This is a genomic window from Frankia sp. Hr75.2 (assembly GCF_949319125.1).
Taxonomy (GTDB): domain Bacteria; phylum Actinomycetota; class Actinomycetes; order Frankiales; family Frankiaceae; genus Parafrankia; species Parafrankia soli.
Genome location: NZ_CASGGV010000314.1, coordinates 1 through 41,919 on the forward strand (window position 1 = coordinate 1; position 41,919 = coordinate 41,919).

26 protein-coding genes and 4 pseudogenes are annotated in these 41,919 nt (G+C 70.8%); 15 read left to right on the plus strand and 15 right to left on the minus strand.

Annotated features, from left to right (window positions below; genetic code table 11):
* Together AC559T_RS27735 and AC559T_RS27740 are read left to right on the plus strand one after the other, a co-directional pair.
* Positions 1-223: pseudogene (locus AC559T_RS27735) on the plus strand (group II intron reverse transcriptase/maturase); the annotation flags it as partial.
* 20 nt (positions 224-243) lie between these two features.
* On the plus strand, positions 244-417 hold the full coding sequence (locus AC559T_RS27740; protein WP_498870577.1) for a hypothetical protein: 174 nt from the start codon (positions 244-246) through the stop codon (positions 415-417).
* Between the two features lie 221 nt (positions 418-638).
* On the opposite strand, the gene AC559T_RS27745 is transcribed toward AC559T_RS27740, so the two are convergent.
* Genes AC559T_RS27745 through AC559T_RS27755 form a run of 3 tightly spaced genes read right to left on the minus strand, consistent with a single transcriptional unit; the run spans position 639 to position 4,218 of the window.
* Positions 639-2,975: an ABC transporter permease gene (locus tag AC559T_RS27745; protein WP_498870578.1), complete on the minus strand. Its 2,337-nt coding sequence runs from the start codon at positions 2,973-2,975 to the stop codon at positions 639-641.
* Positions 2,972-3,697: an ABC transporter ATP-binding protein gene (locus tag AC559T_RS27750; RefSeq protein WP_498870579.1), complete on the minus strand. Its 726-nt coding sequence runs from the start codon at positions 3,695-3,697 to the stop codon at positions 2,972-2,974. The genes AC559T_RS27745 and AC559T_RS27750 overlap by 4 nt, the downstream gene beginning before the upstream one ends.
* Entirely contained in the window at positions 3,694-4,218 is a 525-nt protein-coding gene (locus tag AC559T_RS27755) for a PadR family transcriptional regulator (protein WP_498870580.1), read from the minus strand. The genes AC559T_RS27750 and AC559T_RS27755 overlap by 4 nt, the downstream gene beginning before the upstream one ends.
* Positions 4,219-4,605: 387 nt before the next feature.
* Between AC559T_RS27755 and AC559T_RS27760 the strand changes: the two genes are divergently transcribed.
* Both AC559T_RS27760 and AC559T_RS27765 read left to right on the plus strand, forming a co-directional pair.
* Positions 4,606-4,848: a helix-turn-helix transcriptional regulator gene (locus tag AC559T_RS27760; protein ID WP_498870581.1), complete on the plus strand. Its 243-nt coding sequence runs from the start codon at positions 4,606-4,608 to the stop codon at positions 4,846-4,848.
* Positions 4,841-6,112, plus strand: a complete 1,272-nt coding sequence (locus tag AC559T_RS27765) for a HipA domain-containing protein (RefSeq protein ID WP_498870582.1) — start codon at positions 4,841-4,843, stop codon at positions 6,110-6,112. Before AC559T_RS27760 ends, AC559T_RS27765 begins: the two co-directional genes overlap by 8 nt.
* 215 nt (positions 6,113-6,327) lie before the next feature.
* On the opposite strand, the pseudogene AC559T_RS27770 reads toward AC559T_RS27765, so the two are convergent.
* The 3 genes and pseudogenes from AC559T_RS27770 to AC559T_RS27780 form a co-directional block, all read right to left on the minus strand.
* Positions 6,328-6,525 (minus strand): annotated as a pseudogene (locus tag AC559T_RS27770) (IS66-like element ISFsp11 family transposase); the annotation flags it as partial.
* Positions 6,511-7,071: pseudogene (locus tag AC559T_RS27775) on the minus strand (IS701 family transposase); the annotation flags it as partial. The pseudogenes AC559T_RS27770 and AC559T_RS27775, both read right to left, overlap by 15 nt.
* Positions 7,072-7,272: 201 nt before the next feature.
* Positions 7,273-8,076, minus strand: a complete 804-nt coding sequence (locus tag AC559T_RS27780; protein WP_498870583.1) for a GntR family transcriptional regulator — start codon at positions 8,074-8,076, stop codon at positions 7,273-7,275.
* Between the two features lie 123 nt (positions 8,077-8,199).
* Here AC559T_RS27780 and AC559T_RS27785 point away from each other — a divergent pair, with 123 nt between their 5' ends.
* A complete protein-coding gene (locus AC559T_RS27785) occupies positions 8,200-8,976 on the plus strand; it encodes a class I SAM-dependent methyltransferase (RefSeq protein WP_498870584.1) in 777 nt (258 codons plus the stop codon).
* Between the two features lie 13 nt (positions 8,977-8,989).
* Here AC559T_RS27785 and AC559T_RS27790 read toward each other — a convergent pair whose 3' ends face one another.
* From AC559T_RS27790 to AC559T_RS27800, 3 genes are all read right to left on the minus strand, one after another.
* Complete coding sequence (locus tag AC559T_RS27790) at positions 8,990-9,955, minus strand: D-alanine--D-alanine ligase family protein (RefSeq protein ID WP_498870585.1); 966 nt, start codon at positions 9,953-9,955, stop codon at positions 8,990-8,992.
* 28 nt (positions 9,956-9,983) lie between these two features.
* Positions 9,984-11,174 carry an aminotransferase-like domain-containing protein gene (locus AC559T_RS27795; protein ID WP_498870599.1) on the minus strand — a complete coding sequence of 397 codons (1,191 nt, stop codon included), beginning with the start codon at positions 11,172-11,174 and terminating at the stop codon, positions 9,984-9,986.
* Positions 11,175-11,361: 187 nt separating this feature from the next.
* The gene (locus AC559T_RS27800) at positions 11,362-11,976 is read right to left on the minus strand and encodes a hypothetical protein (RefSeq protein ID WP_498870600.1); all 615 of its coding nucleotides are present in this window, start codon (positions 11,974-11,976) and stop codon (positions 11,362-11,364) included.
* Positions 11,977-11,983: 7 nt separating this feature from the next.
* Between AC559T_RS27800 and AC559T_RS27805 the strand changes: the two genes are divergently transcribed.
* Positions 11,984-12,229, plus strand: coding sequence for a hypothetical protein (locus tag AC559T_RS27805; protein WP_498870601.1), 246 nt, complete (start codon positions 11,984-11,986; stop codon positions 12,227-12,229).
* Here the strand turns inward: AC559T_RS27805 and AC559T_RS27810 are convergent.
* From AC559T_RS27810 to AC559T_RS27830, 5 genes and pseudogenes are all read right to left on the minus strand, one after another.
* A pseudogene (locus AC559T_RS27810) lies at positions 12,173-12,931 on the minus strand (serine/threonine-protein kinase); the annotation flags it as partial. The gene AC559T_RS27805 and the pseudogene AC559T_RS27810 overlap by 57 nt on opposite strands.
* 174 nt (positions 12,932-13,105) lie before the next feature.
* Positions 13,106-16,261 (minus strand): type I restriction endonuclease subunit R, encoded by a 3,156-nt coding sequence (locus AC559T_RS27815; RefSeq protein ID WP_498870586.1) that lies wholly within the window; start codon positions 16,259-16,261, stop codon positions 13,106-13,108.
* Entirely contained in the window at positions 16,258-17,511 is a 1,254-nt protein-coding gene (locus tag AC559T_RS27820; RefSeq protein WP_498870587.1) for a restriction endonuclease subunit S, read from the minus strand. The genes AC559T_RS27815 and AC559T_RS27820 overlap by 4 nt, the downstream gene beginning before the upstream one ends.
* The gene (locus tag AC559T_RS27825; protein WP_498870588.1) at positions 17,508-19,475 is read right to left on the minus strand and encodes a type I restriction-modification system subunit M; all 1,968 of its coding nucleotides are present in this window, start codon (positions 19,473-19,475) and stop codon (positions 17,508-17,510) included. The genes AC559T_RS27820 and AC559T_RS27825 overlap by 4 nt, the downstream gene beginning before the upstream one ends.
* A gap of 75 nt (positions 19,476-19,550) precedes the next feature.
* Positions 19,551-21,365, minus strand: a complete 1,815-nt coding sequence (locus AC559T_RS27830; RefSeq protein ID WP_498870589.1) for an N-6 DNA methylase — start codon at positions 21,363-21,365, stop codon at positions 19,551-19,553.
* A 272-nt stretch (positions 21,366-21,637) separates the two neighbouring features.
* On the opposite strand from AC559T_RS27830, the gene AC559T_RS27835 reads away from it, so the two are divergent.
* The 8 genes from AC559T_RS27835 to AC559T_RS27870 all read left to right on the plus strand — a co-directional run bounded on the left by AC559T_RS27835 (position 21,638) and on the right by AC559T_RS27870 (position 39,839).
* On the plus strand, positions 21,638-24,175 hold the full coding sequence (locus AC559T_RS27835; protein WP_498870590.1) for an AAA family ATPase: 2,538 nt from the start codon (positions 21,638-21,640) through the stop codon (positions 24,173-24,175).
* On the plus strand, positions 24,172-24,549 hold the full coding sequence (locus AC559T_RS27840) for a hypothetical protein (protein WP_498870591.1): 378 nt from the start codon (positions 24,172-24,174) through the stop codon (positions 24,547-24,549). Before AC559T_RS27835 ends, AC559T_RS27840 begins: the two co-directional genes overlap by 4 nt.
* Positions 24,550-24,715: 166 nt before the next feature.
* Positions 24,716-28,486 (plus strand): hypothetical protein, encoded by a 3,771-nt coding sequence (locus AC559T_RS27845; RefSeq protein ID WP_498870592.1) that lies wholly within the window; start codon positions 24,716-24,718, stop codon positions 28,484-28,486.
* Complete coding sequence (locus tag AC559T_RS27850; RefSeq protein ID WP_498870593.1) at positions 28,483-33,552, plus strand: DEAD/DEAH box helicase; 5,070 nt, start codon at positions 28,483-28,485, stop codon at positions 33,550-33,552. The genes AC559T_RS27845 and AC559T_RS27850 overlap by 4 nt, the downstream gene beginning before the upstream one ends.
* Positions 33,553-33,690: 138 nt before the next feature.
* The gene (locus AC559T_RS27855; RefSeq protein ID WP_498870594.1) at positions 33,691-34,632 is read left to right on the plus strand and encodes an SDR family NAD(P)-dependent oxidoreductase; all 942 of its coding nucleotides are present in this window, start codon (positions 33,691-33,693) and stop codon (positions 34,630-34,632) included.
* Positions 34,633-34,759: 127 nt separating this feature from the next.
* Positions 34,760-37,270, plus strand: coding sequence for a diguanylate cyclase domain-containing protein (locus tag AC559T_RS27860; RefSeq protein ID WP_112107740.1), 2,511 nt, complete (start codon positions 34,760-34,762; stop codon positions 37,268-37,270).
* Between the two features lie 80 nt (positions 37,271-37,350).
* Positions 37,351-38,469: an AMP-binding protein gene (locus AC559T_RS27865; RefSeq protein WP_498870595.1), complete on the plus strand. Its 1,119-nt coding sequence runs from the start codon at positions 37,351-37,353 to the stop codon at positions 38,467-38,469.
* On the plus strand, positions 38,469-39,839 hold the full coding sequence (locus AC559T_RS27870; protein WP_498870596.1) for an aldehyde dehydrogenase family protein: 1,371 nt from the start codon (positions 38,469-38,471) through the stop codon (positions 39,837-39,839). The genes AC559T_RS27865 and AC559T_RS27870 overlap by 1 nt, the downstream gene beginning before the upstream one ends.
* Before the next feature lie 64 nt (positions 39,840-39,903).
* On the opposite strand, the gene AC559T_RS27875 is transcribed toward AC559T_RS27870, so the two are convergent.
* Positions 39,904-40,458: a hypothetical protein gene (locus AC559T_RS27875; RefSeq protein ID WP_498870597.1), complete on the minus strand. Its 555-nt coding sequence runs from the start codon at positions 40,456-40,458 to the stop codon at positions 39,904-39,906.
* Positions 40,459-40,846: 388 nt separating this feature from the next.
* Between AC559T_RS27875 and AC559T_RS27880 the strand changes: the two genes are divergently transcribed.
* Positions 40,847-41,884, plus strand: coding sequence for a zinc-binding dehydrogenase (locus tag AC559T_RS27880; RefSeq protein ID WP_498870598.1), 1,038 nt, complete (start codon positions 40,847-40,849; stop codon positions 41,882-41,884).
* The last annotated feature ends 35 nt before the right edge of the window (positions 41,885-41,919 follow it).

Here is a 41,919-nt window from a genome sequence, read left to right on the forward strand (position 1 = left end):
AAACTCCGCCCGGATGTTCGACAAGATGCAGACCTACGCCCTACACCGGGTTGCGATCTTCGTGGCAAATCGTCACAAACGTAGCCGGGCATGGGGCTGGCGGGTCGTGGCCTACGCCTCACCCGACCACTTCGGGCTGCTCAACCTTGGCGGGGCCGTGCTCGCTCCCAGACCAAACCGCCCCTGGAGATCACCGAATGCCAGCGGTGAAAGACGTCGGTGAGCCGTGTGCGGGAGAACCGCATGCACGGAATCGACGGGAGGGAGCTGGAAACGGAACGGTCATCCGTCACCGCGCCAGCTCCCTACCTGCGCAGCGACACCCAGGGCGCGGTCGACGGCGATCGGACGGCAAGCACGAGCTACTGCCGGCCGGTGCCGCGTCGGCAACTCGCGCACGCGGTCGCCACGTCTTGAAGCACAACAAGACGAGGAGGGTGGACGGGCACCGCTACGCATGCGGCTGACACCACTCAACCCCCTCTGCCCCGCGATCGACCTGCTCGAGGATCTCCTGTATGACATAAGGGGCTGCGGATCGAACCTGACTATGCCCACGCGCTTGCGCCCGGCTGGACGATCCTCGCGATCGGCTGAGCGATCCCGCACCGGCAGGCCGCGTCGGCACGCTCACGGGCTCACCACTGTTCGTTGCGAGCGGCTTCGGGTCCGGTGATCCGGCTGAGCAGCGGCAGGGTCGAGGCGATGACCGCGAGCGAGGCGACCGTGCCGGCGAGGACGACAAGGTAGTACTCCGCCTGCGGCGGCTGGATCGTCGCGTCGAGTTGCGCCCGCAGGAAAAGGTGAGCGGCGAGCAGTCCAGCGCCGGCCGAGACGACGGCGCTGACCAGCAGCGGGAGCGCGCTCTCCAGCAGCACGACACGGCGCAGCACGGCCAGTGGCGTGCCGGTCAGGCGTAGCAGGCTGAACGGGCGTCTGCGTTCGGCCAGTCCGCCGACGACGCTGACAGCGAGGCTACAGCCGGCAATCGGCAGCGTCGTGATGATCACTACGTCGGCCAGTCGTCGGTAGTTGTCGAGCTGGCGCGATCCATCTGTGCGCCATTCACTGAGAGTCAACGACGGATACGTCGTGGGGATGGCCAGCGCCAGTACGGTACGAGCTCGCTCCACCGCCTCGGTCGTCGCGTCGGTGCCGACAACGATGGCATTGAGCGGGACCTGTGACAGCCCTGCGGTCGACACACCGACTACCGGCCAGGTGGCATTGGACATCGGTGTCGAGGTCGCGACGACCCCGCCACCGAAGTCGGGGTTGACAGCCGCGACAGCCGAGCCGGCCGCGGCTTCGGGACAGCTACCCAGCGCCGGCACCGCGGCGAGCTCGGCGCACGACACGACCGGGCCCTGGACGGAGCTGGCGTGGATCAGTGCCACTCCGGAGACGCCAGGTATGACCGAGAGCGCTGCCATCGCCTCGTCGGGCAGGTCGGTGGCCGGGTCGGCGGCGAACTCCTGATCGAACAGCCGCTGGACGACCGTTCCGGCGGCGATGGCCGAGTCCGGCGCCGATCCGGTGTTGTGGGCGAGGATCCCGCTGGTCACGCCAAGGGCGCAGGTGCCCACGAACAGGGCGAGTACCAAACCGCCAATCGCGCGGAAGCCGGCCTGGGGATCGTCGGCGAGCCGGCGCCCGGCCACGAGGGCGGCCGGGCGTCTGGCCCGCCGAACCGCCAACCGGGAGCCGAGCATCGTCAGCCAGGGCCCGGCCACCACCAGACCGATCATGATCGACAATATGCCGGTCAGGTACGCCAATGCCTGGAGGCCGGTGTCGCTGCTGTCGCCGATGTCGCTGGCGTAGGCGAGAAAGCCGAGTTCGCCGACGCCGGCCAGCAGCGGGGCGGTACGCCAGGCGCTGGGCGGGCGCGGGGTGGCTCGGCGCGTGACGCCCAACGGGGAGATGGTGACGCGCCGCAAGGCGATCCGGGCCGCCACCGCCGCCGCGACCGGAATACCGAAGGCGACGAGTAGCGCGTCGGCTACGCCGACCGATAGATCCTCGGTGAAGAAAGGGGTGCCGGTGAAGGGAATCCCCGCCAGCGCCGGACGCAACGCGAAGAACAGGCCGAATCCCAACCCCACTCCGGCACTGGCGGCGACGGTCGACTCGACGGTGGACAGCACCGAGATCTGTCTCGGTGTGGCACCGACCAGGCGCATCGCGGCGAAGCGCTGCTCCCGGCGGGCCGCGGCGAGCCGGGTCGCACTGCCGATGAAGACCATGACCGGGAACAGCAGCGCGGCGACCACGACCGACAAGATCAGAGTCATGCCGTCAGGGTCGATGCCCACCCCGAACGCGCAACCGTCGATGCAGGCGCCGGGCGAGGTGGTGCTGATGCCGGTGACCTGGACCGCTCCCGCCTGCCGTGCCAGGTCGGCGACGCTCCGGCCGACAACGACCAGCAACGAGGTGGGCGACGGCAGCGCCGCGTCCCCGATCGTGCCCACCAGAGTCGCGCCGAAGCGGTCGCCGAGCTGGGTGTCGGGCGTGTCCCGCAGCAGTCTTGCCAGCTCCGGCGAGGCGTAGAACTCCCCTGGCCCGGGCAGCCCGGTGATGCCGGGCGGAACCGGCGAGTCAGGGCCGGTGGCAGCGACATCGACCCGCCCGATCCGCTCGCCTCGGAAGTAGTCGGCCCGCACGTGCCACCACAGCGGATCGCCTGCTGTGGGCCCCACCGCCGGCCCGATCCCGGTCGCCGACTCGGCGTCCGCTGGTCCAGCGCCCACCCGTGCGGCGCCCGCTGGTTCAGCACCCGCGGGCGCGTCCGATCCCGCGAAGCCGGTCTCCAGCCAGGCGTACCGAGCGTTCTGGTTGTCGAGGGCGTTGATGCCGGCCGACGTCGTCAGGAGCAGACCGACGCCGATCCCCACCGCGACGGCGATGAGTGCCAGCCGGGCGACCGCCTCCCGGCCCCCAGCGACAGCGAGTCGAAGTCCGAGGCGGATCACGAGGCGACCAACCCCACGGAGGTCACTTTGCCGTCCCTGACGATGATCTCGCGGTCGGCATAGGCGGCGACCCGTGGTTCGTGGGTGACCAGGACGACGGTCGTCCCCTGTTGCCGCGCCGATGTGGTCAGCAGCTCCATGACCTGTTCGCCGGTCAGCGAGTCCAACGCTCCGGTCGGCTCGTCGGCGAACAGCACGTCGGGCCTCGCGACCAGTCCCCGGGCCAGGGCGACCCGCTGGGCCTGCCCACCCGACAGCTCCCCGGACCGCCGGCGCCGCAGTCCCTCCAGGCCGAGCCGGTCGAACCACGGGTGGGCCTGGTTCAGCGCGTCCCGGCGCCGGGCACCGTTCAGCAGCAATGGCAGTGCGACGTTCTCCTCGGCCGTCAGCTCGGGGACGAGCTGGCCGAACTGGAACACGAATCCGAAGGACTCGCGGCGAAGGACGCTGCGGTCCCGCTCGTTCATCGTGTCGATGCGCCGGCCGGCGAACCGGATCTCCCCGGCGTCCGGGGTGAGGATGCCGGCCAGACAATGCAGCAGCGTCGACTTGCCAGACCCGCTCGGGCCCGTCACCGCCAGGATCTCGCCGGCCGCGACCGTCAGGTCCACGCCACGCAGAGCCGGTGTCTGACCGAAGGACAGCGCGACTCCGCTGGCCTCGATGTCGGGGCCGGTCGGTTCGGCATCGGTGCCACCGCCGGTGACTCTCGTCGGCGTCATCCGCACACCACTTTCGCGAGGGCGTCGAGCCGGGCCGTGGTGACGTCGATCCAGCGGAGGTCCGCCTCGAGGTGGAACAGTCCGTAGTCGGCGAGCAGCGAGTCGACCACCTCGCCGGACCGGCGCAGCTCGGTCAGCTCCCGCATCCGCCGCATGTGGGCGGCCCGCTGCACATCGAGGTAGGACTCGGCCGACCGTCCGGACATGATCGCCAGGACCACCTTGACGAACAGCACGGTCTGTAGGTGCGGCTCGGGCTCTACTGGTTCGGCCAGCCACACGTCGATCTCGCTCACACCGCGCTCGGTGATGACATACCGCTTACGGTCCGGGCCAGCCCCTGGCTCGGCGTCGCCGCCTTCCACCTTGCCATCCCGAACCAGCCTGCCGAGGGTCGCGTACACCTGCCCGAACGGCAGCGGCTTGCTCCTGCCGAAGAACAGGTCGTACTCCCGCTTGAGGTCGTAGCCGTGGCTTGGCTCGCGCTCGAGCAGGCCGAGCAGCGCCATAGGAACGCTCATACTTCGGATGTCTACACTCGATGTATACCCGTGGTCAATACTGACGAGACGTGGCCGCCGGCGCTGCGCTGGCCACAGATCCAAACTCCCGCTCGGTGCGGGCGTCGAGCCCTGAACGGTGACGGAGGTCCTCGGTCACCACCGTTCGGGTGACGATGGAACGCAACGGCGCCGTCCCACCGGAGCGGTTGAAGCGGTCGCTACCGCGAAGGCCGGCATGATCGACTATCGGCCATCCCGCGTTCCGTCTCTGGGTAGGTGGCCTGTCATGTCCGCCTCTCCCTGGCGCCCGCGATGCGCTTCTGGTCTGGGTGTCGGACCTGCGGCTGCTCGGTTATCTGTCTCCGGTGATATCGCTGCTTACGGATAGCGGCGTAGTATTGGTCAATGGTGATACCGGCAGGCGAGTACCAGGTGATCGCGGCACGGGACCTCGGCGCGGCGATCAAGTACTTCCGAACCTCCGCCGGGGTGACGCAGGTGGCCGCGGCCGAGGCGATGGGGGTCGGGCAGCCCTACATCTCGTCACTGGAGGCGGGCAGGTTCGGCAGTTCGCTGACACACGCGTTGCGGCTGTTGCGGTTCGTCGGGTGCGAGGTCGTCGTCCGGCCGAGGCGGGCCCGTGGCTGACCATCTGGTGGCCTGGCTCCACGAGACTCCTACGGCGGTCCTGACGCCTGGGCCGGAGTTCCGGATCACGCTGGAGTGGCGGGCCGAGGCGGTGGAGCGGTGGGGAGCGGGTAGCCCGGCGCTGTCGGTCGGGCTACCCGTCGGGGCGGTGATCGGCCCCCGGGACATGCGGGGTCTGGACTTCTTCGAGAACGTTCTGCCTGAGGGGCCGACGCTGCAACGGATGGCGGCTATGGCCGGGGTACGCCCAGCCGACACCTACGGGATCCTGAAAGCGTTCGGTCGCGACTGCGCTGGCGCGATCCAGGTGCTACCTGAGGGTGAGGAGCCAGGCGCCGGTGGCGAAGGCGGCTACAGCGTGATAACGTCCAATGACCTGCGCCGCGTCATCGGCGCGTTGGACGTCGCCCCGCTGGGGGTCGCGCCCGAGCGCGGGTTTCGTCCGTCCCTGGCCGGTTTCCAGCGCAAGGCGCTCTTGGGCCGCGCTGCCGACGGCGCCTGGCAGCTTCCGACGGGGGATGCCCCGTCAACGTGGATCCTCAAGCCTGACGGCCCGCACGCGATGGCCGCCAACGAGGCCACCTGTCTGGCGCTCGCCGCGGCCTGCGGACTGGAGGCGGCGGAAGGGGAACTGCTCGACGTCGCGGGTCTCCCGGTGCTGGCGGTCCGGCGGTTCGACCGGCGGGCGCGCGCCAGCGCGCGGCTCCCGGCCAGGGTGCACCAGGAAGACGGCTGCCAGGCGACCGCGACGCCACCAGGTATGAAGTATGAGGAACAGGGCGGTCCGTCGCTGCGCGACTTCGCCGATGTGCTGCGGACCTTCGGCGACCCCCGGGATGTCACCGCCCTGCTGCGCCGGGCGACGTTCAATATGGCCGTGGGCAACGCCGACGCGCACGCCAAGAACTTCTCGATCCTGCACGAGGCCGACGAACCGGCCGTCCGCCTCGCCCCGTTGTATGACGTGCTGTCGACGATCGCCCTTGAACTCCGCGACCATCTCGGACAGCCATTGCGAGCCGAGACCCACCTCGGCCAGCGCATCGGCGGGGAGGCCGACATACAGGCGGTGACCGCAACCAACCTCGTGGACGAGGCGACCGCATGGGGCCTGCGCCGACGGACCGCCACGGCCGTCGTGACCGACACGCTGGACCAGATTCTCGCGTCCATTCCGGACACTCCCGGAGACGACAGAGTCCTCGCCATCATCAAGCAGCAGACCGAGCGTGTCCGTCTCGGGAGGCCTTCCCCGTCGGCATGAAGGCGACGATCCGCTCCAGCTTTCGCCGCCTCCTGATCGTCAGTTCCACATGCACCGGCCCTCGGCGGCTGGGTTGGTTACGGCGGGCCGGAGAAGTTCCATTTCTGCGTGTCAGCCACCACCCGATCCGCTGGGCGAACTCCCGGTGACGGCCTGCACCTCCCGCTGTGTCCATTCACGGGTGGCGGCTCCGGTAGCCCCGTGCTGATGTTGGTTTAGGCGGTGAGAGCCGGCGTGGGGCTGGCTGCGCGCAGGACCGGCAGCCAGGGCCGGCCGGCCAGGGCGAGGCGGATGGCGTCGATGGCGCGGAGGCCGTGGTCGCGGGCGGAGACGAGGTAGGAACGCACGCGTAGGTAGGCGGCGAGGGTCGTGGGGGTGTGCCAGTAACCCGAGACGGCCTGGTGGCGTTTCGGGAAGCCTTGACACTTGTCCAGGGCCAGCAGCGGCTTGGTCGCGAACCCCACCCTGGCCGGCACACCCGCGGCCTTGCACCGTGCCCGGTCGTCGGTCCAGCTCGTGGGAAGGTACAGCTCCCGGTCGACGAAAGCCCGTCCCTTCCCGGAGACATAGGCGGCGAACACCCCGATCTGACAGTTCTCAATCCGGCCTGCGGTGCCGCTGTACTGCCGCTGCACCCCGGCCGAGGAGGTGCCTTTCTTGACGAAGCCGGTCTCGTCGACGACCAGGACGCCATCCGGCTCGGTCAGGTTCTCCACCACATACGACTGGACGACGTCACGCATCGCGTGGGCGTCCCAGGCGTACTCGTTCAACAACCGCTGCATCTTCTGCGGCCCGGCCTCACGGGTGAACTCCGCAAGCGTCCACCCGTTCTTCCGTTCCGTCCGAGACAACAACCCTGCCACATAGGCCCGCGCCTGCGCACGCGGCTGATCGGACCGGAAACAGTCCGCCACCCGGCCGAACAGCTCCTCCAGCCCCGCCTCCCACACCGCCACGTCCGTCCCGGATACGCTACGTGCCGCGGCCACCGCGGCTTCTTCTTTTATTTTCACAGACTACGGAGAATCACGCGGTGGCCGCCCCACGCCACACGCCACGCCGTATCCGCGACGAGAGACCACACAGCGATCACTGGGGCTGTAGTACTACCCAACCATCCCCTCCCCCCCGCCAGTGAAAGCCCGGGGATGAACAGGTCAGTGAGCGGCTGGTCGGTTTTCGGCGGTGGCGGGTGTGGTGGGCCATTGGGCGGTGTGGTCGCGGGTGATCGGCTGTCCGGTGACCTCGAAGCGGTGTCCATCGAGGTGGGTGATCGTGACTTCGACGGGGCGTCGGGTGGTACCGCTGATCGAGATGCGGGTGAGGACGAGGAGGGGGGTGCCGCGGGAGACGCCGAGGTCGCGGGCCTGCTCGGGGGTGGCCGCTGCGGCGCCGACGCGGGGGTGCCAGGTGAGGGGGCCGTGGCCGAGGTCGTGTTCGAGGCGGTCGTAGATGCCTCCCGGCCCGGTGGAGGCGGCTTCGAGGATGGTGCCGCGGGCCAGGTGGGCGGGTAGGTAGGAGTCGGCGATCTGGATCGGGTGGCCGTCGGGACCGACGACCCGGTGGCGTTCCAGCACGTCGCTGCCGACGGGGACGTCGAGGAGGCGGGCGATGTGCGGGGGCGCGGGCAGCCAGCGGCGCGTGGGCGGCGCGGTCAGGCGCCAGTGCCCGGCGGCGGCGTTGAAGATGTAGCCGAACTCGTTGCGCCGGACGTGGCCGCCGACATCGACGGGCTGCGGTGGCTCGGTGGGGTCGAGGACGAGTGCGCCGGAGCGGTCGACGATCCGGATGCGGCCTTCGAGCGCCAGCAGGCCGAGCGCTTCGGTCACGACGCCCCGGCCCACGGAGAACTCCGCGGTCAGCTGACTGTGACCGGGCAGACGGCTACCCATCGGATAGGGGGTGGGGTCGGCGTTGAGGCGCCGGCGCAGTTCGGCGGCGATCTCCTCATATCTGGCCATACCGGCACTCCTCGTCACTGAAACTGTACCGGTACTGTTCTCGATCGCCAGATCGGATCACCTTAGCTGTACCGGTACAGGCGACGTTACCAGTGTGTAACGCCACGGCGGGTGAGGTGCTCGATGGCAGCTGATCAATACCAGGAGTCGACGTACGGCGATGCGATCGCCGACACCTACGACGATCTTTATGGCGCGTTCGTCGCCGACCCCGTGCAGATCAAGGTGCTCGCCGAACTCGCCGGCGACGGCCCGGCGGTCGAGATCGGCTCGGGCACCGGCCGGGTCGCTCTCCCCTTGGCCCGCATGGGAGTTCCGGTCGTGGGGATCGACGCATCCAGCGAGATGACCCGCCAACTTCACCGTTCCGCCCTGGTGGAACATCTTCCGGTCACCGCGGTCGAAGCCGATGCCGCGACCTTCACCGTCGCTGACCCGGTTCGGCTGGTCTACGCCGTGTTCAACACGTTCTTTCTCCTCGCCGACCGCGACGTCCAGTCCCGGTTCCTGCTTCAGGCCGCGAAGGCCCTCCGCGACGGCGGGGCGCTGATCGTGGAGACGTTCGTGCCCAGGCCCGGACGGCTGCCCGACGGGCCGCATCCCGGCGTGTTCCCCGCCGACTCCGCGGTGGTGGTCAAGCAGCGCAGCACCGAGCGCGTGGTGCTGTTCGCCGCCACGAACATCCCCTCCGAACGCACTTTCGAGTACCACGAGATCGTGTTGGCCGACGGTGCACCGGTCCGGATGTACCCGGGCCGCATGCGCTACCTGTGGCCCGAGGAGATCGACGCCATGGCGGCATCCACGGGCCTCACCCTCGCGCACCGGTGGGGCGACTGGGACGCCACCGCCTACGACCCCATGACCGCCCGCAAGCACATCTCGGTGTACCGCCGCTGAGCGGTCGCCACGATCAACCGCGAGGGGTTCCGTGGCGGTCGCGCGCTCCGGCCGCCAGCTCGCGGCAGACCACGGCGAAATCGAGACCGGCGGCGTGCAGCCCCATCGGCCAGGTACTCGTGTCGGTCATGCCCGGGGCCACATTCACCTCCAGGAACTGCGCCACACCGTCCCCGTCGACGATCAGGTCGGTGCGGGACAGGTCCCGCAGCCCCAACACCCGGTGCGCCGTGACCGCGGTCTCGGCGGCGGCGCGCAGCACCTCCGTGTCGAGGCGGGCCGGGGTGAAGAAGGAGGTGGCGCCCGCGGTGTAGCGGGCCGCGTAGTCGTACACCCCCGTCGCCGGCTCGATCTCGACGGCCGGCAACGCGACCGGCCCCTCACCGGTATCGATCACACCGACGGCGATCTCAACACCGGCGACGGCCCGTTCGATCAACGCCGAGTCGTGATAGCCGAAACAGCTCATCAGCGCCTCCGCGAGCCCACCCGCGTCGTCGACCCGGCTGACCCCGAACGCCGATCCACCCGCGCGCGGCTTCACCACGACCGGCAGTCCCAGCCGGCTGACGATCCGCTCGATCAGCGCGGCGGCTCCCAGGTCATGGAACGCCTCGCGGGGCAGCGTCACCGCCGCCGGTGTCGCCACCCCCGCGGCACCGACAGCCGCCTTCGCCGTCGCCTTGTCGAACGCCACCCGACAGGCCGGTGGCCCGGCGCCCACGTAGGGCAGGTCGTACAGATCCAGCACTTCGCGGATCGTGCCGTCCTCACCCGAGGTCCCATGCAGCACCGGGAACACCACCTCGGGCGGATCGGCCGCCAGCGCGGGCAGCGTCGCGGCATCGACGTCAGCCAGATCGGCCTCAACCCCGATGCGGGCCAGCGCGTCACGCAGCCGTCCCCCCGAATGCAGAGACACCTCCCGTTCGGGCGACAACCCGCCGGCGAGGATCAGCACACGGCCCAGATCAGTCATCGTCGCGTCCTTCACGGTGTCGGGCACATCAGGGACGGGAAGCGAAGGTGTCACGAAGGTCCAGCTCATCCCGCACAACCCGGCCCAGCCGGCCGACCCCCTCGCGGATGCGCTCCGGCGACGGGTAGCAGTACGACAACCGCATGCTGCCACCACCCGACCCGTCGGCGTAGAAACCGACCCCGGGAACGTAGGCCACCCGGGCGGCGATCGCCCGCGGCAACATTGCCTTGGTGTCCACCCCGCCCGGCAGCGTCAACCAGACAAAGAACCCGCCGTCCGGCCGAGTCCAGGTCGCCCCGGAAGGCATCACCTCGGCCAGAGCGTCGAGCATGGCGTCGCGGCGCTCCCGGTACATCTCCCGGAACGCCTTCACCTGCTCCGCCCACGGCTGGGTCGCCAGATACCGCTCAACCGCCAGCTGCGTGAACATCGACTGCGACAAGATCGCCGACTCCGCCGCCAATACCAGCCGGGCCGTCACCGCCGCAGGAGCCAGCGCCCACCCGACCCGCAGCCCCGGAGCCAACGTCTTCGAGAACGACCCCAGATACACCACATCGTCCGAGGCGTCCGCGCGCATCGCCCGCACCGGCTCCCCCGTGAACGACAGCAGCCCGTACGGGTTGTCCTCGACCACCAGCACCCCCGCGCGCCGGCACACTTCGATCACCTCGGCCCGCCGCGGCGGCGTCAGCGTGATCCCCCCGGGATTCTGGAACGTCGGCACCGTGTAGAGCAGCTTCACCCGGGCGCCTTCGGCGGCCAGCCGCTCCAACGTCTCCGCGAGAGCGGCCGGCGACAGGCCGTCGCCGTCCATCGGCACGTGCACGATCCGCGCCTGGTACGCCGCGAACGTGTTGATCGCCGTGACGTAGGTCGGCCCCTCGGTGACGACGACGTCGCCCGGGTCGATGAACACGCGGGTGAGCAGGTCCAGCGCCTGCTGCGACCCGGCGGTCACCACCACGTTGTCGGGATGGGCGTCGGTGATGCCCTCCATCGCCATCACGTCACAGATCCGCGCCCGCAGCCCCGGATCGCCCTGCGCCGAGCCGTACTGAAGCGCCACCGCACCCCGGCTCAGCACCAGCTCCGACACCGTCGCCGCGACCGCGTCCAACGGAAGTACGTCGACCGGAGGCATGCCCCCCGCGAGCGACACGATCTCGGGACGGGATGCCACCGCGAACAACGCCCGAACCTCGCTCGCGATCATCCCCTGGGCACGCTGCGCGTACCGATCCCGCCACCGATCCAGAGTCACGCTCCGCAACGCTACCTGTCGTACCCACCCCACCGCACACCGGGCCGCCACCCGCCTGGTGGTCCTGCGAGCGGTCCTGTGAGCGGGGCGGCGAGTGCGCAGGATCTTGTGCTATATCAACGCCTGGCGGCGGCCCGATCTACTCGCGTAGCCGGTCGATGAGCTTGGTGAGATTGCGGACCTGGGTCGAGTCGCCGCCGAACGTGGCCAGCAGCATTCGGCGGACGCCTTCGAGCTCGGCGAGGGCTTCGTCGCGGTGGCCGGTGCCGGCGAGCAGCTGGGCGATCGTGACGCGGGCGTCGCGGATTCTGTCCGGCTCATCGTCGCTCGCCGCCGGGTCGGCGTGCTGGACGTAGAACCGCAGCTGAGGGAGGGCCTCGTCGGGTTTCCCGACCTGCGCATAGCCGATACCGGCGTGGTAGGCGCAGTTGAGGACCCAGGGGTGGCTCGGCTCCAGGCCCCACCGGCGGTACTCGTGCCCGACCGCGGCGAAGAGCGGGGCCGCGCGGCTGTACTCGTCGGCGAAGAACAGCGTGGCGGCGAGGATCTCCCGGAGCTCCAGAGCGCGGGCAGGGTCCTCGGCTCCCCGTTCGACGCCATCCTCGACGAGGCTGATGGCCTCGGCGGGACGGTCGCTGTCGAGGAGCGCGTGGACGTTGGCGCGAAGCTGGTCGACGGCCGCGTTGGAGAGCCGGGTCCGGGGCCGGGGCCGACGGGCGGCGGGCGGCGGGGATGCGGCGCCGGGGTGGGGCAAGGAGCGGGTGTCGGAAGGGGCGCGTCGGGTCGCGGCCGTCGCCGGTCGGCTCGTCAGCTGGGTGTGCTCGGCCGTCTCGCCCGCCGGGGCCGCCAGGCGCGCCCGCGGAGGATGGCCCGGATACCAGCGGGACGAGGACGTTGTAGACAGCCTCGGCGGTGGGGCGCTCCCGGGGCTCCTTCGCCAGCATGTCGGCGACGAGCGAGCCGAGCTCCGGGGGGATCCCGGAGCGATGGGCCCGGACCGGCGGTGACGCCGTCTGGACGTGCTGCGCGCGCAGCGAGTTGTCGGGGCGGTCGTAGAACGGGCGGTCACCGGTGAGCAGCTCGAAGAGCAGACAGCCGAGGGAGTAGATGTCGGAGGCGGTGGTGACGACCTGGCCGAGATGCTGCTCGGGTGACATGTAGGGCGGGGTGCCGACGGTCTTGTCGATCTGGGTGAGGCGGGGCAGGGCGCCGGCGCCGCGCAGAATGGCGATGCCGAAGTCGAGGACCTTCACCAGGCCGCCGTCCACGACCATGATGTTGGCCGGCTTGATGTCGCGGTGGACGATGTCGACGCGGTGGACGTCGGCCAGCACGGCGGCGATCTGGGCGGCGACGGCCGCCGCCCTGGCCAGGTCGAGCGGCTCGGTCTCGTAGTCGGTTCCGTCGATGAGGGCTTCGAGGCTGGAGCCGCGCAGCAGCTGCATGACGAGCCAGAGCCGGGGGCTGCCGTCGGGGTTCTTCTCGGAGCCGGTGTCGTAGACGGCCGGGATGCCGGGGTGTTCGAGCTGCGCGGTGGTGCGGATCTCGCGGAGGAAGCGCTTACGGTCGCGCTCCAGCTGGTCGAGGATCTCGACGTTCTCCGGGCTGTCCGGCGAGGTGGGGACCTGTCCGGCGGGGGACTGCCGGAGCACCTTGATGGCGACCGGCCGGTCGAGGCGCTCGTCGTAGCCGTAGAAGACCTGGCTCATCCCGCCGCGGCCGAGCTCCCCGTCGACCCGGTAACGCCCGCCGAACCGCCGTTTTCCGTCGAGCTCGCCCGCCGGGCCTTCCGTTCCGGTATCCGCCGTTCCGGTATCCGCTGTACCTACTGGACCCGCACTATCCGCCACGATATCCCCCTCGCAGTCCAGGTGATATTTATATCAGCCGATACTGGCGGGCCCCGATCCGGTGGTTTCCCGGAGCATCTCGGCGCGGAGGCGGGCCAGGGCCTCGTCGCGCGCGGGTTCGGTGATGATCCGGTAGGCGCGCTTGCGCGCCGCCTCCTTGATGGCCTTCTGGAACTCGGTGTTGTCGAAGTAGAGCTTCATGAAATCGGTGTTGCGCTCGGCGTTCTCGGCGACGATATCGTCGAGCCGGTCGTCGGCGACCTGCCCGAAGCGGGCCTCGTCGTTCATCAGCGCGATCTGCTGCATCTGGGTGTCCTCGACCAGGCCGAGAACCTGCTGGTAGACGAGTATCTGGTCGGAGGTGCCGAGGCCGAGACCGAACCGGTCGTTGAGCTCGTCGATGACCGTCGACAGCTTGACCAGCTCGGGTTCCTGGAAGCCGCCGCCGTCGGCCGCGTGGCCGCGGACGTCCCGGTCGCCGACCGGCGACAGTGACATGTTGTGCTTGCCGGTGAACTCGAGGCGGTAATGGGTCAGGTCCGCGTCGCCGATGTCGACCGACGCGGCCGGCCGGCCCGGCAGGCGAATCAGCAGGATGCGGCCGTACTGGTAGAGCCGCTCCAGGTCCGGGTCGCCCCAGTCGACGATCTGCGCGATGAGGCTGTACGCGCGGACGTAGTCCGTGAGCGCCTTGCGGAAGCCCTCGCGCTCGTCGTCCGTGGGCAGCGCGGCGAACCGGTCGAGAGCGGGCTGGATGTACAGATGAAGCTGGGCGTGCAGCTTCCGCTCGGCGGCGTCGGTCATCCTGGCGGGGGTCGCCTCGGCCAGCACCCGGATGAACGACTCCATCTCGGAGGCGACGAGCAGCTCGTACTCCATGACCTTGCGCTGCCGGTCGTAGAGCAGGTTCGGGTCGGTCGGCGGCGTGATCGTCGTCTCGTACCAGTCCGCGAACGAGGCCTGGATGTCCTCCACCTCGTTGACGAAGTCGAGGATCCGGACGTCGTCCTGCGACTTGAGCGGGTGGATCCGGTTCAGCCGCGACAGCGTCTGCACCGCGTTCACGCCCGTCAGCGGCTTGTCGACGTACATGCCGCACAGCAGCGGCTGGTCGAAGCCGGTCTGGTACTTGTCGGCGGCCACGAGAATCCGGTACTCGTCCTGACCGCGGTCGGCGGCGTGCGGGTCGTCGGCCTTGGTGTAACCGAACTTCTCCGGCAGCTGGGCTTCGGGGAAGCCGTTGAGCTGGGGCTCGGTGAACTCGGCCTCGGTGGCGTCATCCGTCAGCTTCCCGGAGAAGGCGACCAGCGTGCCGCAGTCGGTGAACCCGGAGTCGTCGACGAAGCGGCGGATCGCCTGGTACAGGTCGAGCGCCTGCTGCCGGCTGCCCGTGACGACCATCGCCTTCGCCCGGCCGCCGAGCCGGCCCGAGATGTTCTCCCGGAAGTCCTCGACGATCAGACGTGCCTTCTGCGCCGCCGCCGTCGGGTGCCGCTCGGCGAACTGGACGAGCTTCCGCTTCGCCTTCTTCTCGTCGACGTCCGGATTGGAGATCGCCGAGTTCTGCTGCTCGATGGCGGCATTGCGCAGCCGCCACTTGGTGTCGTAGGTGAGGTAGTTCGCCAGGACGTCGAGGATGTAGCCCTCCTCGATCGCCTGCCGCATCGAGTAGACGTGGAACGGTACCTTCATGCCCTGCTCACCGCTGTGCGGGTTCACCCGCTCCGGGTCGAGGGTGCCGAACAGGTCCAGCGTCCCGGCCTTCGGGGTGGCGGTGAACGCGAAGTACGACAGGTTGGGCTGCTTGCCACGCACCCGGGTCTGGTAGGTCGCCAGATCCTCGTCCTCCGCGCGGACGGCGTTCGCGCCGAGAGCCTCCTTGAGTTTCTTCGCCGACTCACCGCCCTGGGACGAGTGCGCCTCGTCGATGATCACTGCGTACCGGTGATCCTGCAGCCCCAGGCCGGCGATCTTGTCGAGGACGAAGGGGTACTTCTCCAGCGTCGAGATGACGATCTTCGAGGTGGAGTCGCCGAGGGCGGCGGCGAGCTGCGCGGAGTCCTGATCGATCTTCTTGACGACGCCGGGGGTGTGGTCGAACTGGTAGATCGTGTTCTGGAGCTGGCGGTCCAGGACGACCCGGTCGGTGATCACGATCGTCTTGTGGAACACCGGCTGGTTGTCCGCGTCGAACAGGTTCGACAGGCGGTGCGCGAGCCAGGCGATCGTGTTCGACTTGCCGGAGCCGGCCGAGTGCTGCACCAGGTAGCTGTGCCCGGCGCCGCTGCCCCGGGCGTGCTCGACCATCTTCTGCACCGCGTCCCACTGGTGGAACCGGGGGAAGATCCGCGCCAGTTCGTGGACGCTGGTCTTCGCGCCCTTCTTCTCCGGCGCCTGGACGTGCAGGAACCGCTGCAGGATCTCCAGCCAGTTGTCCCGCTGCCAGACCTGCTCCCACAGGTAGGCAACGGGGTACGAGCCGGGCGCCGGGGACGGGTTGCCGGCGCCTCCCGAGCGCCCCGGGCCGTTAGAGCCGATGTTGAACGGCAGGAACTCGGTATCCCGGCCCTTGAGGCGTGTCGCGACGAACGCCCTGTCCGGGTCGACCGCGAAGTGGACCAGCGCCCGCTTGGCGAAGAACAGCTCCCGCGGGTCGCGCTCGCGGTACTGGCTGATCGCGTGCTCGGCGGCGTTCTGACCGGTGTTCGGGTTCTTCAGCTCGACGGTCGCCACCGGCAGGCCATTGACGAACAACGCGAGGTCGACCGACTGGTTCGGGCTACGGGCGCTGTAGCGGAGCTGACGGGCGACCGTCAGCACGTTGGCGTTGTACTCCTTGAGAGCGTCGGCGGCGAGCAGATGGCCGGGCCGAAAGTAGGCCAGGTCGATCTGCACCCCGCGGTCCCGCACCCCCTGCCGCAACACGTCCAGCGCCCCACGCGCATCCACCTCAGCCGCCACCCGCTGGCAGAACTGCCGATGCGCCACCACCCTGTCGCCATACAGGTCGACGAGCCGATCCCAGCTCCGCGGCTGCGTGGCCCCGATGAACCGAATCATCTCGGCGGTGTCGAGCCCCAGCTCCGCACTGAACCCCACCGTCGCCTGCCCACGCTCCCACCCCCGCGCAAGCAGCTCCAACTCAACTCTGGCCTCGAACGAGCCCTCGGTGTGCGCTCCCGGGGTCATGCGGTAACATCTCCAGATGGCACTGAGCTGCGCGCGGTTGTCACATCAATCTGCCCGGTCACAGCGGCCATTATTAGAGCCTGTCGGCGTTCTGTAAGGAGAGAGAGCTGGCTGTCGATTGCTTCAGTCAGTGAGGCCACCTGAGTACGCGCGGCTGACAGATCGGCGACCACCTTACTCTGGATCGATAGTGGTACGTTCGGGATCGGCCATCTTTTAATTTCCTCCGTCTTCAGGTTTGCCATCGACTGTGAAGTGCCGTGGGAAGCCTCGGCGCACATATCGCGGATTTTTGTCGAGAGGGAGACAAAGACCAGGAAATTCGCCATCAGATCTGATGTAATTGAAACCCGAAAAATCTTGTCGCAGATTAGCAGTTTCTTGCGAGGTGAGACCGCGACTGCAGCTGCTCCGACCAGCTGAGGCGTATTTGCGCGAGTGATTAGCAAATCTCCAGGTCTAACCTCGTAGCGAGATTCAGATTTGACTTCTGTCGGCAATTGCTTATTCTCGTCTTCGACAAATACGCCATTCTTGACGGCGCTGACCTTCAAAACACCCCACTTTCCTGGGGTGGCTGGGAAATTATCGCATTGTGGACTAGTGCCTTGCTCGATAGAGTGGATCATGCGGCGGAATGGGCGAGTCCCATGGCGCTCGCTTAACTCGTCCATCTCTAGATCGAGTTGAGCTACTAGTCGCGCCTTGGCGGCGCTGCGTACCTCTGCCTGCAAAGCTCGAACTTTGTCGATTCGAGCGGTCTCGGAGTCGAGGAAGTTGGCGATGCGGCGCTGCTCGTCGAGTGGAGGCCTGGGAATTAGAAGGTTCCCTACCTGCTCGGCATTGAGATTCGCTTGCGTGTTACTTCTCGCTTGTTCCAGGAGGTTTGGCCTTAGTGAGGCCAGGGAGTAGCGGAGAAATCGAGCGTCGGTAGTTTGGTCCGGCTGAATACCAAGGATGGCCTGGTTCCAGGTGGCTGACACACCTAGCCATGCGGTATGGCCGAGGCTTGCGTACATGCTAAAGAGGATAGTCCCAGGTTTGCCGAGGCCGATTCGCGCTGAGTGCAGCCCATAATCCGAGATGCGCCGTGCTGTGGTCATTACAGAGTCGACCGAGGACATGTCTCCGATGGCTACCCACGGATGACCTTCGTCGCCGTCTGACCAGTTGGTTGGCTCGCCCACAGATGGCGTCCCACCTGCGGTGAACCGCGCGATCCGCTTCAATGGGATACTGGGAAAGGTCATCTTGTCACCTCGCCGAGGAGCTTCTGAATCTGGGATTCGAGATCGCGGAGTTCGGCGTCGATCTCGGCCAGCGGCCTCGGGGGGGTGTAGACGTAGAAGTGGCGGGTGAAGGGAATCTCGTAGCCGACCTTGGTCTTGTCGTGGTCGATCCAGGCGTCGGGGACGTGCGGGGTGACCTCGCGGGCGAAGTACTCGTCGATGTCCTCGTCGAGGGGAACGTTCTCGAAATCGCGCAGGTCCGGGTCGGGTAGTGGGGAGCCGTTCGCGCGCTGGATTTCGCCGTCGGGGTCGGAGACCGCGATCGCGGCCCAGAAGGCCTTGAGTAGCGCGGCGGTGCCGGGCAGGCCGGCGCCGGCGGCCATGGCTGTGGTGAGCAGCTCGGCTGATGCCTCGTCCTTTGTCCGCCACACCGAGCCGTTCGTGCCGCGCAGCGCGGTGACCAGCGCGTCCCGGCCGTCCCACCGGGCCAGTGCCCTGGAGTTCTCCAGCGCGGCGAGCGTGTCCTCGGTGATCTCGAAGCGCTGCTTCAGTGGGCGCTCGACGGTGATGCGGTGGTAGCCGAAGTCCCGGGTCCCGAAAATCTTCACCTTGCCGTGGTCGGGGTTGTCCGGATCCGCGGCGACGTCGACGGCCCGCATGTAGAGCTTCGTGACGTGCTCGATCTGGGCCTCGCTGATCTGCTTGCGCTTGTCGCCGAGGGACTTGCGCATCTTCTGCCACTGGTCGCGGGCGTCGAGCAGCACGACCTTGCCTGCGAGCCTGGCGGGCTTGCGGTTCGACAGGATCCAGAAGTAGGTGGAGATCCCGGTGTTGTAGAAGAGCTGGTCGGGCAGGGCGACGATGCCCTCCAGCCAGTCGTTCTCCAGGATCCACCGGCGGATGTTCGACTCGCCGGACTCGGCCGCGCCGGTGAACAGCGGGGAGCCGTTGAAGACGATCGCGAGGCGGGCGCCCTTGCCCTCGACACGCTCCATCTTCGAGAGCATGTGCTGCAGGAACAGGAACGAGCCGTCGTTGATCCGTGGCAGGCCGGCGCCGAACCGGCCGGCGTGGCCGCGCTCGGCCTCGCGGTCGACCTCGGCCTTGACCTTCTTCCACTCCACGCCGAAGGGCGGGTTGGCGAGCATGTAGTCGAACCGGCGGCCGGGGAAGTGGTCCTGGCTGAAGGAGTTGCCGAGCTGGATGTCGCCACGCTGGCTGCGCAGCAGCATCTCCGACTGGCAGATCGCCCACGACTCGGGGTTGAGCTCCTGGCCGAACAGATAGACCTCGACGCCCGGGTTGATCGACTTGAGGTGGTCCTCGGCGGTGGTCAGCATGCCGCCGGTGCCGCAGGCCGGGTCGTAGACGTTGATGACCTGTCCCTCGCCGGCGACAGTGTCCGCGTCCGGGGCGATGAGCAGGTTGACCATCAGCTTGATGACCTCGCGGGGAGTGAAGTGCTCTCCGGCGGTCTCGTTCGAGTCCTCAGCGAACTTGCGGATGAGGTGTTCGAAGACGTAGCCCATGTCGTGGCTGCTGAGGCTGCCGAGGTCCATCGCGGCGAACCGGCCGGCGACCTGGTAGAGAATCCTGGCGCCGTTGAGCCGGGTGATCTCGTTGTCGAGGTCGAAGCGCTCCAGCACCTCGCGGACGTTCGGGGAGAACCCGTTGACGTAGTCCTTCAGGTTCTTCGCCACGTTCTTGTCGTCGGCGACGATCGACCGGAGATCCTGCTTGGAGGTGTTGTAGAAGGGCAGCTTCGCCGCGATCTCCAGCATGCGCCGCTTGTTGTCGATCCGCAGCTCCGCGTCCCGCTTCCAGACCGCTTCGCGGGTCGGTGCCATGACCGCGTCCAGGCGGCGGAGCAGGGTGAACGGCAGGATGACCCCGCCGTACTCGTGGCGCTTGTAGTCGCCACGCAGCAGGTCGGCCACGGCCCAGATGTCGGCGGCTATCTTCGAGTGACTGGGTCCCGCGGTCACAGGGTCTCCATTTCGCTGTCCTCGTGTTCGTTGTCTTCGTGCGTCAGCGGCGACGTGTGCTGGTCGGTCGGAGTGTCAGTGAACGGATCGGCCCGGGTCGAGGGTGCCGACGGTCAGGCCGTGAACCGTCTGCTCGATCACTGTGGCACTGAGCCGGGCGAGTACCGACAGGGCGTCCCGCAGCTCGTCCAGGCGGCGGAACTCGGTGCCGTAACGGCGCTGCTCGGGCAGCGACATCCGCGGGATCCGGCAGCGGCGCAGGTCCTCGCGGCTGAGCGCGCCGAGCGTGTTCGCCACCGGCATCGCCCGGGCGTCGACGTCGAGGAAGGTCGCGACGAAGTGGGGGTCGAGGCGGTCGGCGTTCAGTTCGACCACGTGGGCGATCCTGGCGTCGGCGGCTTCCGTGCCGGTCGCCACCACCGGAGGCCGGCCCATCGTGCGGATTAGGACGTCGCCACACCGCGGAGTGGTGTCCCTGGGCCGGATCCTCAGTGCGCCGGTCCGCTCCAGCTCGGCGAGCGTCGTCATGTAGGTATGCGGCGGCCGGGAGCCGGTGGTGGCGGCGGCGAAGCGAGGGAGGCCGGAGCCGATCCGGGCGTACAGCGCCGCGAGCCGGTCGGTGACCTCCGCGAGGTCGTCAGCGCTGGCCTCGACCCGGGTGATGACATGGCGGGACGGCAGCAGGTTGGTATCGCCGCCGAGGAGCCGCAGCCGCGGGACCGCACGGGCGACGGCCTGTCCGGCGTCCGCCTGCCCGGCTCGTGCCTGTGTCGAGGCCGGCGGAGCCGCTTCGGCTTCCTGGAACAGCCGGCGCCAGACCGAATGCTGCTGCGGGACGTCGGCCATGGCCGCGACCCGCGACAGATCGATCATGACCACCGGCCCGCCGTCGGTGTCCCCGTACGGGCGGCGCAGCACCCAGAGGCAGACGTCGGTGTCGGGCAGCGAGCTCATCCCCGGCGGCAGCGCGATCACCGCGAGCAGCGCGCCGGAGCGGACCATCTCCTCCCGGATCGGCTGCCCGGACGGCGACACGCAGGTCCGCGGGGTCACGGCGACGACCGCGGTGCCGTGTGGGCGCAGGTGGGCGTAGCAGTGCTGCACCCACGCCAGCTCGCCGTCGCGCGGCGCCGGGATCCCGAACTCCCAGCGCCGGTCGGCCGTCAGCTCGTCGGCGGGCCATGCCGGATGGTCCAGCGGCGGCTCGCACACCACGGCCGCCGCGCGGCCCAGGATGTCGGTGAACTGGTTCTCCCGCAGCGAGTCGCCGAAGCGGACCTCGTACGGCCCGGCCAGCGGGTGGCCGCGCAGGTTGAGCGCGGCGCGCTGGGTGGCCGACTCGTCGTTGTCCTGGCCGAGCAGCCGTACCCGGCTCTCGAACCTGTCCGCGACGGACAGCAGCAGCTCGCCGGCGGCGCAGGCCGGGTCGAGCACCGCGGGCAGCCCGGCGCCGGCGAGATCGAAGTCGCCGTCGGCCTCGCCGTCGCCGCCGTCCGTATCGCCGTCGCGGTCGCCGGGGCCGGCGGCTGTGGAGAGCGGCAGCAGCGAGGCGATCACCCTGGCGAGCAGTGCGCCGGACGTCAGGCTGGTGACGGCCGGCTCGGCTTCGGTGGACACCTCTGCTCGGCCGCCCGCTGCCCTGATCGGATCACCGATGGACTGCGTGCCGGTCTCGGTGCGCCCGGACATCGCGAGCTGGTCGGCCCGCCCGGTGTCGCGCAGCCAGGCTTCGACCTTCGCCCAGGAGTAGGTCGGGTTGGTGGAACCGCCGCCGATCGGCTTCGGGAAGTCCTCGTGGCGCCGGCGCCAGTTGGACACGGCGGCTCGGCCGACGCCGGCTCGCCGCGCGATGGCGGCCGCCGTCATCTCGTCCTGCCCGTCCACGTTCACAGGGGAGACCTTACCGGGCATACGGTTGCCCGGCAAGAGATTGTGTACGGTGGCGCCACTGTTCACAGAAGACGTGTGCACGCTTGACGTGGTTACAAGATCTACCTTACAGTCACGATCCGACGCGGTTCAGCCGCGCACCGCACAGACCCGGAACGCGCGCTCCCCTCAGCAGGCGGCGGTACGGCCGGGTCCTCTCCACCCAGATCATCGCCCTGCACGGCGATGGCTTCGTCTCCCCCTGGCCGCTCCACCCGAACCCGGGAGCCACCGTGACCGAGACCGAACCGAACGAGCCCGAGCCGCCGGCGCAGTCCATGCCCGAGCCGTCCGTGCCCGAGCCGTCTGTGCCCGAGCAGCGCGGGGCCGCCCATCCGCCCGAGGAAGAGGAAGAGGAAGAGGAAGAGGAGCCCGGCCGCTCGGTGCCGATCGCCGAACTGGCGGCCACCCGCCTGGCCCAGGCCGGGCTGGCTGAGCCGGTGAAGGAGCTTCTCCGGGAGGCGCTCGGAAGCCCGGACGCGCCGGGGGCGGCCACGACCGGCCGGGTCTACCTGGACTCCGTCACCGTCACCGGCTACCGCGGCATCGGCGCTCGCACCCGCCTGGCCCTCGCTCCCGGCCGCGGGGTGAACCTGGTGATGGGCCGCAACGGCTCGGCCAAGTCGAGCATTGCCGAGAGCATCGAGACCGGTTTCACCGGGACGAACGCCCGCTGGGAGCGGCTGGACCCGACGCGCCGCGGTGCCTGGCGCAACCTGCACGACGGCGCCAGCCCACGGATCGAGGTCAAGCTCGCCGTCGACGGCGACAACGGCCGCAGCACCCTCACCCGCACGTGGAACGGCGACGATTTCGGGGACTCGCAGGGTGAGCTGAAGCGGCCCGGCCACGGCAAGGTCCCCGCGGCCGAGGCGGCCTGGGCCCGGGCACTGACCGACTTCCGGCCGTTCCTCTCCTACGTCGACCTCGACCGCATGATCAACGGCAGGCCCGTGGAGCTGTACGACGCGGTGAACGTGATCCTCGGGCTCGGGGACCTCGGCACGGCCGACAGCCGGCTGCGGGAGGAGGAGACCAGCCTGCGCAGTGCGGCGAAGCGGTCCGAAGCCGAGGCGAAGGTGCTGAAGGAGGACCTCTACGAGCTGCCGGACGAGGGCCGCGCGATCCGGGCGATCGAGGCGTTCGAGGCGACCGGCGGCCCGGATCTCGCGGCCCTGACCGAGCTGCTGGCCACGCTGCCGGCGGCCGACGACGGGCGTCTCGTCGAGCTGCGGCTCGCCGCGGCCCTGCGGGGACCCGACCCCGCGCAGGTGACGGCCGCGGTGGCCCGGCTCCGTGAGGCCGCCGAGGCGGTCGAGGCCACGCGCGCGACGGACGGCGAGGACGCCCTGCACCGCGCCGAGCTGCTCGCCGACGCCCTGGCGCACCACGGCCGGCATGCCGGTGAGCGGTCCTGCCCGGTGTGCGGCACCGGCGGGGTTCTCGACGACGACTGGGCGCGGCGAGCGGCCGAGCAGGTGACGGTGCTGCGGCGGGAGGGCGAGGCCGCCGGGAACGCGCGCCGCCGCCTGACCTCGGCCGTCCAGGAGGTTCGGAGTCTGATCCGGGTGCCGTCGAGCGTCCCGGCCGAGCTCGCCGACGTGTGGCGCGAGTGGGGCGCCTGCCGGACGATCGATGACCCCGCCGCGCTGGCCGGGCGTGCCGTCGAGGCCGCCCAGGCGGTGGCCACGGCCTGCACCGACGCGAGCCGGGAGGCAGCCGCCGAGCTCGCCTCCCGGGACGAGCGGTGGCGTCCGCTCTACGGCCGCCTGGCGAGCTGGACCGCCCTCGCCCGCGAGGTCGAGGAGAACAGGCCCAGGCTCCGGGACCTCGGGAAGGCCCGCCGGTGGCTCAAGGAGCTCGTGACCGAGCTCCAGAGGCAGCGGATGGCGGCCTTCGGCGACGAATCCCAGCGGATCTGGGAGCTCCTGCGCCAGGAGAGCAACGTCAGCCTGGAGAAGATCCACCTGCACGGCAGCGAGCGGGCCACCGTCCGCAAGCTCGTCATGGACGTCTCCGTCGACGGGGCTGAGGCCTCGGCGCTGTCCGTGATGAGCCAGGGGGAACAGCACTCGCTCGCGCTGTCGCTGTTCCTGCCGCTGGCCACCGCCGCCGACAGCCCGTTCGGCTTCGTCGTCATCGACGACCCGGTGCAGTCCATGGACCCGGCGAAGGTCAACGGGCTCGCGCGGGTGCTGGACGAGATCGGCCGGCACCGGCAGGTCGTGGTGTTCACCCACGACCCCCGCCTCCAGCGGGCCTTCACCAGCCAGGAACTGCCGGTGACGATTCTCCAGGTCGAGCGCGCAGAGTCGTCCAGGGTGTCGGTCCGGCGGGTCACGGACCCTGTCGCTCAAGCGCTCAAGGACGCGCGCGATCTCGCCAGCACCACGAGTCTGCCACCGGTGGTCCGGACCCATGTGCTGCCCGGCGTCTGCAGGACCGCGCTGGAGAGCGCCTTCACCGAGGCTGCCTGGATCCGGCACCACCGTGATGGCCGCGACGAACGTGTCCTGCAGACGGCGATCGACGGCTCCGGGAAACTCGACAAAGTCGCCGCGATTGCCCTGTTCGGTGACGTCACGAGAACCCGCGACGTCTACGGCGAGCTGGCCAGGCTGTGCGGTGGCTCGCCTGCCGTCGAGATCGTGAAGCAGTGCCAGCGCGGCGCGCACGGGTTCGGAGCGCAGATCTCCGACCCGCACAGATTCGTCAATCGTGTCGAAGAGATCGTGGAGAAGATCCGCAGGCCGCAGGTGGCCGCGCCATGACCGCCGCCCTGGTGCCCGAGGTCCTGATCGGCGAGCTGCTGCGAACAGCCGATCTGCTGCTCGCCGGACACATCGACACCACACCTGCCGCGTGCCACCGCGGGGCCTCTCTCGTCCTGCGCGCCGCCCTGGAGATCGCCATCGACCGGAAGCTCGAACCCGTGCTCCCTGAGCCCTCCCGCATCAACATGCGGGCCAAGCTGCTCTGCCTGCGCCACTATGCCGCGCCGCGGACGGCCCGCCGCGTGACCGCCGTCTGGTCCCATGTCTGCCTCGGCTGCCATTACCACGGGTACGAGATCGGCCCCACTCCGGCGCAGGTCCGGATCTGGCGGTGTGAGGTCGACGCCCTGGTCAGCCAGCTCGTTTCTTGACGCTGGACAAGTAAACGCGACGACAGGGTTTCGGGCGGAGCCGGTAAATCCGATGAGCCGCGGGTCCACCGGCGCCCACAGGGGGAGCGCCGGTGGACCCGCCCCTGAAGCCCTGTCAGCCAATCGGCGGGAAATGGGGCCAACTGTGTGAGCTTGCGCTGGGTTAATGTCACACGATCTGATCTATCGGGGGCGGTGGATGGTGTTCGGCAAGGAACTCTTGCTCAAGAACGAACTGGGCTGGCGGCGGCAGCTGCGGGCCGTCTCGTTGGTCACGGAGCTGGACGTGCCGGACCGGGATGTGCGTGAAATCCTGCACGCTCTCGGCCGGCTATACCCGGACGCGCCCCCTGACGACGCGTGGCGCCTCCTGCAGGTGCGCTTCCCGGCCGCGATCGTCATCGGGCTCGCGGGGATCGGCGCGCAGAACTACCATCAGGGCAATTACTGGTCCGGCGTGTGGGATACCGCAGGCTTCCGGGCGACCCAGCATGACCAGCAGGCGTGGGCCGACGCGTTCCGCAGGAATCTCGACCTGTTCGGGCTCGCGAGGTTCTCCGGGCTGGCCAGGGTCAACGTCGACGAGATCCTCATGCACAGCGGCGTCCCGGTGTACTGCCTCGCGGACCTGCTGCGGATGCTGATCCGGCGCGAGCAGGCGGAGCCGGGCGTGACCGGTCGGGAGGCCCTGGCCTGGGCGAGGACCGCGCCCGAACACCAGATCGGCGTCGACAAGCCGGTGCTGCGCTTCCTGCGGCAGGGCGGCGACTACGCGGCCGACTTCGTGGACCGCTGCCTCGACCTCGTCAACCTGCTCGCGTCGCCGGACAGCCCGGCCCTGGACCCGGCCGAGCTGGCGCTGCCTCGCAGGATCGTCGACGAGGCGGTGCGGCTCGCGAACCTCGGCGAGCTCGACCTGGCGGCCCTGCGGACCGCCGCCGCCCGGCATCCGTCGCCCGGGTACGGCGGCGCGGCCACCAGAGCCGGTGGTGGCAGGAGCCGGGACGGAGACAGCGCCGACTCGGCCGCCGGCCCGATCGGGCTTGGGCGCCCCCAGGTGCGGCTCGACCCCTACAACAACGGGGTCGTGTTGTGGCTGCCGCCGGTCGGTGAGGCGCCGGACGGCCGCGCGGTCTGGACGGTGACCACCGACTCCGTCGTGAACCGGGTGCGCACCCAGTCGATCTGGCCGGGGACCACCGAGACCGCCCCGGAGACGGTGCTGCCGCTGAACCAGCCGGTCCGGTCGATCGACGTGCGCCTCGACGACTCGTCTCTGCGTTACGAGCTCACGCTGGTCGACAAGGACGACCCGCTGCTCGTGTTCACCGAGGACGGGATGCGGATCGGCCCGGCAGACTCGCTGCCGCAGGGCCCGGTGTGGCTGCTCCACCCCGATCCCAAGGAGCTCGGCGAGCGTGACCTCGAGGCGGTCGGCCGGACCCCGGCGGAGCTCGAGGACGCGCCGCCTCCGTACGGTTGGAGCGGCTGGCGGCTGCGGCACGTCGACCTCACCGGGGTCCGGGCACTCGGCTATGCTGGCCGGCAACGCTCCGTGCACACCTCCCGCCGCGCCCACCTGGAGCTGCCGTCCCCCCTCCGGGACGTGACGACGGTGTTCGGAGCACCTGTCCTGAGCACACCGCCCCGCCTGTCGTTGCCCGTCGAGACCGTGCCGGTCACCTGGGCCGTCCGGGTGCGCCGTCCCGGCGCTCACCAGACCCTTGCCGCGAGGGACGTCACGGTCGGCGCCACCGACACGGGTAGCGCCACCGACACGGGCAGCGTCGCTGACCCGGACGTCGGTGACGACGTCCGCGCTGGTTCCGCCCGGCCGGAGCGGTCCGCGACCCGCTGGGTCGACCCGTGGGAAGGCCTGCCCCGCCCGCTTCTCGGCGCCTATGAGATCACCGTGCGAGGTCCACTCGGCCGTGGCCTGACGCGGACCGTCGAGATCGCCGAAGGGCTGGTCGTGCGCAGCGACCCGCCGTGGCGCGAGATGAGCCTGGCCGGGCTGGTGCCAGCCGGGCTGACCCTCCAGCTCGGCACCGACGCGCAGGCAGGCCCGGCCGGAGGGGGAGGGCCCGGTGTCTCGCCGGCGCGGGTCTCGCTGGGCCGCCACGAGGTCACCGCCCGGGTGACCGCCTCGGCCCACGGCCACAGCCGGCAGCTGCTCGCCGGCGCGCCATACATGGCCCTGCGGCGGGTCGTCCCCGGAGCCCGGAACACCTGGTCGTATCAGCCGTTGCGGCTGCACGCGGAGACCGACGGCCGTGGCGAGCTGCTGGTCCAGCTACCCGCGGCCGTGCCCGCCGAGCTGGTTGTCAGCGCCGGTGACCAGGAGCTGCAGCGGATCCCGCGAACCCGCGACCGGCAGACGACCGTGGCCCGGTTCGACCTCACCCGGCTGGCCGACACCGTCGCCCGGTACCGGCGGGCGGTCGTCGAGGTCGATCTGAGCGGTCTGCGGATCCCCGTCATCCGCTACGCACCGCGCCGGCTCGCCACCGGCATCGAGATCATCCCCACGGAGGACGCGGAGGTCCTGAGCGCGCAGGGCTTTCCCGGCGTCGGCGGCGTCGTGGCCGGCTGCTATCAGCTCTACGCCCCGTGGCGTCCGCCCGTACTGGTGACGCTGGACGAGGCCGGGCGCAGCGGTCCGCTCCCGGCCGAGCTGCGCGACGCCGGCCCGTTGCTGGTGGTGCTCCGCCTCGACGACCCCTGGGTGCCGGTCGACTGGCCGGACTGGCCCGACCCCCGCGACCACGAGGACGTCTATCTCCTGCGTGACCGGCTGTGGCGGGCGCCGGCGGACCCGAGCGGGCCGGTGGCCGTCGAGACCGAACTGTCCGCCTGCCTGGCGGGTCGAGGCGGGCAGCCCCGGTCCGCGGGTGGCGCGGTCGCCGCCCTGCGGCTGTACGGGGTCGCCGAGGACCTGCGGCGGCGCGGGCTGCCCCGGGACGGCCGGCCCGTCGCGGCGGCGCTGCTCGCGGCCCACCCGTCCGACGCGCTCGCGGCGCCGCTCACGGCCCGCGTCGACGCGACGGCGTCCGTCGCTCCGCTGGTGCAGGCTGGCCTGGCCGTGTTGCCGCTCGGGAGCCGTCTGTCGGCCGACGACGAGCGTGCCCTCTGGTCCGCGAGCCCGCTGGCCGCGATTCTGGCCGGCGCCGTCCACCTGCGGGCCGCGAGCGGACCACGGGGCGTCCAGGGACGGCCGGGTTCACCGGACCCGCGTCGATTCGACCCAGGATGGGCGGCCCGCCAGACGGAGCGGGCGCAGCGCCGCGAGGCGCAGCGGGACCGCCTCGGCTCCGTCGCGGGTGAGGTGGCGCTGATCGTGCTCGACGGCGGCTCCGACCCGCACCGGACCGCCGGCCGCTTCGACGCGGCCGTCGCGCGGTTCGCTCAACTGCCCCCCGATCAGCTGGAGAACGTCTGGCGCGCCAGTGGCGTGGTCCCGGGAGCGTTGCTCGACGCCGACACCAGGGCCGTAGCCGCCCGCCGGCTGTTCGACGCGCGTAACCAGGAGGAGATCAGGGACCTTGCCCGGACGGCGGACGTCACCCTGCGCAGGGTGCTCGCGGCGCTCACGCTCGCCGAGGTGCCGTCAGCGCTGGAGGCGGCGATCGCGGCCCGTCGGGACGCCGACGCGCCGCGCTGGTTGTTGCTGCCCGCGGTGTCCCTGGGGCTGGCCGGGCTCGCCCGGCAGGCGGCCAGGAGCGACGATCGTGATCGGTCACTCAAGGTCTACCAGGCGCTTCTGCCCGCCCACACGGCGCTGGCCCGGCATGCCCCCGACCTGGTGACCATCGATGTGCTGCTCGCCGAGCTGCTCCTGCAGGGCGCCGCGCCGCAGCGTCCCGCAGTGCCGTCCGCGGGCATTCCGTCTGCTCGTCAGACGACCAACCTGACCCAAGAAGTGAAGGGTGACCGATGACCAGCCGGCTCGACCCGCTGAGCGCCAGCGAGGCGATCGTCGACACGTACCAGCGGTACCTGCGCAGTCTGATCGTGCCCCGTGACCCGCGGCTGGCAGCGTCGTTGCACGCGGCCATCGGCGAGGCGGTGGGCACCGGCATCACCCGGGGACCGCTGGTGGAGGCGACCCCGCCATACCGGACCGGTGCGTCCCTGCGGCAGCTCGCCGCCGAAGGTGTCGTGCATCCGGACCTGGTCGGTGGGCGCATCCGGGTTCCGGTGGATCGGCCGTTGTACCGGCACCAGGAGCAGGCCGTCCGCAAGGTCGCGCGGGGCCGCAACCTGATCGTCGCCACCGGTACGGGCTCGGGTAAGACGGAGAGCTTCCTGCTCCCGATCCTCAACGAGCTGTCCACGCAGCGCGCCCGCGGCGCGCTCGGCCCAGGGGTGCGGGCATTGCTGCTCTACCCGATGAACGCCCTCGCCAACGACCAGATGAAGCGGCTGCGGGAGCTGCTCGCGGACGAACCCGACATCACCTTCGGTCGCTACACCGGAGAGACGCAGGAAAGCACCAGGGACGCGCAGGCGAAGTTCGCCGCGCAGAACCCGGGCGAGCCGATGCTGCCCAACGAGCTGCTCAGCCGGGAGCAGATGCGCGCCACGCCACCGCACCTGCTGCTCACCAACTACGCGATGCTCGAATACCTGTTGCTGCGGCCGTTGGACATCGCGCTGTTCCAGGGCGAGCACGGGGGTAACTGGCGGTTTCTGGTCGTCGACGAGGCGCACGTGTACGACGGCACCCGTGGCGCCGAGCTCGCGATGCTGCTGCGTCGGCTGCGCGACCGGGTCATCGACCCGGTCGATGTCGCCAACCTGCGTTGCATCGCGACGAGCGCCACGGTCGGCGCCGATCCCCAGGCGGTGACACGGTTCGCCGAGACGCTGTTCAGCGCGCCGTTCGACTATGTCGACGGCGACCCGGACCGCCAGGACCTCGTCGTCTCGGAACGGGTGCCGGCTCCTGACGGGCCCGCCTGGGGCCCGCTCGCCGCGGAGGACTACTCGGCGCTGCTTGGTTCCGACGAGGCGCGGGCCGCGGTCCTCGCCGCCGCCCGCGGCCACGGCTATCAGGGGGACGACGCCGGCGAGGCACTGGCGACGGAGAGCCGGCTGCGCCAGCTGCGGGAACGGCTCACCGAGGGGCCGGCGCCGCTCGGTGACCTCGCCACCGAGCTGTTCCCGGAGACACCGGCACACGCTGCCGCCGACCGGGCCACGGCACTCGTCCAACTTGCCAACGCCACCAGGACCGCCGCCGGCACCCCTGTCCTGTCCACCCGCTTCCACCTGTTCGCCCGCGCCACCGAGGGGGCGTTCACCTGCTTCACGGAGTCCGGGCCGCATGTCACGCTCACCCGGCGGGAGCGTTGCGAGCACTGCGCCGCCGCGGCCTTCGAGTTCGCGGCCTGCCGGCGTTGCGGGGCGGTCTATCTGCCCGGGGTGCTTGAGAGGGTCGGGCCCAAGACGGTGTTCCGTTCCCGGCGTGGCATGGACGACGCCCACCAGGTGTGGCTCGCGATGGACGATGCCATGGCTGGCGTCGGCGGCGACGAGGATGACGAGACCCTGGAGGAGACCCGGTCCGGCGCGGCCGGGAAGGGGGACTCCGTTCAGGGGACGCTGTGCACCCGCTCCGGCTGCTATCGCCCTGGCAGCGCGGCCACCTGCGTGGACCCGGCCTGCGGCGGGGCGCCAGCCCGTCCCGTCCGGCTGATGAGGCCGAAGACGGGTGGCAGCGAACTCGGTCACTGCCTGAGCTGCGGCGGCCGGGGCGGCCGGCTGATCCGGTCCTTCGAGAGCGGCAACGACGCCGCGGTGTCGGTACTCGCGACATCCCTGTACCAGCTGCTGCCGCCGATGGACGACGCGGAACAGGCGGCGCTGCCGGGTGGCGGACGCAAGATCCTGTTCTTCAGCGACAGCCGCCAGTCGGCCGCCTACTTCGCGCCCTACCTCGAGGACTCCTATGCGAGCGCGGAGCACCGGCGGATCCTCTATCAGGGCCTCGTGGCCGCCACCGGGGAAGCCGTCGACGACGGTGATGACGACGGTGATGCGGACGTCAGGCGGGGCGACATCCTCCACCACTCGGTCCGGGCGGCGACCCGTGCCGGGGTGTTCGAACGCCGTCTCTCGAAACAGGAGAAGGTCCGGGCCGTCGACCTGTGGGCCCAGCAGGAGCTGCTCAGCTTCGACGAACGGATGTCCCTGGAAGGAATCGGCCTGCTGCGCTGGGCACTGGACCGGGACCCCGGCTGGGCGCCACCGCGGCCGTTGCTCGACCTGGGCCTGACCACCGAGCAGGCCTGGGGCCTGGTGGAGGAGCTGCTGCGGACAGTGCGTCGCCAGGGCGCGGTCAGCGCTCCGGAGGACGTCGACCCGAGCGACGAGGTGTTCGAGCCACGCAGGGGGCCGATCTATCTGCGCAGCACGGGCGCGGAACGCCAGCGGAAGGTCCTGAGCTGGCTGCCGACCCGTGGCATGAATCGGCGGGTCGACTACCTGCGCCGGGTGCTCGCGGTGCTGGGTCGGGGCGACGACCCCGTCCAGCTCCTCGACGGCCTGTGGAAGATGCTGGTGAACGACCCGAGGGTGACCGACCCCCGGGACCGGTGGCTTGTCGCCGTCAACAAGCCGGGCCTTGGCGTGGTCTACCAGCTCAACCACGAGCGCCTGACGCCGCGTCTGGTCACCCCGGATGAGCGGATGTGGGAGTGCGGGCGATGCCGCACGATCACCGCGGTGAACGTGGCCGGGGTCTGCCCCACCATGAACTGTGCCGGCGAGCTGACCGAGTGGCACCTGCCGGCCGCGGCTGCGGACGAGCACCATTACCGGACGCTGTACCGGACGATGGACCCGGTGCCACTGAAGGTCATGGAGCACACCGCGCAGTGGCGCAGCGATCGGGCCGCGGAGATCCAGCAGGATTTCGTCGCCGGCCGGGTCAACGCGCTGTCCTGCTCCACGACCTTCGAGCTCGGTGTGGACGTCGGCGAGCTACAGACGGTCGTTCTTCGCAACATGCCGCCGACAACGGCCAACTACGTACAGCGGGCCGGCCGGGCGGGCCGGCGTACCGACTCGGCCGCGCTCGTGCTCACCTACGCCCAGCGTCGCTCGCACGACCTGGCCCGGTTCGCCGAACCGGAGAACATGGTCGCGGGGAAGGTGCGCGCGCCGCTGGTGCCGCTCGGCAACCCGCGCATCGACCGTCGGCACCTCCACTCCGTCGCGTTGTCCGCGTTCTTCCGGTATCAGTTCGACACCTTCGGCGCCGTCTGGCGCAAGGCCGGTGAGTTCTTCTCGCCGGACACCACCGGGCTCGCGCCCGCGACGCTCGTGGCCCCTTTCCTGCGTCCGTTGCCGGCTGCGGTCGCGGACTCGCTGGCCGCGATCATCCCGTCGGCGGCCGAGCGCGACGAGCTCGGCATCACGGACGGGACCTGGGTCGGCGAGCTGGACGGGTTGCTGGTCGACGTGCTGGCCGAGTACACCGCGGACATCGAGACGTACGAGCGGATGCGGAAGGAGGCGTACGAGAACCGCAAGGACTCCCTTGCCGGGACCTACGGGCGTGTGATCAGGACGCTGGAGGAGCGCGATCTGATCGGTCTGCTCGCGAACCGCAATGTGCTGCCGAAGTACGGATTCCCGGTGGACACGGTCGAGCTGCGGGTCTCTCACATCGGCACGCCGACGGCGAGCAAGATCGAACTGTCGCGGGACCTGACGACCGCCGTCTACGAGTACGCGCCGGCGGCGGAGATCGTCGCCGGTGGGCTGCTGTGGCGCTCCGGTGGTGTGTACCGGCTGCCGAACCGTGAGCTGGAACGGCTCAACTACACCATCTGCGCCGGCTGTGGGCATTTCCGCGACAGCATCGCGGAGCTGGATCCCGTCTGCCCGCGGTGCGGAACACCTCTCGTCGGCGCGCCACGGCGCTACGCCCTACCGGTCTACGGATTCGTCGCGGAACGTAAGCCGGGCCGGCCCGGTGCCAGCCCGCCGCGGCGATCCTGGCACGGCGGCACCCATGTCGTCTCGCCGGGGGCGGAGATCGAGGAGTACAAGGTCGAGAAGCCTGGCGGGACCGTCTACGCGCGGGCGGGCGCACGCGGCGAGCTGGTGAGCCTCAACGACGGCCCGGCCGGGTCCGGCTACCTGATCTGCAAGTGGTGCGGCTACGGCCGTCCGGTGGCCGCCGCCAGTGTCAGAGAGCACCACCAGCCGACAACGGGGCAGAGCTGCACCGGCCCGCTCGAGGCCCTTTCGCTCGCGCACAAGTACCAGACGGACGTCCTGGAGATCGCCTTCGACGGCCAGGCGGCGGTGGGCGCCGACGACATGGTGTGGCGGTCGGTGCTGTACGCCCTGGCGGAAGGCGCCTCGGTGGCCCTGGAGATCGCGCGCGACGACATCGACGGCACCCTGTTCCTCAACCGGTTCGGCTCGACCTCGATGATGATCTACGACACGGTGCCGGGTGGCGCCGGCAATGTGCGCCGGATCGCCGACGCGTTGGACATGGTGTTGCCGGCGGCGCTTGCGCGGGTCCGTGACTGCGAGTGCGGCCCGGAGACCAGCTGCCACCGCTGCCTACGCGTCTTCCGCAACGAACGTCACCACGAGATCCTGCGCCGCGGTGCCGCTCTCGACGTCCTGCAGCGGCTGCTCGGTGAGCCGGACATCGGCTGGGCGGACCGGTACGCGGCGGCGCGTGAGATCACTTCGCTGGATCTGGCGGCCTTCACGCCGGCGGAGCTCGCGGGCCACGACGAACGGTTCCGCCTCGCAGAAGCCCCCGGAGAGGTGTTCGAGGTCGTGGCACCTGGCCAGATCGATCTCTGGGACGGTCGAGTCGTGCTCGCCCGGGACAGCAGGGGCACCTACGTCGTCGGCAGGCTCACCCTGGTCCGTGAGGACCGGGAGATCACCGGGGTGATCGTCAGCCCGTCGCACGGCGGGTCTGTGCATGACGACCCGGCCAGGACCATGGTGGTGGCCGTCGCGGTCTAGCGTCGTACCCCCGGGTGCCGGCGGTGGGTGTTGAGGCAGGCCGTCTGGTAGATGGCAGTAGCGGGAGTCCCGCGGGGGCTCCATCGGAGCGGATCGGGTGAGTGCCGCACGGCCGGATCACCCGGGGATGGAGAGGTCATGGCGACGTCCGGGCGGATCACCACACCGTTCACCGCCGAGTGCACCGCTGCCGAGGTCGTGGCCGGCATCGATCTCGGTGGCCGCCGCGTCGTGGTGACCGGCGCGTCGTCCGGCATCGGGGTCGAGACGGCCCGGGCGCTGGCCGGGGCGGGCGCCGAGGTCACCCTTGCCGTCCGCGATGTCGAGGCGGGCCGGCGGACCGCCGACGAGATCGTCGCCGCCACGGACAACAAGGAGATCCACGTGGCGCCGCTGGATCTCGCCGACCGGGCGTCGGTCGCCGCGTTCGTCGCCGGCTGGGACGGCCCGCTGCACATCCTGGTGAACAACGCCGGTGTGATGGCCACGCCCGAGCTGCGCACGCCGGAAGGCTGGGAGCTGCAGTTCGCGACCAACCACCTCGGTCATTTCGCGGTGGCCTCCGGCCTGCGCGGCGCGCTGGCGGCGGCCGGGGGCGCGCGGGTGGTGTCGGTCAGCTCGAGCGGGCACCTGCGATCGCCGGTGGTCTTCTCCGACATCCACTTCCGGGAGCGCGCCTACGAGCCGTGGGCGGCGTACGGCCAGTCCAAGACCGCGAACGTGCTGTTCGCGGTCGAGGCGACCAGGCGCTGGGCCGACGACGGCATCACCGTGAACGCGCTGATGCCGGGGGCGATCGCCACCAGGCTGCAGCGCCACATCAGCACCGAGGATCTCGACCGGCTCCGTGGCCAGATCAACGCCCCGGCTCTGGTCTGGAAATCCGTCGAGCAGGGCGCCGCGACCTCGGTGCTGCTCGCGACCTCGCCGCTGCTGGACGGGATCGGCGGCCGGTACTTCGAGGACTGCAACGAGGCGCTCCCGAACACTCCGGGTGTCCGGGGCGGTGTGGCCGCCTACGCCCTCGACCCCGAGGCCGCGGCCCGGCTCTGGGACGTCACCGTCGACACGCTCGCCTGAGAACCTAGGCGGTCCGCGGGCGGTCCGCGGGCGGTCCGCGGGCGGCCGCCGCGCCAGGGCGTCTACTCCTGGTTGCTTTCCGTAGCCATCCGGATATCCCCGCCCGGCCCGGGGCAAGAGGAGGGGGATGGGCCGCGGCCCGGCGACGGCGCTGGCCGCGGCCCGCCTGAAGGCGGTGAACGTGATGGTCGACCCGTCCGCGCCGCCAGTCGATCAACCGCGGACGGTACCGCGCCAGGCGGCCGGCAGCGGCTACTTCTGGCCGGCGGTGGTGATCAGCGCGCTGCTGGTCGTCGGATCGGCGGTCGTCGCGGTCGCCCTGCCGGCCCGGCCGGCACTTCTCACCGTCCGCCTGATCATGATCTTCTGTCTGCTGCTGGGCGGCGGGACCTGCGTGGTGACGGGCCTGCGCCGGCGCGGCGCGGAACGCGCGTGGCGGCTGCTGGTCGCGGGGATGGTGCTGGGCATCGGCGCCGGCGCGGCGGAGATGTTCCCGGCCATGGCCAGCCGCGGGCCACCGGTCCCGCGGCAGGACGCGTCCTCGCTCGCCTATCTGATCCCGCAGGCGTTCGGGCTGGCCGGAGTGCTGTGCTACCCGACCGACCCGTTCGACCTGTCGCTGCGGCCGCCGGGGCGGGGCCGCGACCGCCGCTGGTACGTGATCACGATCATGGACGGTCTGATCGTGGCCGGCGCGGTGACGCTGCTGGCCTGGATCACCATCCTCGAGGACGCGATCGCGGCGTGGGGGCCGCTGGGTGACGGGCCCATCTACTCGATCGTCCTGTCCGCCAACACCCTGATCATCGCCGTGGTGGTGATCCTGGTCGTGGTGTTCCGCCAGCCGCGCTCCGGTGGTGGCCTGAGTCTGCTGATCATGGGGCTGCTCACCGTCACCGCCTCGATCGCCAGTTACATGGCGGTGGTCGTCCGTGGTGGGACGGACGTCCCGCGGCTGCTGGACCTGCTGCTGATCGCCGGGCCGCTGCTGGTCGGGCTGGCGGCGCTGGCGCCGGAGACGTCCCGGCCGGGGCGCGCCGCCGTGGACGGGAGCGGTGACACGTTCGTCCCCTCGCGGCGCCGGCGGTGGCACGCCATGCTGCCGTACCTGCCGCTGACCGCGGCCGGCGTCGCGACGCTGCTCGAACTCTCCCGGGAGGACATCGCCCAGCAGGAGGAGATCTGGGCGCTGCTCGCCCTGCTGCTGATCGCGCTGCTCCGGCAGATGACCACGATGAGCGACAACATCCGTCTGCTCGGCCAGGTGGAGGAGAAGCAGCGCCAGCTGCACTACCAGGCGTTCCACGACCCGCTCACCGGGCTCGCGAACCGCGCCCTGTTCACCGAACGGCTCGACTCGGCGCTGCGCCGGCGTGACCTGGGCGCCGGACGTCTCGCGGTGCTGTTCTGCGACCTGGACGGATTCAAGCGGGTCAACGACGAGTTCGGGCACGCCGCCGGCGACGACCTGCTGCGGGTGACCGCCCGTCGGCTGGCCGGGTGCGTGCGGCCGGCGGACACGGTCGCCCGGCTCGGCGGGGACGAGTTCGCGATCCTGCTGGACGCCGACGCCGAGGACCCCGGATCGGTCGGGCGGCGGCTCGCCGCCGCGGTGCGGGCGCCGATCCGGCTCGCCGACACCACGTTCACCGTCGCGGCCAGCACCGGCCTCGTCGTCGTCGACCCGGCCACCGGGCCCGTCACCGCGGACGCCCTGCTGCACCGCGCCGACCTGGCCATGTACGCGGCGAAAGCCCAGGGGGACGGGCGGCAGACGGTCTACACCCCCGATCTCGCCGTGCCGCGCTCGGGCTCCGCGCTGCGGGCCGCGCTCGACGCCGCGGCCCGCGGTGAGCCCGCCGACGGCCGGCTCGCCGTGATCTACCGGCCCATCATCGACCTCACCACCGCCACCCCGGTAGCCCACGAGGCGCGCCTCGCCTGGGCACACCCCGACCTTGGCGCCACCCGGCCGCTCCCCGCCGACGATGCCCTCGGCCTGGTGCCGGCCCTGGACCGGATCCTGCTGCGCGCCGCCTGCCGTGCGGACGGGTCGGGCCGTCCGCTGCCCGTGCACGTCACGATCTCCGCCCGCCGGGCCGGCCAGCCGACCCTCGTCGACGACGTCGCCGCCGCGCTGCGGGCGGCGGACCTGCCGCCCGCCGGCCTCGTCCTCCAGATCCGCCCCACCCCGCGCGCCGCAGGCCCGGCCGACTTCGGTGACGTGGTCAGCCGCGTCCGCGCCAGCGGGGTCCGGATCGGGCTCGCCGAGATCGGGGCACCGGACACCCTGATCGACGCCGCCATCGGCATTCTCGGCAGTGCCCCGGTGGACATCGTCACCGTCCATTCCGACCTCACCGCGACCTGGACGGCCCCCGGCCGCGATGATCCGGCCGCGGCCCTCGCCCGCACCGGCCTCGCGACCCTGATCGGTCTCGGCATCACCGTGGTCGCCGACGGGGTGGACGGCCCGGCCACCGCGGCCCGCCTGCGGGAACGCGGCTGCCGGCTGGCCTTCGGTGATCCCTGCGGTCGTGCCCTCCTGCCAAGCCCGCTCCCGCACGCCGACGCAGCCGATCACGCCGATCCCCGGCATGCCGATCTCCGTCACGCCGACCGGTGCCGATCGCCGTGACGGCCAGCGCTCGTCGCGGCCCGCCGCCCGGCCGGCGATCGGCCCGGGAAATCGCATCAAGCGTGCTGGAGGAGGACAGAATGTCGCATCGTTCCGATCCTGTGCTGGAGCCCGATCCTGTGCTGGACGCCCCCTTCGGGGCCGAGCCGGAACCGGACGCGCTCATCCAGGCGGCCATGCGCTGGCATTTCTCGCCGGAGACGGGATCGCCGTTCTGGCTGCGGACGGCGGAGACCTTCGATTTCGACCCGCGCCGCGACGTGCGCACGTTCGCCGATCTCGCGCGCTTCCCCAACGTTGTGAACCAGCTCCGCGACGTCCGGGTGCAGGATCTCATCCCGCGCGGCTACGGGCCCGACCCGGACGTGGTCGGCGTCTACGAGAGCGGTGGGACGACCGGGGCGCCCAAGCGGGTGGTCATCCTGGAGGACTGGATGCGGCGCCTGGTGGCGAACTCGCAGGACCTCAGCGACCGGCGCGGTGTCCCCAACGGCGTCGGCTGGCTGTCCGTGGCGCCGAGCGGCCCGCACGTGTTCGGCGAGTTCGTCGGCCGGCAGGCACGGCAGCGCGGCTCGGTCCGTTTCACCGTCGACCTCGATCCGCGCTGGGTCCGCAAGGTGCTCGCGGACGGCCGTCCCGAGGAGGCCGAACGCTACGCCGAGCACGTGATCGACCAGGCCGGGCGCATCCTCGAAACCCAGGACATCGGGGTGCTCGTGACGACGCCGCCGCTGCTGGAACGGCTCGCGCGCCGCGACGACCTCGTGAAACTCGTCAACGAACACGTGCGGGTGATCACCTGGGGTGGCGCGCACATGGACGCCGACACCCGGTCGATCCTCCGGGACGAGGTCTTCCCCGAGATCCAGATCTACGGCGTGTACGGCAGCACGATGGTGCTCGGCGCGGCGCACGAGCGGCTCGGCCTGACCGCCGACGACCCGTGCGTCTTCGACCCGTACTCGCCGTACATCTCGTTCGAGGTCGTCGACCCGCAGACCCGCCGTCCGGTCGGGTACGGCGAGCGCGGCCAGGTGATCATGCACCACATCAGCAGGAACGCCCTGCTGCCCAACAACCTCGAACGCGACCTGGCGACCCGGATCGAACCGCTGCCCGGGCAGATGGGGGACTCGGTCGCCGACGTCGGCCCGGTGGCGGTCTTCGACGACGAGCCGCTCATCGAGGGGGTCTACTGATGGCCGGCCTGATCGATCTCGACGCGCTCGGCCCCGCCGGCCCGTACCGGGCCCGCAACCGGGAGACGATCCCCGACGTCACCGGGCGGCCCGTCGCCGAGCTGAGCCTGGTACCGAGCCTGTTCGTGCGGCGCGGGATGGCCGCCCTGCACCGGGCCGACACGCTGCCCGCCGACCGCCGCGCCGCCGCGCTCGCCCACGCCGGCCAGATCTTCGCCACCGGGGTCATCGACGGGATGTCCCGCGACGAGTACGAGCACACGGTCACCAGGGTGTGCGGCCTGCCGATCTCCGTCGTGCGGGCCGCGACCGACGCGGTCGCGCTCGCCGCCCAGGAGGCGTACGCCTCGGCCGACGCCGCCCGGCCGGCCGCGGCCGTCGACGACTGGCACGACCCGCTGACCAGGCAGGGGCGGGCGCTGTGGACCCGGCGCGGGAACGTCTTCGCGGTGCACGCGGCGGGCAACCATCCCGCGGTGCACTCGCTGTGGCTGGAGGCGCTCGCGCTCGGCTACCGGGTGGCCGTCCGGCCGTCGCGGCGCGAGCCGTTCACCCCGCACCGGCTGATCCTCGCCCTGCGCGAGGCCGGCTTCCCCGACGACTCGGTGCTGCTGCTGCCCACCGACCACCGGGTCGCCGACGAGATCATCGACGGTGCGGAGCTGGCGATGGCCTACGGCGGGGACGACGTCGTCGCCAGGTACGGCCGGGACCCGCGGGTGCTCACGCAGGGCCCGGGCCGGACCAAGATCCTGCTCGACGACCCGGACTGGCGCTCCCACCTGGACGTCGTCGTCGACTCCGTCAGCCACGAGGGCGGGGCCGCCTGCGTCAACACCACCGCCGTGTTCGTCGCCGGCGACCCGGCGCCGGTCGCCGCGGCCCTCGCCGAGCGGCTGGCGGCCATTCCGACGCTGCCGCCGGAGGAAGAGAAGGCCGTCCTGCCGGTGCGGGGCGCCGCGGCCGCCCACGCCGTCGAGCGCTACCTGCTCGACCACGCCGGCGACGCGCGGATGCTGCTGGGCGGCGACGGCGTGGCCGACGAGCTGGGCGACGGCAGCGCCGCCCTGCGCCCGGCGGTGCTCCAGCTGGACAGGTCGGACGCGCCCCAGGCCGGCATCGAGCTGCCTTTCCCCTGCGTGTGGATGGCGCCGTGGTCCCGCGAGGACGGCGTCGGGCCGGTGCGGGGCTCCCTCGTCCTCACCGCGATCACCGCGGACGACGCGCTCCTGGACGAGCTGGTCGCGGAGCCGACGATCAGCAATGTCTACATCGGCGACCACCCGACCTACTGGATCCGGCCGGGCATCCCGCATGACCGCTATCTCGGCGAGTTCCTCATGCGGACGAAGGGCATGATCCGTGACTGAGCCGGGGTCGCCCGCGGGGCCGGCGCGGTCGCCGGGGCCGGTGTGGTCGGCCTGGCCGGCGGGGTCACCCGGGGACCGTCTCCCGGGCCGTCGCCGGCACCTCGTCGGGCGCGTCAGCGGGCGCGTCGGCGACCGGGCGCCAGGTACCGTCCGCGTCGGCCCAGCCGTGGCCCCGGTCGTAGGCGGCGTTGAGCTCGGCGGTCAGGCGCGAGCCCCGCTCGGGCAGGGTCAGCCCGTGGTCTTCGGCGTGTTCCCTCAGCCACGCGCGGACGTCGGTCGCGGACGCCGTCTGGTGCGGGCGGCGTGGCCGGGAGCGGGCCGGCACCGGGCGTTTCGGAGCGCTCTCCGGCGCCGGTGGCGCAATAGCGTCGTTCTTCTCCACGTCCGTCCACGCCGTGTCTATCTTGGCCGTTCGGGCGATGGCCACCGTCTCGCCGTACTCCGCGTACTCGCCGAGCACGGACGCTATTTCGTCGCGGCATTCGTCGCACACGTCGAGCCGCACCAGCCTGCCGTCGTAGGCGAGCACCGCGGTCCTGGTGGCAGCGATCCTCTCCGTACCGTGGTTCCCGACGTTGTCGCACCAGACGTTGATGAGCGATATTACTTCGCGTGCCATCAGAAAGACCCCTCTTCGTGTTCGGACGCCCATCGTCCGGGTGTTTCCGGACACCAGCCTAGTGGGGTCGAAGAAGGGTGGCAAATGGAGTATGGATCGTACTGTTCGCATGTCGGTCAAACCGATAGGCGGCGCCGCGGAATACCGTTGGCCGTCGCCGCCGGGTAGAGCCGGCGTGGGGGGTTCTGCCAGTGCTTGGTCGGGCAGGGACTCCCACCCGCGCGTGCCAGCCTGTTCGCTGGAAGCACGCAGCACGCAGCACGCAGCACGCAGCACGCAGCACGCGGCGCGCAGGCGCGCGGCGCGGTGCGCACGCCCCTCGAGGGCGGGCCACGGGTCAGCCCCGCCGGGGCGGCCACCCCCTCGACAAGCACCTCGGAAGAGACCCATGCGAGCGACATACATGTACGGCGCCGGCGACGTGCGGATCGCCGACGTCGGCGACCCGGCGCTGGAGCAGCCGACCGACGCGCTGGTGCGCGTCGTGCTGGCGTGTATCTGCGGCAGCGACCTGCACCCGTATCACAGCCTGGTGGCAACCCCGGCGGGCGTCCCGATGGGCCACGAGTTCATCGGCGTCGTCGAGGAGGTCGGCGGCGAGGTGTCGACGCTGCGCGCCGGCGACCTCGTCATCGCCCCGTTCGCCTGGTCGGACGGCACCTGCGAGTTCTGCCGCGAGGGCCTGCACACCTCGTGCCGCACCGGCGGGTTCTTCGCGGCCGGCGGCGTCGGCGGCGGCCAGGCCGAGGCGATACGCGTCCCGCAGGCCGACGGCACCCTGGTGAAGGTCCCGGTGGCCGAGGACTCCGCCCTCCTGCCGTCCCTGCTGACCCTCTCGGACGTGTTCGGAACCGGCTACCACGCTGCCGTCCGGGCCGGCGTGAACCCGCGCACCACGGTCACCGTCATCGGTGACGGCGCGGTCGGGCTGATGGCGGTGCTCTCGGCCCGCCGGCTCGGCGCGGAGCGGATCATCCTGATGGGGCGGCACAAGGCCCGCACCGACCTCGGCCTCGAGTTCGGCGCGACGGACGTCGTCGCCGAGCGCGGCGAGGAGGGCGTCGCCCGGGTGCGGGAGCTCACCGGCGGCGACGGCAGCCACGCGGTACTCGAGGCCGTCGGCTACCGGGCCGCCTACGACCAGGCCCTCGGTGTGGTCCGGCCGGGTGGCGTGATCAGCCGGGTCGGCGTGCCCCAGTACGCCGACGCGCCGATCGGCTTCCCCAGCCTCTTCGGCCGCAACATCACCCTCACCGGGGGCCCGGCGCCTGTCCGGGCCTACATCGAGACGCTGCTGCCCGCCGTCCTCGACGGGGAGGTCGAGCCCGGCAAGGTCTTCGACCGCACCGTCTCCCTCGAGGGCGTCCCCGCCGGCTACCGCGCGATGGACGACCGCAAGGCCCTCAAGGTCCTCGTCCGCCCGTAGCGGCCGCCCGGGGCCGGCCGCCACGCCACCGGGGG

What these genes read in the sequence shown, in the direction of transcription:
- AC559T_RS27865 (WP_498870595.1), top strand. Translation starts at nt 37,351, where the DNA reads ATGTCGCATCGTTCCGATCCTGTGCTGGAGCCCGATCCTGTGCTGGAC.
- AC559T_RS27815 (WP_498870586.1), bottom strand. Translation starts at nt 16,261, where the DNA reads ATGACCCCGGGAGCGCACACCGAGGGCTCGTTCGAGGCCAGAGTTGAG.
- AC559T_RS27870 (WP_498870596.1), top strand. Translation starts at nt 38,469, where the DNA reads ATGGCCGGCCTGATCGATCTCGACGCGCTCGGCCCCGCCGGCCCGTAC.
- AC559T_RS27785 (WP_498870584.1), top strand. Translation starts at nt 8,200, where the DNA reads ATGGCAGCTGATCAATACCAGGAGTCGACGTACGGCGATGCGATCGCC.
- AC559T_RS27780 (WP_498870583.1), bottom strand. Translation starts at nt 8,076, where the DNA reads ATGGCCAGATATGAGGAGATCGCCGCCGAACTGCGCCGGCGCCTCAAC.
- AC559T_RS27860 (WP_112107740.1), top strand. Translation starts at nt 34,760, where the DNA reads ATGGGCCGCGGCCCGGCGACGGCGCTGGCCGCGGCCCGCCTGAAGGCG.
- AC559T_RS27845 (WP_498870592.1), top strand. Translation starts at nt 24,716, where the DNA reads ATGTCACACGATCTGATCTATCGGGGGCGGTGGATGGTGTTCGGCAAG.
- AC559T_RS27740 (WP_498870577.1), top strand. Translation starts at nt 244, where the DNA reads ATGCACGGAATCGACGGGAGGGAGCTGGAAACGGAACGGTCATCCGTC.
- AC559T_RS27760 (WP_498870581.1), top strand. Translation starts at nt 4,606, where the DNA reads ATGGTGATACCGGCAGGCGAGTACCAGGTGATCGCGGCACGGGACCTC.
- AC559T_RS27820 (WP_498870587.1), bottom strand. Translation starts at nt 17,511, where the DNA reads ATGACCTTTCCCAGTATCCCATTGAAGCGGATCGCGCGGTTCACCGCA.
- AC559T_RS27790 (WP_498870585.1), bottom strand. Translation starts at nt 9,955, where the DNA reads ATGACTGATCTGGGCCGTGTGCTGATCCTCGCCGGCGGGTTGTCGCCC.
- AC559T_RS27795 (WP_498870599.1), bottom strand. Translation starts at nt 11,174, where the DNA reads ATGATCGCGAGCGAGGTTCGGGCGTTGTTCGCGGTGGCATCCCGTCCC.
- AC559T_RS27850 (WP_498870593.1), top strand. Translation starts at nt 28,483, where the DNA reads ATGACCAGCCGGCTCGACCCGCTGAGCGCCAGCGAGGCGATCGTCGAC.
- AC559T_RS27840 (WP_498870591.1), top strand. Translation starts at nt 24,172, where the DNA reads ATGACCGCCGCCCTGGTGCCCGAGGTCCTGATCGGCGAGCTGCTGCGA.
- AC559T_RS27755 (WP_498870580.1), bottom strand. Translation starts at nt 4,218, where the DNA reads ATGAGCGTTCCTATGGCGCTGCTCGGCCTGCTCGAGCGCGAGCCAAGC.
- AC559T_RS27855 (WP_498870594.1), top strand. Translation starts at nt 33,691, where the DNA reads ATGGCGACGTCCGGGCGGATCACCACACCGTTCACCGCCGAGTGCACC.
- AC559T_RS27880 (WP_498870598.1), top strand. Translation starts at nt 40,847, where the DNA reads ATGCGAGCGACATACATGTACGGCGCCGGCGACGTGCGGATCGCCGAC.
- AC559T_RS27875 (WP_498870597.1), bottom strand. Translation starts at nt 40,458, where the DNA reads ATGGCACGCGAAGTAATATCGCTCATCAACGTCTGGTGCGACAACGTC.
- AC559T_RS27750 (WP_498870579.1), bottom strand. Translation starts at nt 3,697, where the DNA reads ATGACGCCGACGAGAGTCACCGGCGGTGGCACCGATGCCGAACCGACC.